The 57,426-nt window shown below is 69.1% G+C and carries 53 protein-coding genes (1 of these 53 only partly in view); 21 read left to right on the top strand and 32 right to left on the bottom strand.

The window, feature by feature from the left end:
* On the bottom strand, nucleotides 1–470 hold the 5' portion of the coding sequence (locus tag RN729_RS01010; protein ID WP_310781834.1) for a 2Fe-2S iron-sulfur cluster-binding protein. Its footprint begins 55 nt before the window's first position; the window shows 470 of its 525 coding nt (coding positions 1–470); its start codon is at nucleotides 468–470; its stop codon lies off the left edge, out of view.
* A 144-nt stretch (nucleotides 471–614) separates the two neighbouring features.
* Here RN729_RS01010 and RN729_RS01005 point away from each other — a divergent pair, with 144 nt between their 5' ends.
* Nucleotides 615–2,183, top strand: coding sequence for a hypothetical protein (locus tag RN729_RS01005; protein ID WP_310781701.1), 1,569 nt, complete (start codon nucleotides 615–617; stop codon nucleotides 2,181–2,183).
* On the opposite strand, the gene RN729_RS01000 is transcribed toward RN729_RS01005, so the two are convergent.
* Both RN729_RS01000 and RN729_RS00995 read right to left on the bottom strand, forming a co-directional pair.
* Nucleotides 2,119–2,673: a twin-arginine translocase TatA/TatE family subunit gene (locus tag RN729_RS01000; RefSeq protein WP_310781699.1), complete on the bottom strand. Its 555-nt coding sequence runs from the start codon at nucleotides 2,671–2,673 to the stop codon at nucleotides 2,119–2,121. The genes RN729_RS01005 and RN729_RS01000 overlap by 65 nt on opposite strands.
* 33 nt (nucleotides 2,674–2,706) lie before the next feature.
* On the bottom strand, nucleotides 2,707–3,219 hold the full coding sequence (locus RN729_RS00995) for an HNH endonuclease (RefSeq protein ID WP_310781698.1): 513 nt from the start codon (nucleotides 3,217–3,219) through the stop codon (nucleotides 2,707–2,709).
* Between the two features lie 88 nt (nucleotides 3,220–3,307).
* Between RN729_RS00995 and priA the strand changes: the two genes are divergently transcribed.
* Together priA and RN729_RS00985 are read left to right on the top strand one after the other, a co-directional pair.
* Entirely contained in the window at nucleotides 3,308–5,638 is a 2,331-nt protein-coding gene (priA, locus tag RN729_RS00990) for a primosomal protein N' (RefSeq protein ID WP_310781697.1), read from the top strand.
* Between the two features lie 104 nt (nucleotides 5,639–5,742).
* Nucleotides 5,743–7,059: a hypothetical protein gene (locus RN729_RS00985; RefSeq protein WP_310781695.1), complete on the top strand. Its 1,317-nt coding sequence runs from the start codon at nucleotides 5,743–5,745 to the stop codon at nucleotides 7,057–7,059.
* 30 nt (nucleotides 7,060–7,089) lie between these two features.
* Here the strand turns inward: RN729_RS00985 and RN729_RS00980 are convergent, their stop codons facing one another.
* From RN729_RS00980 to RN729_RS00945, 8 genes are all read right to left on the bottom strand, one after another.
* On the bottom strand, nucleotides 7,090–7,761 hold the full coding sequence (locus RN729_RS00980) for a phosphoribosylanthranilate isomerase (RefSeq protein ID WP_343218884.1): 672 nt from the start codon (nucleotides 7,759–7,761) through the stop codon (nucleotides 7,090–7,092).
* A complete protein-coding gene (locus tag RN729_RS00975; RefSeq protein ID WP_310781693.1) occupies nucleotides 7,758–8,792 on the bottom strand; it encodes a dipeptide epimerase in 1,035 nt (344 codons plus the stop codon). The genes RN729_RS00980 and RN729_RS00975 overlap by 4 nt, the downstream gene beginning before the upstream one ends.
* The gene (locus RN729_RS00970; protein WP_310781691.1) at nucleotides 8,789–10,024 is read right to left on the bottom strand and encodes a M24 family metallopeptidase; all 1,236 of its coding nucleotides are present in this window, start codon (nucleotides 10,022–10,024) and stop codon (nucleotides 8,789–8,791) included. Before RN729_RS00970 ends, RN729_RS00975 begins: the two co-directional genes overlap by 4 nt.
* Nucleotides 10,025–10,061: 37 nt before the next feature.
* Nucleotides 10,062–11,021: a histone deacetylase gene (locus RN729_RS00965; protein WP_310781830.1), complete on the bottom strand. Its 960-nt coding sequence runs from the start codon at nucleotides 11,019–11,021 to the stop codon at nucleotides 10,062–10,064.
* Nucleotides 11,022–11,057: 36 nt separating this feature from the next.
* A complete protein-coding gene (locus RN729_RS00960) occupies nucleotides 11,058–11,897 on the bottom strand; it encodes an RNA polymerase sigma factor RpoD/SigA (protein WP_310781689.1) in 840 nt (279 codons plus the stop codon).
* Nucleotides 11,898–12,072: 175 nt separating this feature from the next.
* Nucleotides 12,073–12,876 carry a metallophosphoesterase family protein gene (locus tag RN729_RS00955; RefSeq protein WP_310781687.1) on the bottom strand — a complete coding sequence of 268 codons (804 nt, stop codon included), beginning with the start codon at nucleotides 12,874–12,876 and terminating at the stop codon, nucleotides 12,073–12,075.
* On the bottom strand, nucleotides 12,866–13,738 hold the full coding sequence (locus RN729_RS00950; RefSeq protein WP_310781685.1) for a radical SAM protein: 873 nt from the start codon (nucleotides 13,736–13,738) through the stop codon (nucleotides 12,866–12,868). Before RN729_RS00950 ends, RN729_RS00955 begins: the two co-directional genes overlap by 11 nt.
* 210 nt (nucleotides 13,739–13,948) lie before the next feature.
* Complete coding sequence (locus tag RN729_RS00945) at nucleotides 13,949–15,301, bottom strand: HD domain-containing protein (protein ID WP_310781683.1); 1,353 nt, start codon at nucleotides 15,299–15,301, stop codon at nucleotides 13,949–13,951.
* Nucleotides 15,302–15,476: 175 nt separating this feature from the next.
* On the opposite strand from RN729_RS00945, the gene RN729_RS00940 reads away from it, so the two are divergent.
* From RN729_RS00940 to RN729_RS00910, 7 genes are all read left to right on the top strand, one after another.
* Nucleotides 15,477–15,860, top strand: a complete 384-nt coding sequence (locus RN729_RS00940) for a hypothetical protein (protein WP_310781681.1) — start codon at nucleotides 15,477–15,479, stop codon at nucleotides 15,858–15,860.
* Entirely contained in the window at nucleotides 15,832–17,961 is a 2,130-nt protein-coding gene (locus RN729_RS00935; protein WP_310781679.1) for a hypothetical protein, read from the top strand. Before RN729_RS00940 ends, RN729_RS00935 begins: the two co-directional genes overlap by 29 nt.
* Nucleotides 17,962–18,103: 142 nt before the next feature.
* Nucleotides 18,104–18,736, top strand: a complete 633-nt coding sequence (locus tag RN729_RS00930; protein WP_310781677.1) for a 2Fe-2S iron-sulfur cluster-binding protein — start codon at nucleotides 18,104–18,106, stop codon at nucleotides 18,734–18,736.
* A 13-nt stretch (nucleotides 18,737–18,749) separates the two neighbouring features.
* Entirely contained in the window at nucleotides 18,750–21,146 is a 2,397-nt protein-coding gene (locus tag RN729_RS00925) for a xanthine dehydrogenase family protein molybdopterin-binding subunit (RefSeq protein WP_310781675.1), read from the top strand.
* 13 nt (nucleotides 21,147–21,159) lie between these two features.
* On the top strand, nucleotides 21,160–22,158 hold the full coding sequence (locus RN729_RS00920; RefSeq protein ID WP_310781673.1) for a xanthine dehydrogenase family protein subunit M: 999 nt from the start codon (nucleotides 21,160–21,162) through the stop codon (nucleotides 22,156–22,158).
* 24 nt (nucleotides 22,159–22,182) lie between these two features.
* A complete protein-coding gene (locus tag RN729_RS00915) occupies nucleotides 22,183–23,058 on the top strand; it encodes a cytochrome b/b6 domain-containing protein (protein ID WP_310781671.1) in 876 nt (291 codons plus the stop codon).
* Nucleotides 23,055–23,441, top strand: coding sequence for a hypothetical protein (locus tag RN729_RS00910; protein WP_310781669.1), 387 nt, complete (start codon nucleotides 23,055–23,057; stop codon nucleotides 23,439–23,441). Before RN729_RS00915 ends, RN729_RS00910 begins: the two co-directional genes overlap by 4 nt.
* A gap of 44 nt (nucleotides 23,442–23,485) precedes the next feature.
* On the opposite strand, the gene RN729_RS00905 is transcribed toward RN729_RS00910, so the two are convergent.
* The 13 genes from RN729_RS00905 to RN729_RS00845 all read right to left on the bottom strand — a co-directional run bounded on the left by RN729_RS00905 (nucleotide 23,486) and on the right by RN729_RS00845 (nucleotide 40,196).
* Entirely contained in the window at nucleotides 23,486–24,208 is a 723-nt protein-coding gene (locus RN729_RS00905) for a spondin domain-containing protein (protein ID WP_310781667.1), read from the bottom strand.
* Between the two features lie 71 nt (nucleotides 24,209–24,279).
* A complete protein-coding gene (locus RN729_RS00900; protein WP_310781664.1) occupies nucleotides 24,280–25,530 on the bottom strand; it encodes a hypothetical protein in 1,251 nt (416 codons plus the stop codon).
* Nucleotides 25,531–25,534: 4 nt separating this feature from the next.
* A complete protein-coding gene (locus RN729_RS00895; protein WP_310781662.1) occupies nucleotides 25,535–26,656 on the bottom strand; it encodes an NAD-dependent epimerase/dehydratase family protein in 1,122 nt (373 codons plus the stop codon).
* Between the two features lie 6 nt (nucleotides 26,657–26,662).
* A complete protein-coding gene (locus RN729_RS00890; RefSeq protein WP_310781660.1) occupies nucleotides 26,663–27,817 on the bottom strand; it encodes a serine hydrolase domain-containing protein in 1,155 nt (384 codons plus the stop codon).
* A complete protein-coding gene (gene polA, locus RN729_RS00885) occupies nucleotides 27,814–30,603 on the bottom strand; it encodes a DNA polymerase I (protein WP_310781658.1) in 2,790 nt (929 codons plus the stop codon). Before polA ends, RN729_RS00890 begins: the two co-directional genes overlap by 4 nt.
* 161 nt (nucleotides 30,604–30,764) lie before the next feature.
* Nucleotides 30,765–30,971 (bottom strand): cold-shock protein, encoded by a 207-nt coding sequence (locus RN729_RS00880; protein ID WP_310781656.1) that lies wholly within the window; start codon nucleotides 30,969–30,971, stop codon nucleotides 30,765–30,767.
* Nucleotides 30,972–31,138: 167 nt separating this feature from the next.
* The gene (locus tag RN729_RS00875; protein ID WP_310781654.1) at nucleotides 31,139–33,445 is read right to left on the bottom strand and encodes a transglycosylase SLT domain-containing protein; all 2,307 of its coding nucleotides are present in this window, start codon (nucleotides 33,443–33,445) and stop codon (nucleotides 31,139–31,141) included.
* A gap of 268 nt (nucleotides 33,446–33,713) precedes the next feature.
* Nucleotides 33,714–34,388 carry a MotA/TolQ/ExbB proton channel family protein gene (locus tag RN729_RS00870; protein ID WP_310781651.1) on the bottom strand — a complete coding sequence of 225 codons (675 nt, stop codon included), beginning with the start codon at nucleotides 34,386–34,388 and terminating at the stop codon, nucleotides 33,714–33,716.
* Nucleotides 34,389–34,469: 81 nt separating this feature from the next.
* Nucleotides 34,470–35,387: a hypothetical protein gene (locus RN729_RS00865; RefSeq protein WP_310781649.1), complete on the bottom strand. Its 918-nt coding sequence runs from the start codon at nucleotides 35,385–35,387 to the stop codon at nucleotides 34,470–34,472.
* On the bottom strand, nucleotides 35,384–36,076 hold the full coding sequence (locus RN729_RS00860; RefSeq protein ID WP_310781647.1) for a metal-dependent hydrolase: 693 nt from the start codon (nucleotides 36,074–36,076) through the stop codon (nucleotides 35,384–35,386). Before RN729_RS00860 ends, RN729_RS00865 begins: the two co-directional genes overlap by 4 nt.
* Nucleotides 36,077–36,092: 16 nt before the next feature.
* The gene (gene gcvP / locus RN729_RS00855) at nucleotides 36,093–38,993 is read right to left on the bottom strand and encodes an aminomethyl-transferring glycine dehydrogenase (RefSeq protein ID WP_310781645.1); all 2,901 of its coding nucleotides are present in this window, start codon (nucleotides 38,991–38,993) and stop codon (nucleotides 36,093–36,095) included.
* A 28-nt stretch (nucleotides 38,994–39,021) separates the two neighbouring features.
* Nucleotides 39,022–39,423 (bottom strand): glycine cleavage system protein GcvH, encoded by a 402-nt coding sequence (gene gcvH / locus RN729_RS00850; protein ID WP_310781643.1) that lies wholly within the window; start codon nucleotides 39,421–39,423, stop codon nucleotides 39,022–39,024.
* Between the two features lie 95 nt (nucleotides 39,424–39,518).
* On the bottom strand, nucleotides 39,519–40,196 hold the full coding sequence (locus RN729_RS00845; protein WP_310781641.1) for a DUF1707 domain-containing protein: 678 nt from the start codon (nucleotides 40,194–40,196) through the stop codon (nucleotides 39,519–39,521).
* Between the two features lie 377 nt (nucleotides 40,197–40,573).
* On the opposite strand from RN729_RS00845, the gene dapF reads away from it, so the two are divergent.
* Complete coding sequence (dapF, locus tag RN729_RS00840) at nucleotides 40,574–41,377, top strand: diaminopimelate epimerase (RefSeq protein WP_310781640.1); 804 nt, start codon at nucleotides 40,574–40,576, stop codon at nucleotides 41,375–41,377.
* A 16-nt stretch (nucleotides 41,378–41,393) separates the two neighbouring features.
* On the top strand, nucleotides 41,394–42,458 hold the full coding sequence (locus tag RN729_RS00835; protein ID WP_310781638.1) for an A/G-specific adenine glycosylase: 1,065 nt from the start codon (nucleotides 41,394–41,396) through the stop codon (nucleotides 42,456–42,458).
* Here RN729_RS00835 and RN729_RS00830 read toward each other — a convergent pair.
* The 5 genes from RN729_RS00830 to dnaA all read right to left on the bottom strand — a co-directional run bounded on the left by RN729_RS00830 (nucleotide 42,392) and on the right by dnaA (nucleotide 47,546).
* Complete coding sequence (locus RN729_RS00830; protein ID WP_310781636.1) at nucleotides 42,392–43,213, bottom strand: MBL fold metallo-hydrolase; 822 nt, start codon at nucleotides 43,211–43,213, stop codon at nucleotides 42,392–42,394. The genes RN729_RS00835 and RN729_RS00830 overlap by 67 nt on opposite strands.
* Nucleotides 43,210–43,929, bottom strand: coding sequence for an NUDIX domain-containing protein (locus RN729_RS00825; RefSeq protein ID WP_310781634.1), 720 nt, complete (start codon nucleotides 43,927–43,929; stop codon nucleotides 43,210–43,212). Before RN729_RS00825 ends, RN729_RS00830 begins: the two co-directional genes overlap by 4 nt.
* A gap of 38 nt (nucleotides 43,930–43,967) precedes the next feature.
* The gene (locus RN729_RS00820) at nucleotides 43,968–44,729 is read right to left on the bottom strand and encodes a YIP1 family protein (RefSeq protein ID WP_310781632.1); all 762 of its coding nucleotides are present in this window, start codon (nucleotides 44,727–44,729) and stop codon (nucleotides 43,968–43,970) included.
* A gap of 13 nt (nucleotides 44,730–44,742) precedes the next feature.
* Entirely contained in the window at nucleotides 44,743–45,870 is a 1,128-nt protein-coding gene (dnaN, locus tag RN729_RS00815; RefSeq protein ID WP_310781629.1) for a DNA polymerase III subunit beta, read from the bottom strand.
* Between the two features lie 293 nt (nucleotides 45,871–46,163).
* Entirely contained in the window at nucleotides 46,164–47,546 is a 1,383-nt protein-coding gene (dnaA, locus tag RN729_RS00810; RefSeq protein WP_310781627.1) for a chromosomal replication initiator protein DnaA, read from the bottom strand.
* Nucleotides 47,547–47,785: 239 nt separating this feature from the next.
* Between dnaA and rpmH the strand changes: the two genes are divergently transcribed.
* From rpmH to yidC, 4 genes are read left to right on the top strand one after another with little or no spacing between them, the layout of a single operon-like run.
* A complete protein-coding gene (rpmH, locus tag RN729_RS00805; RefSeq protein ID WP_310754963.1) occupies nucleotides 47,786–47,959 on the top strand; it encodes a 50S ribosomal protein L34 in 174 nt (57 codons plus the stop codon).
* The gene (locus RN729_RS00800) at nucleotides 47,925–48,329 is read left to right on the top strand and encodes a ribonuclease P protein component (RefSeq protein WP_310781625.1); all 405 of its coding nucleotides are present in this window, start codon (nucleotides 47,925–47,927) and stop codon (nucleotides 48,327–48,329) included. Before rpmH ends, RN729_RS00800 begins: the two co-directional genes overlap by 35 nt.
* On the top strand, nucleotides 48,317–48,538 hold the full coding sequence (gene yidD / locus RN729_RS00795; protein WP_310781623.1) for a membrane protein insertion efficiency factor YidD: 222 nt from the start codon (nucleotides 48,317–48,319) through the stop codon (nucleotides 48,536–48,538). Before RN729_RS00800 ends, yidD begins: the two co-directional genes overlap by 13 nt.
* On the top strand, nucleotides 48,538–50,259 hold the full coding sequence (yidC, locus tag RN729_RS00790) for a membrane protein insertase YidC (RefSeq protein ID WP_310781621.1): 1,722 nt from the start codon (nucleotides 48,538–48,540) through the stop codon (nucleotides 50,257–50,259). Before yidD ends, yidC begins: the two co-directional genes overlap by 1 nt.
* Before the next feature lie 48 nt (nucleotides 50,260–50,307).
* Here yidC and RN729_RS00785 read toward each other — a convergent pair whose 3' ends face one another.
* The 3 genes from RN729_RS00785 to pyrF all read right to left on the bottom strand — a co-directional run bounded on the left by RN729_RS00785 (nucleotide 50,308) and on the right by pyrF (nucleotide 52,919).
* A complete protein-coding gene (locus RN729_RS00785) occupies nucleotides 50,308–51,234 on the bottom strand; it encodes a DUF1207 domain-containing protein (protein WP_310781619.1) in 927 nt (308 codons plus the stop codon).
* Nucleotides 51,216–52,013, bottom strand: a complete 798-nt coding sequence (locus RN729_RS00780; protein ID WP_310781617.1) for a DNA-formamidopyrimidine glycosylase family protein — start codon at nucleotides 52,011–52,013, stop codon at nucleotides 51,216–51,218. The genes RN729_RS00785 and RN729_RS00780 overlap by 19 nt, the downstream gene beginning before the upstream one ends.
* A 216-nt stretch (nucleotides 52,014–52,229) precedes the next feature.
* Complete coding sequence (gene pyrF / locus RN729_RS00775) at nucleotides 52,230–52,919, bottom strand: orotidine-5'-phosphate decarboxylase (protein WP_310781615.1); 690 nt, start codon at nucleotides 52,917–52,919, stop codon at nucleotides 52,230–52,232.
* A 438-nt stretch (nucleotides 52,920–53,357) separates the two neighbouring features.
* On the opposite strand from pyrF, the gene RN729_RS00770 reads away from it, so the two are divergent.
* From RN729_RS00770 to RN729_RS00750, 5 genes are all read left to right on the top strand, one after another.
* Nucleotides 53,358–54,122: a ParA family protein gene (locus RN729_RS00770; protein WP_310781613.1), complete on the top strand. Its 765-nt coding sequence runs from the start codon at nucleotides 53,358–53,360 to the stop codon at nucleotides 54,120–54,122.
* A 2-nt stretch (nucleotides 54,123–54,124) separates the two neighbouring features.
* Entirely contained in the window at nucleotides 54,125–55,021 is an 897-nt protein-coding gene (locus tag RN729_RS00765; protein WP_310781611.1) for a ParB/RepB/Spo0J family partition protein, read from the top strand.
* Entirely contained in the window at nucleotides 55,018–55,830 is an 813-nt protein-coding gene (locus RN729_RS00760) for a M23 family metallopeptidase (RefSeq protein ID WP_310781609.1), read from the top strand. Before RN729_RS00765 ends, RN729_RS00760 begins: the two co-directional genes overlap by 4 nt.
* 12 nt (nucleotides 55,831–55,842) lie before the next feature.
* Entirely contained in the window at nucleotides 55,843–56,295 is a 453-nt protein-coding gene (locus RN729_RS00755) for a polymer-forming cytoskeletal protein (RefSeq protein ID WP_310781607.1), read from the top strand.
* A gap of 90 nt (nucleotides 56,296–56,385) precedes the next feature.
* On the top strand, nucleotides 56,386–57,372 hold the full coding sequence (locus RN729_RS00750) for a calcium/sodium antiporter (protein WP_310781605.1): 987 nt from the start codon (nucleotides 56,386–56,388) through the stop codon (nucleotides 57,370–57,372).
* The last annotated feature ends 54 nt before the right edge of the window (nucleotides 57,373–57,426 follow it).

Raw genomic sequence — 57,426 nt, 5'->3', positions numbered from 1 at the left:
CCCGTGCGAATCGCCTCGGCCGCGATGTCCACGGCCTCGAAGATCTTCGTATAGCCGGTGCAGCGGCAGAGATTGCCGGAGAGCGCCCGCGCGACATCCTCGCGAGCGGGGTCCGGATCGCGGGTCAGCAGTCCATGGGCCGAGCAGAGGATGCCCGGTGTGCAGAAGCCGCATTGCGCCCCTCCCGTGAGATCGAAGGCATCCTGGAGCGGGTGGGGGCCGGACGCGTCCCCGAGACCTTCGACGGTCGTAATCTCGTGACCCGTCGCTTCGTGCACCGGCATGATGCAGGAGAGCACGGCCTCGCCATCGCGGAGCACCGTGCACGCCCCGCAGTCCCCCTTGTCGCACCCCTGCTTCGATCCCGTGAGGCCGAGCCCGTAGCGAAGGGTCTCGAGGAGGGTGTAGTGGGACGGCACTCCGACCCGGCGCCGGTCTCCGTTCACCCGCAGTTCAACCACGCTGTGCATGAGAATCAAGTTGTCCGGGGGCCTCCCGGGCGGCAACCGGAATCGGGTGGCGGGCACGGTCCGGGTACGCGCCGGGTGCGCATCGTGTGACGAAAGCCCCATGTTCAACCGTCTGGAGAGAGTCCGCCCGTGGATGACGGTCAAATGAGGGAACACACGATGCATCGCCTGGCTCGACGAACCCTGCTCCCGCTCGTGCTCTCCGCCTCGGGAGTGTGCGCGCTCGCCCCCGAAGCCGCGTGGGCCCAGGAGATCCCGGTGGACCGCTGGCTGGTCACGAGCGCGGAACACGCGGCGGGCGACCATCCGCTCCCCGTCGCGGGGCCGGACCGATTCCCGGACCGGAACCTCGAAACCGCTGCGGGTACGTGGACGCTCTTTCGCCGCGACGGTGAGACGCCGATGGATTTTTCGGATGTCTCGGAAGCCGGGCGGGCGACGCTCGCCCACGCATATCTGAAGTCGTCCGCGGACGCGAGCGTGCGGCTCGAACTGGGTGTCGAGCCCTGCGCGCGGCTCGAAGCGTGGGTGAACGCGCAGCAGATCGCGGACGCTGGAACCGCGCGCGAAGTGCGGCTGGCGGCGGGCTGGAACACGCTCCTCGTCGTGCTCGACGGCGAACCCGGGTGTGAGCGCTCGCTCGCCGCGCGGCTCTCTCCGGACACGGGCCCGAACGTGCGGACGGAGCGCGACGACCCTTCGGGCGACCGGTTGACCGTGCAGGCCTCCCGCCCGCCCGGCGTGCGGCCGACCTGGCCCGACGGTGTCGTGACGGTCTCGGCCCCCCGCATTACGGGGCTCGCCTGGCGCCCGGACGACGAAGATCTCCAGGCCGCAATCAGCTATGACCTCGGGAGCTGGGGTCGCGAGTTCAGCGCCGGCATGGACGGCGGCGGCGCCCCGGGGATCCAGCGCCCCGAGGCCCGATTCCAAAACCCCCTCGACCTCCCCCGCCGGGGCGGCGGCGCCACGGGCGCCCCGGGCGATGCGGCAGAGGACGATGATGAGACCGGGCCCACGGATCCGGATGGACAGCGGGCGCGGATGGTCGCGTTCCTGCTGCGCCGACCGGAAGCCCGTACCCCGGCGCCGAGAGAGGGCTCCGCCGAGTTGCGCCTTGCGGGCGAGTCGTTCATCGCCGCCTCCGGCGAACTCAAACCGGGCGTACCCGTCTCCTTCCAGGGTGTTCTCCCGTTCCGGAAGCTCCGTGAGGCCGCGCTGCGCGACGACGGCATGAAGGCCGAGTTTCGCTGGGAGGGCGGAGACGGCGAGGGCGAGGGGCGCATGTCCGCGGCGCCGGTGTTGAGAGCGTTCCACGGCACGCTGGACCTGGCGCTCGATGCCGGGACGGACGGCGTATGGCGCGGCACGTTACGGGTTCCGGACGCGCTGGCCGGCTTCACACTCCGAGGCACGGAGGGATCGTGGGCCGTCGACGGATCCGCGGCGGAGGACGGCGTCCTGTGCAACCCGTGCGAGCGCGGCCGACGGCTGGAAGTCGAGTTCCGCGGAAGTGCCGGCGGCGGTGCGGAGCCGCCGCGCGCGCGCATCGCGGGGCCCGGTTTCCCGGATCTATCCGCAACCGGCGCGCCGTCGGCGATCGAGTTGCTGAGGGCGCTGGAAGGGGATAACCGCCGCTACCGCGCGCTCATTGGGGGGCCGTCGCCGGATCCTCCCCTTCAGACGGCTCCGGCGGTGCGGGCTCGGTCGTAGGCGGGGCGATCACGGGCTCCGATACGGGCTCCGAGGGCGGCTTCGGGCCGAACGTCGGACGCGAGGAATCCGTGGACCAGGGATCGATGAACTCCTGAGCCGGATCCACTTCATCGCGCGGCGTGGGCGGTTCCTGTTCCTCCACGACCGGCCCCGCCGTCGCTCCGGAGGCGTCCTCTTCGTCCTCCGTCTCGTCCGCGGAGTCGGTGGACGCCCCGGCGGCCGCGGCGGTCCCGGCGGCGGTGGCGGTTCCGGCGATTGTCGCATTGCTCGCGGTCGCCGGTTTTCGGGCCGTGGGCGGCGACTTCCACTGCGTCTCCCGGCCGGCGGCCTCGAGTTCGCGCTGAATCTCGTTCATCCCCTTCCGGAACTCCCGGATCCCCTTGCCGATGGTGCGGGTGATCTCGGGCAGGCGACGGGGCCCGAATACGATGAGCACGAGCATCGCAATGAGGAGGACCTCGCCGATTCCGAACCCGGTCATATTCATGACGGTGCGATCAGCCGGCCGGCCGGGCCGACCTCAGGGGGTCAGCGCCCGCAGCACGTCCTCGCCGTAGAACATGCCGATATACCTGGCCTGCACCGGCGTGACCGTGCGGACGGCCCAGATCAGTTCGACGTGGTTGGGTTCGCGAGGCTCCGCCGGGAGCGAGAACCCGCATTCGGCCAGCAGGCGGTCCGCCTTCTTCAGGTTGCACTTGCTGCAGGCCGTGACCACGTTCGACCATCCGTTGTCTCCGCCACGCGAGATCGGGATCACGTGATCGCGGGTCAGCGACTCGCGATACCCCAGTTCCCGCCGGTGACGGCCGCAATACTGACAGCGATAGGCGTCGCGCGCGAACAGGAACGTGTTCGTGACCTGACGGCGGAAGCGGCGGGGGATCTGGATGAACCGGACGAGGCGGATGACGACGGGCGTATCCATCCGCACGCGCTCGGATCGGATGGGACGTTCCGAATCCACCTCCAGCGCGTCGGCCTTCCGGTCGATGAGCAGGCGAACGGCGCGCCGGACCGGAATGATCGTCAACGGCTCGTATGAAGCGTTCAGGGCCAGACAGCCCATGAGCGACCCCCCATTGGATTCGGTGGCGGAAAACAAGCAATCCGGCTGCGACGTGTCAAGCGAAGGCCCCCCCGGGAAGGCGGCGCGGGAGGCGGGCTCCGCCGGCGTGTGCGAGGTGGCGGTCGCGCGGACGTTCCTCGGGACGCTCGCCTACGCGATCCCCGCCTCGCTCGTCGGGGCCGTGGGGCCGGGCGTCCGGGTCCGCGTGCCGCTCGGCGGCGGGACGGCGGTCGGGGTCGTGGACCGCCTCGGGCTGCGGGCGGACCGGGGACGGAAACCCCGATTGCGCGAGCTGCGGGGCGTCCTCGACGAAGCGCCGGTGGTCGACGCGCGTCTCCTCGATCTCTGCCGCTGGATCTCGGACTACTACGTCGCGCCTCTCGGCGTTGTGCTGCGCGCAGCCCTCCCTCCGGGTGCGCTCGGGTCACAGGCCGCCCGCGGAGGGAGCCCGGGACGACCGCGCACCGAGCGCGTGCTCCGGATTGCGCGCGAACTGCGAACGCTGAGCGAACGGGACCGCGCCTTCGGCCGGGCGAAACGGCAGCGCGAATTGTACGAGACGCTCGAGTCGGTCGGAGGTCAGGCGGGCGTCGGGCACCTGGTGAAGCAACTCGGCTTCAGTCGGGGCGTGCTCGACGGGCTCGTGGAGCGGCGGCTCGCGGAAATCGTGGAGCGCGAGGTGGAGCGGGATCCGTTCGCCGGCCCGGTGGAGCCGGAGCCGCGGTTTACCCTCACTCCGGACCAGACGCGGGTCGTCGGCGACCTCGAGCGCCTCGATACGCCGGGACGGGTCGCGCTGCTGCGCGGCGTGACGGGCTCGGGCAAGACGGCCGTCTACCTGGAGGTGCTGGAGCGTCAACTCGCGCTGGGCCGCTCCGGCATCTTCCTCGTGCCGGAGATCTCTCTCACGCCCCAGACGGTGCAGCGCTTCCGGGCCCGCTTCGGCGACGAGGTCACCGTGTTGCACTCGGGGCTCTCGGACGGGGAACGCTTCGACGCCTGGCGCAGTCTGCGCGAGGGGAGGAAGCGGATCGCGATCGGTCCGCGCTCGGCGGTATTCGCGCCGGTCCGGAACCTGGGCGCGATCATCGTCGACGAGGAGCACGAGAGCAGCTACAAGCAGTCCGACGTACCGCGCTACCACGCCCGTTCCGTTGCGATCATGCGCGCGCGGCTGGAAGGTGGCCTGTGCGTGCTCGGGTCCGCCACGCCTGCCCTCGAGAGCTGGAAGAATGCGCGCACCGGACGCTACCACCTGCTCGAACTCGAGAAGCGGGTGACGGGCCACGGGCTCCCCTCGGTGGAACTCGTCGATCTGCGGGCCGACGCCGGCGAGGACCCGGGCCAGGACGCGGAGGAGCCGGTTCCGGGTGGCGGACCGCGGGTCTTCTCCAGGCGGCTGCGGGAGGCGATCGCCCTGCGCCTGGAGCGGGGCGAGCAGACGATCCTCTTTCTCAACCGCCGCGGATACGCCTCCTTCGCCGAGTGCGCGGCCTGCGGTCACGTGTGGAGCTGTGGCGCCTGCTCCGTGACCCTCACCTATCATCGCCGACGCAGGCAACTCGTGTGTCATCACTGCGGCTCGACGAGCCCGCTCCCCTCCGGATGCGGCGAGTGCGGGGGCCCCGCGCCGCGTTACGCCGGGGTCGGCACCGAACAGGTCGAACGCCGCGTGGGCGAGCTCTTTCCGAAGGCCGGCATCGCCCGCATGGACCTCGACACCACGGGCTCCAAGTGGGCGCACGTCGAGATTCTCGACGCGTTCCGGAGGCGGGAGGTCGACATCCTGCTCGGCACGCAGATGATCGCCAAGGGCCTCGACTTCCCGCAGGTCACGCTCGTGGGAGTGATCAACGCGGATGTCGGTCTCCATCTGCCGGACTTCCGGGCGAGCGAGCGCACCTTCCAACTCCTGGAACAGGTCGCGGGCCGGGCCGGACGGGGCGAGGAGCCGGGGGAGGTCCTCGTCCAGACGTCGCGCCCCGGGCACTACGCGCTCGCCGCAGCCGCGGAGCACGACTACGTCGGCTTCGCGGAACGCGAACTCGGGGACCGGGAGGAACCCGGCTATCCGCCGCACCGCCGGCTCGCGAACCTCGTCGTCTCCGGGAAGTCGGAGTCCCGGGTGATCGACGTCGCGGAGGAACTGTCCGAGTGGACGCGGCGGCTGATTCTGGATCGCCGGCTCGCCGGAGTCGAGGTCATCGGCCCGGCCCCCTGCCCCATCGATCGACTCCGGGAGCGGTGGAGGTGGCATTTCCTGATCAAGGCGGATCGCGCCGCGACGCTCGGCGGCGTTCTCCGCTTCCTCGGAGAGCAGCAGGGCCAGCCCGGCTCCGGCCTCCGGCTCGAGATCGACCGTGATCCCGAGGCGCTCCTGTGAAGGGGCCGTCCGCTCCGCGCTTCGCTTGTTGGGAGGGCCTCGCTCCGTCAGGTTGTGCCGCTGGTTCCGCCCGCCTGTCGCGGGTGCAAGACGAGGGAGAGGGAATGAGCGAATCGGGATCGCGCACCGTCGTGTCCACGGGAGTTCACCGGCGCCGTCACGCTCGGAGCCTCGGGCTTGTCATGGCGATCGGGATCGCGGCGGCGACCTGCGGGGGGCCGTCGCCGCCACCTATCGCTTCGGTCGAGGCGGCGGCCGCGTTCGAGGCGTGCCGCGAGCTGGCGTGGGAGGAGAGGCAGGGATGCTATGAAGCACGGCTCCTCGACGAACTCGACGCGGCCGGGACAGTTGCGGCGCTGGACATGCTCGAGTCGCTGGCCGTCGCGGACCGGGCGGTCCGGGCCGGGTCCCATGTCCTCACGCACGCGATCGGCATCAACGCCTACTCGCCCGGAGAGACCTTCACCGACGCCTTCGAGGAGTGCACGGAGGTCTTCCAGTCGGGGTGCTACCACGGCGTCGTCCAGGCCTATTTCATCGCCACGGGCGAACCGAGCGCGGAGAAGGTCGCCGGGCTCTGCGAGCCCTACGAGGCGGACCCGGCCGACCGCTGGCTGCTCTTCCAGTGCCTGCACGGTCTCGGACACGGTCTCACGATGTACTACGGCCACCACCTTCTCATGGCCCTCGAGGGCTGCGACCTGCTGACGACTGGCTGGAACCGGAACTCGTGCTACGGCGGGGCGTTCATGGAGAACGTGGTCAACGCGATCGCCCCCCATCATCCGGCCGCCGCCCTCGTGTCCGACGGGACCGTCATGGAGGGTGGGGCAGGCGAGGCGGCCGAGGCCTCGGACCACGGCGCGGGCGCGCACGTCCACGGGACGATGGCGATGGCCGAGGGCGTCGAACCCTTCGAGCCGCTGCGTGCCGACGACCCGCACTATCCCTGCTCGATCCTGGACGAGCGGTACCTCACTTCCTGTTACCAGACGCAGACGTCCGCCATGCTCTGGCACAACGACTGGGACATCGCGGACGCGGCCACCTCCTGTCTCGATGCGCCGGACGGCTGGCGAGACGACTGCTTCATGAGTCTCGGCCGCGATATCAGCGGCCGCACGCTGCAGGACGAGGACGAAGCGCACAACGAATGTCGGAAATCGCCGGCGGACCACCGCGAGTGGTGCTACGTGGGCGTCGTCAAGAACTTCGTGGATGTGACCGCGACGACCGGGGCCGGATTCTCGTTCTGCCGCATCATCGAAGACTCGGCGAAGCCGCGGTGTCACGAAGCCATGGGAGAGTCGCTGTACTCGCTCTACGCGGACGAAGCCGCGCGGCGCGAGGCGTGCGAAGTGTCGGAGACGGAGGAACTCGCGCTCGATTGCCGGCGCGGCGCCCGCGTGCGGGCGGACTAGCCGTTCCGACTGGCCGGCGGCCAGTGGCTGCTAGCCGGACCCGCCGCCCCTCGCTTCGCGCATGAAGCGTCGCAGCAGCCTCTCGTCGAGTCGCCCGTCCGTTCTCACGCCCGAGCAGACGTCCACGCCGAAGGGACGGACCGCTTGCAGAGCCGCGGCCACGTTCGTCGGCCGGAGGCCTCCTGCAAGATAGACCGGGCAGTCGGCCCGCTCGACGATCCTGCGGCTGTGACCCCAGTCGTGAACGCGGCCCGTGCCCCCGAGTTGCCGCACGACGAGGTCCGGGTTGCCCGAGTCGAGAAGGACGGCGTCGACCAGCGGCGCCACCGCGGCGGCCTCCTCCACCGAGTGCTCTCCCCGGACGTGGACGACCTGGACGAGCGCGACGCCCGGCAACAGGCGGCGCAGGCTGCGGAGCGCGTCGGGCGCCAGCCGGTCCACGAGCTGGAGTGTGTCGGCCCGGGCGTCGCGCTGCTGGGCCGCGATCTCCTCCGGGTCCGTCCGCGACGTGAGCAGGAAGGTCGCGACGCCGCGCGGGGCCGCAGCCGCGATGCGGCGGATCGCGGCGTCATCGATGACTCCCGGTCCGCTCGGCATCGCGGAGACGAGCCCGATCGCCGTCGCCCCGTGACGGGCGGCGAGCGCGGCCTCTTCGGGGGTCCTGATGCAGCAGATCTTGACCGCGGGCTTCCGTTGACTCAGGCGGCCGCCCCCGTGGCTGGTTCGACGCCGAGCCCGGGACGGTCGGGCAGGACGATTCGGCCCTCCTCGAGATGCGGGCCGGTGAACGGATCGGAACGCAGGAGCGCGGCGCCGTCCAGGTCCGCGTAGTCCACAAGCGAGGCGAGGTGCGCCGCGGGCGCGATCCCGAGACTCGTCTCCAGCATGCACCCGAGCATGACCGAGAGGCCGCAGGCGCGCGCGGTGTGAACCATGCGGAGCGCCTCTCGCGGACCTCCGCACTTCGCGAGCTTGATGTTGATGCCGTCGACGAGGCCGTCGAGTCGCGGAATGTCGGTCGCCACGATGCTCGACTCGTCCACGACGATGGGGAGAACCGCACGCGAGCGGACGAAGGCCAGCTCGTCGTTCTCCGTCGGCGGGAGCGGTTGTTCCACGAACTCCACGCCGTATTCGGCGCACATCGCGATCCCCTCGATGGCTTCGGCGGGAGTCCAGGCCGCGTTCGCGTCCACGCGCAGGATCTTGTCCGGCGCCGCGCCGCGTACCGCGCTCAGCCGCGCTTCATCGTCGTCGCTTCCGAGCTTGATCTTGAGGATCGGCCACGCTTCGGCCTCGCGCGTCTTCCGGGCCATGACCTCCGGAGCGTCGATCCCGATCGTGAACGAACTGAGCGGCGCGTCGTCCGGATTCAGGCCCCAGAGCTTCCAGAGCGGAAGGCCCGCGCGCTTTCCGACCCAGTCGTGAAGCGCCGACGAGAGCGCGCAGCGGGCCGACCCGCTCCGGCCGAGGAGGTTCGCAAGGTCCCGCTCGATGACCTCGAGCTGGAACGGGTCTTCCACCTCCTCGATGCGGGGGGCCAGCTTCTTCAGCGCGGCCTCCACCGTATCCGCCGTCTCCCCGTAGTACCCGGACGGATCCGCCTCGCCCCAGCCCTCGATCCCCTCATGCTCCAGTCGCACCCACACCAGGTCGTCGCCGGTCTTCACGCCGCGGCTGATGCCGAAGGGGTGCGCCGTTTCGACGTAGAACGGCTCCCACGAGATTCTCATGTTCCGGTCGTCCGCCAGAGGTTGTACTGGATCCGGGACGGAGTGACTTCGGGCCCATCCTCGCGCATGTAGACATCGATTTCCGTCCGGTGGCCGAAGCGTCCCTCCAGGTAGACGCCGGGCTCGACGGAAAAGCCGACGCCCGCCACGAGCCGCCGGTCGTCCCGCATCTCGATGCTGTCCAGCGTGGGACCGACGCCGTGGATTTCGCGGTCGATCCCGTGCCCCGTCCGATGGAAGATGGCGTCCTCGTAGCCGCGCGCGATCAGCGCCTCCCGGGCCGCCCGGTCCGCGTCCGCACCCGTGGCGCCCGGGTCCTTCCGGATGACCTCGACCGCTGCGTCGCGCGCCGCGACGACCGCGTCCCAGGCGGCGATCACCTCGGCGGGCGGCTCCGGGCCGAGGAAACCCATCCATGTCTGGTCGGCGAAGATCGCGTCAGGTTCCCCGGCCGCGCGCCCCCACAGATCCACCATGAACACCTGGTCCGCCGTCAGAGCGGACGATCCCTCGGCGCGCGGTTCGTAGTGCGGCTTGGCGGCGTTGGGGCCCACCGCGACGATCGTGTCGACTTCTGTCAGGCCCTCGGCGCGCAGGCGCGCCCGGATCCACTCGGCGAGGTCGTGCTCCGTGGCCGGGGTCGGCTCGGCGGAGGCGTCGAAGGCGGCGGCCGTTTCGCGATCCGCCGCGGGCGTGAGCCCCGCCGCGCGCACGGCCAACTCGAACGCCGTTCGCGCGGTCCGCGCCAGGATCTCGGCCGCCTCGTGGTGCAGCGCGTGCCCGCGTGCCCCCCATTGCGCCGCCGTCCCGGAGATCAGCTCCACCGAACTGACGATCCGGGGCCCGAGCGACTCCACGAGTTCGACGACGCCGGCGGGGACGTGGTCCACGTACGGGATCGAGTCGCGGGGGCTCACCTCCATCGCGACCGTATCCGTGCCGTGCAGCATCTCCTGCAGCGCGGTCTCCATCTCATCCCAGCCGACGTAGCTCGTGAGCCGATGCGGCCACCGGTCCCATCCGGACACTTCGATCTTCTGGACGAGCGCGTGCGGCGTCCGCCCGGGCTCGATGAGGACGAAATACCGGCGCTTCTGGCCTTCAGGCAGGCCGACGAGGTGCGCCGCCAGCGGATTGAGGGCCCGGAAGTCGTACAGCAGCCAGGCGTCGATCTTCTGTCGTTCGAGCTCCCGGGAAGCAGTCTCCAGGAAGGTGGCGTCAAGGTCGGGCAAGGGGGGCTCCTGTTCTGCGGGGCGCGCTCCCGGGCGGTCAGCCCGTGGCGTCGCGCAGGGCCGTCAGGTGCGAGACGACGTTGCGTCCCAGTTCGTCGGGATTGTAACCGCCCTCGAGGAACGAGACCACGCGGTTTCGGGCCGTGGCCCGCGTCCGTCCGACGACCTCGTGCGTCAGCGTGTCGAAGTGCGCCGGGGTGAGGGTGAAGCCCCCAAGCGGATCCTCCGCCCCCGCGTCGAATCCGGCGGAGATGAGCGTGACGTCGGGTTCGAAGCGGGCCAGTGCCCGGTCCACGCCCTCGAGCAGCGTCTCCACGTAGCGCTCGGGCGGAAGACCCCCGGGCATGGGAAGATTCAGCGTCGTTCCCTCCCCCGCTCCCCGTCCGCGTTGATCCGCGGACCCGGTGCCGGGGAAGAGGGGGTACTCGTGCATCGAGAGGAAGAAGACCGAGGGATCGTCGTAGAAGATGTCCTGGGTCCCGTTTCCGTGGTGCACGTCCCAGTCCACGATCAGAACCCGCTCGACTTCCGGCCGGGCCAGGGCGTGGCGGGCGGCCACGGCGATGTTGTTGAAGAGGCAGAATCCCATGGCCCGGTCCGCCGTCGCGTGGTGTCCCGGCGGGCGCACGGCGCAGAAAGCCGCACGGCACGTTCCGTCGAGGACCGCGTCCACCGCCGCGACCCCGCACCCGGACGCGGCGACGGCGGCGTCCCAGCTTCCCGGCGAGACCGGCGTATCGGGATCGATCCGCACGATCCCTCCGCTCTCGACGGACCGGTCGCAGATCGCCCGCGTCCGTTCCACGTGTCCCGGCGTGTGGGCCCGTTCCAGTTGGGTGATCTCGGCCGCGGGCGGCATGACGGGGAGGACGTCCTCGTGAAGTTCGGGCAACGCCCGCTCGAGCGCGCCCATCACGGCGCGGAGCCGTCCCTGATGCTCCGGATGACCCCAGCCCGTGTCGTGCCGACTGCAGTCGGGATGCTGAAAGAGACCCAGACGCTTCAGCGGCGCCGCCTCGGGCAGGGCGTCACGTCAGGTCGCGAAGGTCGCGAGGCTCTGTCCCTCGGGGCCTTCCCGCAACTCACGGAGCGCTCGATCGCGGAGCTGCCGGACGCGTTCGCGCGTGACGCCCAGCAAGCGACCAATCTGCTCCAGCGTATGGGGGTCTTCGCCCTGCAGTCCGTAGTACAGCCGGACGACGCGCGCGTCCCGCGGACGCAAGCGCCGCAGGCCATCGGCGATGTGCCGCTTCAGCATCCGCCGTTCCACGACTTCCTCGACATCCGTCTCGTCCGCGAGGAACCGCTCCGCCAGGTCGCTGTCGTCGGCGGCCCCGACCCGCGCGTCGAGTCGCACCTCACGCGCATTCAGTCTTCGCAGCAGCTGGACCGTGGGTATCGTCAACCCCGTCTCGGCCGCGATCTCGCGATCGCTGGGCTCACGGTCGAGGGTCTGACGCAGTTCACCCCGCGCACGGATCATGCGCGCCAACTCGGTCGCCCGATTGAGCGGTACCCGCACGGGCCTGCCCTGCTTCGCGATCGCGGACAGAATCGCCTGGCGAATCCACCACACGGCGTAGCTGATGAACTTCACCCCGTGGTCCGGATCGAACTTCCGGGCGGCGATGACCAGGCCGACGTTCCCCTCCTGAATTAGGTCGAGGAAGCTCAGCCCCTTGTTGCGGTATCTTCGGGCGATGGAGATGACGAAGCGAAGATTCGCGCGGATGAGGCGGTCGAGGGCGGACGCATCGCCGCCACGAGCGGAGCGGGCGGTCTCACGTTCCTCGGTGGGGCTCAGGAGCGGATAACGACCCAGTTCCTCGAGGTAACGTTCGAGGATGTTGGGCGACAAACCCTCGCGATCCATCGCAACTTCCTCTCCTTGCCGACGTCGACCCGCCCAGGCTGGCGGGCCGATCTGTCGATTCCGGCTCCGTCGCGCTCGGACCATCCGACGCTGCAATGAAGCTAACGCGGATCGGTCACCCCGCAAAATGGGGCGCGGCCAGTGTGGTGTCGCTACACCAGGCTCGGTGGGAGCGTCAGAACCGACCGAGCGCGCGTTCGCGGGCCGGGAGGACTTCGAGGCAGGTCGTCCACCAGCCCGTGAGGATCGTGTCCACGAACTCCTCCGGCAGCTCTTCGTCGCGCATCTCACCCGCGAGGCGTTCGTGATCGTAGCCTACGGGCACGAACTTCAGGGCCGCCGGCGCCTCCATGGCGGCGCCGAAATCGAGGAGCGCGTACCACACCTCCGTCCGCCCGTCGTTCGCGGGCCGGCCCAGAACGCCGACGTTCGCGAAGAGCCCGCCGCCGGGCAGCGAGCGCTGCCACGGAATCCCGGTATGGGTCGCGAGCACGATGTCCGCTTCGTACTCGCGGGCGAGCCAGGTCAGGAACTGTGTCGAGGTCGCCGATTCCCAGAGGAATTCATTCATGCGCCGGGGGCTGCCGTGGCACATGAGCACCCGCGCGCCGTTTATCTCGAGGCGGATCTCGCCGGGGAGACGGTCCATCCAGCGGCGCCACCGCTCGTCCGTGTTCCGGAACGTGTAGCGGTATGAGAGCCGCGCGAAGTGGTTGTCGCGCGGGTCGGTGTAGCCGCACTGGCAATCCTCGAGGCCACGCGCGATCGAATCGTCGTAGTTCCCGCGCAGGACGCGGACATCGTGGTCGATGAGGAGCGGAAACACGCGGTCCGGATGGGGGCCGAACGCTCCGAGGTCGCCCAGGCAATAGAGCGCTTCCGCCCCCCGGTCCGTGGCGTCCTCGATCGCGGCCGCCAGCGCCAGGTGGTTGCTGTAGACACCGCCGAAGACGGCGATCCGGCGCGGTTCAGGAGACATCCTGCCCGATGCCCCCGTAGTTGGAGCAGATCGCGCCGTGCAGCCAACACGTGTAGCACGCGGACTCGTCGAGGCGCACCGGGCGGGACGCTTCCTCCAGCGTCGAACCCAAGCGGGCCGCCGGCGTCTCGATGAGGATCGGACAGGCGTAGATGCCGCGGTTCGTCACCACCCGGCTCGACGCGCAGAGCAACTGGTTCTCCTCGTACCCCTCCATCATCGCCTCCGTCACACGCTCCTCATGCGTGTAGGGGCGCACGCGGTCCGCCTCGCGCCCGATTCGGAGGGACGGGAGAATCTTGAGCCGCGGGTGCTCGTATCCGAGCGCTCGAAGCCGGGCGACGAAGGCCTGCCGCACCTCTTCGTCCCGTTCCGGTTCCCACACCTGCGTGGCGGTGATGATCGGCAGGAATCCCGACTCAAGCAGCTTCCGGACGCCGTCCATGGCGCGATCGAAGGTGCCGTCGCCGCGGATGGGGTCGTTCGTCTCGGGGGACGGCCCGTCGAGGGAAACGCGCATCTCGAGCGAGTAGCTCGCCGCGCGGGCGGTCCGGGCGATGGGCTTCAGGGCCCGCGCGGGGAGCAGAGTCCCGTTCGTCAGCACGGAAGCGGGTCCCCGCTCGAGGGTCCGTTCCAGCATGGCCGGGAGGTCCGGATGCATGAAGGGCTCGCCGCCGGTGAAGTAGTACTCCTTGACGCCCCACTTCTCGGAGCGCCGGAGCCAGTCCTCGACCTCGGCGAGGGAGAGAAACTCGAAGCTGTCGTTGTCCGGGGCGCAGCTGATGAAGCAGTGGACGCAGCGCAGGTTGCAGATCGTCCCGGTCACCTGGAACCAGAGTGTATCCAGGTGATCCAGGCGCACGAGGGGCGCTGCGCCGGCCGATCCGGCGCCGTTCGACGCGGACGGCGACGAGTGGATGCGTCGCGGCCGCGCGCTGTCTTGCCGTGGTTCGATCGGCGGCGCCGATCCGTGCATGAGATGAACCTTTGCGGGTGGTCTGTCGTTGATCCTACCGCGAGCGCCGGGGCGCGCGCGACCGAGCGTCGACGCGGCGGGCTTCAAGTACGGCCTTCAGGTCAGGAGCGGGGCTCCCGAGTGGAGCCGTGCCTCCACCTCCTCCTCAGAAGCTTCGATCAGCGCCAGCACCGGCTTCGGATCGCGCGGAGCGGAAGGTTCGAAGGAGAAGATGCGCAGCACGCGCGCCGAGTGGTGCAGGGAACGTCCGAGCCGGGGGATGTCGATGAGGCCTCGCTCACCCAGCGTGGTCAGCCGGCGGACTTCGCCGTCGTTCCGCACGAGGAGCAGGTTGAGTTCGAGCATGCCGGGGTAGCTCGGATAATCGAGCATCACCGCTCCCTCTGAGAGACCCCACTCGAGGGCCATGCGCCGCTCGAGCGCGGCAACGAGGTCCGCGCGCCGCGACGGCCACGACGACAACGCGTTCGGTAGCTGGTCGCCCGTCAACTCCACGAGCCGCTTCGGCAGACGCCGGTCCACGAGCGTGCGGAGGAGCTTCGCCGCACGGCCGAGCGCCGAGTCGGGATCGTGCCCCCCGCCCGCCGACGACCGCGCAATCCGCTGATCGATGAGCGATAGCAGCTCCTCGTCTGTCGGGCCCGTCAGGTCCTCCGACGAGAGCAGACCGCTCTCGAGCGCCGTCTGGACGAGGCGCACGAAGGTCAGCGTCGCGGCGCGCACGGCATGGTGCCAGTAGACGTTGCGGAACATCTGGTACTTCGAGAATAGGAGCGTCTCCAGCGCGCTGAGTCCCTTCTCGCTGACCGCGAGTTCGAGCGGACGTCCGGCCCCTTCGCGGGCGACGGTCAGCGCGGGGAGGAGGCGGTCGACGTCCACGGCCCCGTACGGCACGCCGCAGAAGAGGGAGTCGCGCCGGAGGTAGTCGATCTTGTCGAGATCCAGCGATCCCGAAATCAGCCCCTGCAGCGGGTGGCTCGACTGCCCCCGGATGAGGGCGCCGATGCGCGCCGCGGCATCCGGGCCACGCCGCTCGAGGACGCGCCGGATGGGGTCCGCCGCCATGAAGCGCGCCGCGATCTCCTCGTGGTCTCCGGGGATCGCTCCCGGACCGAGCTCCTCCAACGCGTGCGAGAAGGCGTAGTGCCCGACGTCGTGGAGGAGCGCGCCGAGGCGAACCACCGGCAGTTCACCCATGTCTTCCGCATCCAGCACCTCGAGGTGTCCGTCGCGCTCGAGGCAGGAGATGGCCCGCGACACGAGATGGTAGACGCCGAGGGCGTGCAGGAAGCGGTTGTGGACGCCGCCGGGATACACGAGGTGGGCGAAGCCGAGTTGCTTGACGCGCCGCAGTCGCTGGAACTGGGGCGCGTCGAGAATCTCGGCCGCGTCCTGTTCCACGCGGACGTTCCCCCACAGGGGATCACGGATGGTGCGTATTCTGGCCATGGGCGTCGCTGAACATGCTCCGCCGCGCGGTCAACGGGCAATCAACCGGGGCCGCGCTGACGCAGGGTTTTGCCACGGCCTGCCGGGGGGCGGCGGTGTTGCGGCGCGGACGGGGCCCTTGCGAGCTTGGAGCCGGCAGCGGGGCCGGAGCATGAGCAGGCGGAACGGAGGCGGCGTGGAGATCAAACGCGACCGGATGGTCCACCTCGGGTACGCGAAGTACTGGCGCTCCGAGCAGATCGTCGGATTACTCCCGATCGAGGAGGATCGGGGACCCGGCCGGCGGACGGAGGTCTTCGTCGCAACCAGGTCCGAGCCCGTCACGGCGTCTCGATCCGAGGCTTCGATCCTCCGGGACATGGCGTCGCTCCCGGACGAAGCCCGGGTCGCGGAGGCCGGCTCCATCGCCGAGGACCTCGTGGGCGCGCTGCGCGACCTGTCGCCGGTGCTCAAGCGGATGCTGAAGAACGAAGAGGGTTTCGACGTCGAGTACTGGGCCGGCAGACTCCGGCGGGTCATGGAGCCGGACGATGACGGCCAGGAGGACCTCTTCGGCTGACGGGCGACGGGCGGCGGCCGCCACGGCGGTCGCCCTGGCGGCGCTCTGCTTCGCGTCCCGAACCGGAGCCCAGGCCATTCCCACCTCGCCCGCTGCGGCTCCGCGGGCCGGGGTTTCCGATGGCTGGAACTCCGAGGCGGCGCTCGGGCTCATCGAGCGCGCGATCGAAGCGCGACGGCACGCGTGGGCCGATAGCTCACTCGAACGATTTCGGGCCCACGCGCAGGGACACATCTACTACCTCGGCGACATCCTCGGGGACCGGCACGTCATCAGGGCGGACCAGCTCGCGCTCGATGTCCGCTGGCAGGGCCCGGACCGCTCGATGCAGACGATCATCGGACGCCGGTACGAACGCCGGCTGCCGACGACCATCGACTATCACATCGACCACCTCTTTCTCGTCCTCGACAATTTCGGCGACCGGATCGGGATCGGAGAGGGTCACGAGGTCCGGGACGTGCTTCATCCCGCGGCGGCGGGCGCGCGTGAATTCTATGAGTACCGGCTCGCGGACTCGCTCGAGATCCGGCTTCGCGAGCGGACCGCCCGGGTCTTCGAACTGGAGGTCCGCCCGCGGGAGATGACGGCCGCGGGCGTCGTCGGATCGCTCTTCGTCGAACGGGAGACGGGGGCCATCGCCCGGATGCGGATCACGTTCACGCCCGCCGCCTATCGGGATCCACAGGTCGTGCGGCTCGTCGTTGACCTGCGCTCGGCTCTGCAGGAGGGTCGTTACTGGCTGCCCGACGAGCAGGAAGTCGAGATCGCGCGCTCCCTTCCCTGGTTCGACTTTCCCCTCGCGACGCTGATCCGGACCCGCTTCCGCGTCCTCGACTACACCTTCGACGAGGAGGCGCTCTTCAGCCTCGGGCCGGGGCAGATCATCTACAGCTATCGCGACGAAGAGCTGGCCCGCTTCGACGGATGGGAAGACGCGCTCTACGGGGGACCCATCGAGGAGGGAAACGCGGACGGCGATCCGGCGAAGGCCGTCGCGGACGCTCGCGGACTCCTGCGGCGGCAGGCGCTGCTCGGGGGCGGACGTTGGCAACTCGCGCTTCCGAACGCGTCGGGGGGAATCCGCGCGCGGCGTTCCGAGGGGCTGTTCGTCGGGGCGGGAGGCGCCTGGCGGCCGAACGATCTCACGCGGATATCGTTCCGGGGCGGCCTTGCGGTCGGGGAGGCGCGACCGCAGGCGAGCCTCGGACTGGGGAGGCGGCTCGGGCCGGTCGAAGTGGCGGTCGACGGCTGGCTACGGACTCACCGCGACGTGGGGCCGTCCGCCGGGGTGGGGGCGCTGCGGACGCTCTCCCTCCTCGCCCGCGGAGAGGACTACGAGGATCCCTACCTCACGACCGGCGGACGGATCGGGATTGCCCGCCACGGCGGTCCCGTTCGCTGGCGGCTGGGCGCCTCGCTCGAGCGCCACCGGAGCGCCGGGCTGGTCGTCGGCACCGTGCCGCTCGGAGACCGGCCGCTTCGCCCCGTGCGCCCCGTCGACGAGGGGGAGCTGGCGCGGCTCGACGCAGGTGTGACGGTGCGACTCCGAAGCCGATCGGGCGTGGGGTGGACGCTGGATCTCGCGGGCGAAGCGGCGGCGAACGGCATCGGGAACTTCGGCTATACGCGCGCCACGGTCGCGCTGCGGGCCCGGGGGAGTCCGGGCGGCGGGTGGGACTGGGCGAGTGGCGTGGAGTTCGGTCTTGCCGGCGGGGAGTTGCCGGTCCAGCGGCTGTTCCTGCTCGGGGGACGCGGTTCCCTGCCCGGCTATGAGTTTCGCGGCTGGGGCGGGGACCGCATGGCGCTGTGGCGCGGCGAGGTATCGCGGGCCATCGCGTCCCCGTGGGTGCGGCTGCGCGCCATCGGCGCCGCCGGCTGGGTCGGCCTCGGCCGTGCGGCGGAGGGCGCCGCCCGCCGCTTCGGCGTGAGCGGAAGCGAGGGTCTGCGCGCCTCGGCCGGACTCGGCCTCGGACTTGTCTACGACATCTTTCGCCTCGACGTCGTGCGCGGTCTGCGCGGCGAGCCACCGCCCGGCGGCAGCGGCGGGAACTGGGTCCTCCTCCTTTCCATCGACCCCCGATTCCTCGGGATCCTGTAACAGCCCCGCCGGGAGCGCGGCCCGCAGTCTTGTTTCCGGGGGCGGGCGATGTAAGGATTCACCGTGGATCGTTGTGTCTCCCGTGGAAGCGCGGCGAGCGCGGCGCAAACGCGTAAAAAGGTCTCCCGCTTGAGGTTCGCCCATGAGTGACGCCGAGATCACGACCGAGACCCCAACCGGTCATTCCCGCAGGACGTTCATCAAGGGGGTCATCGCGACCGGCGCGGTGGTCTCCTCCTCCAGCCATCTCTTCCGGGCGCGGAGCCTGTCGGCGAGCGCGACCGTGCGGGCGTCGATGCCCCGCATGATCTCGCTGGACGTGAACGGAACGTCGCGTTCGGTGGATGTCATGCCGCAGGAGACGCTGGCCATGACGCTCCGCTACAAGCTGGGCCTCACCGGTACGAAGCTCGGCTGCGACCGCGCGGAGTGCGGCGCCTGTACGGTGCTCATCGACGGGGTCTCGCACTACGCGTGCTCGCTGCTGACGAACGCGGTGCGCGACCGGTCGGTGACGTCGATCGAGGGGCTCGAGAGCGCGGACGGGACGCTGCACCCGGTGCAACAGGCGGTGATCGACGAGGGCGGATTCCAGTGCGCCTTCTGCGCCCCCGGCTTCATCATGAGCATGGTCGCGCTGACGAACGAGAATCCGGAGCCCACGCGCGAGGAGGCGGCCGAGGCCCTCTCCGGCAACCTCTGCCGCTGCGGGGACTACAACAAAATCCTGAACTCCGCCATGCGTGCCGCCGAGTACGCGCGGCGCATGGTGTGAGGGGAGGACGATCATGGCGCTAATCGGACAGGACATTTCGCCCCCGGATCTCCGCGCGAAAGTCACGGGACGAGCCAAGTACGCGGAGGACTTCAGGGCCGAAGGCATGGTCTTCGCCAAGCTCCTCCTGAGCCCCATGCCGCACGCCCGCGTGCGCAGCGTGGACACGAGCCGCGCGCTCGCGATGCCCGGCGTGCTCGGAATCCTGCGGGCAAGCGAAGTCAACCAGCCCGAGGCCCCGGGCGAGGCCGCGCTCACGGATGAGCCGAAGTACGTGGGCGAGCCCATCCTGGCGCTGGCGGCCGTGGACGAGACGACGGCGGCGGACGCGATCGAGGCGATCGACATCGACTTCGAGCCGCTCCCCTTCGCGATCGATCCGCTCGACAGCCTGCGGCCCGGCGGCTCGAACGCGCGGCTCGAGGGCAACGTCATGCGCCTGGGGGAAAGCGGGCGTGAGTGGGAGGACCTGAAGTGGCCGCAGGCGGAGTTCGACGCGGCCGAGGCCGAAGGCCGGCTGCCGATGGGCGAGCCGACGGACGAGTGGGACCACGGCGACCTCGACGCGGCGTTCGCCGACGCGGACTACGTGCTCGAGGACACGATCGTGCACCAGTCGCTCACCCACCATCCGATGGAGCCGCGAAGCTCCATGGCCTACTGGGAGGACGGCCGCTGCTACCTCTACGGGTCCACGCAGAGCACGCAGCGCGCCCACCAGGCAATCGCGGGACAGCTCGATCTGGAGCCGGACGAGCTCGTCTTCGTGGGCCAGTATTGCGGCGGCGGCTTCGGCTCGAAGATCGCCGGCGTCCCCATCTACCAGGTCACGGCGCTTCTGGCGAAAAAGATCCAGCGGCCGGTGATGATGCGGATCAACCGCTACGAGGAGAACTACATCGGCCGCGCGCGCCCAGGCTTCCAGGCGTGGACGAAGATGGGTTTCCGCAGCGATGGGAAGATCACCGGGATCGACCTGTACATCATTCAGGACCACGGGCCCTACGGGCGGTCGGGCGACTACAACACCGCGGGCGCCGTGACGGACCTCATGTACCAGCCCGACGCAATGCGCTTCCGCGGCCTCACCCTCTACACGAACACGCCGCCGCGGGCGGCGCAGCGGGCGCCGGGTGGCGCACAGATCGTCGCCATGCTGGAGCCGCTCGTCGACAAGGCGGCGCGCGAACTTGGCATCGACCGGGTGGAAATTCGGAAGATCAACGCTCCCACGCACGACTCGGAGTTCGGGCCACAGCGGGTCACGACGACGAGCGCCTTCGTGCGCGAGGCGATCGATGCGGGCGCGGCGCAGTTCGACTGGGCCGGGAAGCAGGCGCTCAGCGGGCAGCGGAACGGAACGAAGGTCACGGGGGTCGGCGTCGGCCTGAGTCCGTACGTCGGCGGCTCGTCGGGGTTCGACGGGCTCCTTCTCATCCGCCCGGACGGGAAGCTCTACATCCACCAGGGGATCGGGAACCTCGGCACGCACTCCATGGCGGACACTGCGCGGGCCGCTGCGGATGAACTCGGCCTCGAGTGGGAGGACTGCGCGGTCATCTGGGGCGACAGCTCGCAGCACCATCCGTACAGTTCGGTACAGGCGGGAAGCCAGACGATCCACGCGCACACGCGCGCGAACTACGCCGCCGCGCTCGACATGAAGCGGAAGCTGCAGGAGGTCGCGGCCGCCGCCCTGGGCGGCTCGGCGAGCGCCTACCAGGTCGGGGGTGCGCGCGTGAGCGGACCGGGAGGCTCCATGAGCTTCGCGCAGGCCGCCGAGCGCGCCATCGCCATGGGCGGCGAGTACTCCGGTGAGGCGCTGCCGGAAGACATCAACGACTACACGCGCGGCTCCGCCAGCCAGCTCGCGGGCCAGGGGCTGATGGGCGTCGCGCGGGACAACTTCTCGCACGAGGGGTCGACGTGGTCGTGGGTCGTGGGCTTCGCGGTCGTCGAACTCGACACCGAGACCGGCGACGTGCGGATCATCGACTACACGGGGTCCGCCGACTGCGGGGTCGTCGTGCACCCGCGCAGCCTCGCGGCACAGATCCACGGCGGCAGCGTGCAGGGCTTCGGCCAGGCGCGCAGCCAGAAGTGGGTGTTCGACCCGAAGTGGGGCGTGCCCTTCGCCCACCGGCTCTATACCGCGAGACCGCCCGGCATCCTTGATGTGCCGCTCAGCATGGACTGGGCGGCGGCGGGCGAGCCGGACCCGCAGACGCCGATCGGCGCCAAGGGGATCGGGGAGCCCCCGGTCGGAGCCGGGTCCGCGGCGGTCACCTCCGCGATCGCGGACGCGCTCGGCGGGCGCTGCCTGTGCCGGATCCCGCTGACGACGGACGTGATCCTGGCCGAACTCGAGGGCCGGGCGCAGCCGCACGCACTCACCGAGATCCACAGCTAGGGGAGATAGAACGATGGCCGTGATTCGCGACATGATGCCCGCGTTCGAGCTCTTCCAGCCGACGAGCGTGGACGAGGCGCTGGACGTGCTCGAGCGCCACGACAACACCTGGGTCCTGGCAGGCGGCCTCGACTCGATGGACTGGTTCAAGGATCGCATCAAGCGGCCCGACGTCGTCGTCGAGCTGGGCTCCGTGAGCGAGCTGACCGGCATCCGCGCGAGCGGGGACGGGCTCGAGATCGGCGCCATGACTTCGCTGCGCGACGTGGCGGCGAGCGAAGAGGTGCGGTCGCGGTTCGGAATCCTCGCCCAGGCCGCCGTCGAGGTGGCGACGCCGCAGATCCGGAACCAGGGGACGCTCGGCGGCAACCTCATCCAGGACACCCGCTGCTGGTACTACCGGGGCGGGTGGCCGTGCTACCGTGCGGGCGGGAACATCTGCTACGCGGGGACGCCCCGCTCCATGAACCGTGAGCACGCCGTGACCGGGCAAAGCCGCTGCGTGGCCGTCAACGGCGCGGACACGGCCGGGGCGCTGGTCGCCCTCGGCGCGCAGATGATGGTGCGGAACCCGGGCGGCGAGCGCGTCTACGAGGCCGAGGACTTCTTCGTCGGCCCGGAGATCGACATCCAGCGCATGACCGTGCTGCAGCCGGGAGACCTCCTGACGCACGTGCGCATTCCCGGCGACTGGGCGGGTGCGCGCTTCTACTGGGAGAAGGTCCGCGACCGGAAATCGTGGGACTGGGCGCTGGCCAGCGTGGCCGCGGCGATCGTGGAGTCGAACGGCACGATCGAGCGCGCCCGGATCGCCGTCAACGGCGTGGCCCCGACGCCGGTGCGGCTGACCGATGTCGAGGACCTGATTCAGGGGATGCCGGCGAACGACGACACCGGCATGGCGGCCGGCGAACTCGCCACGCGCGGCTTCAAGCCGCTGCGCCACAACGACTACAAGGTACCGCTCGCGCGGAATCTCGTCCGGCGAGCGGTGCGAGGAGACGCAGCCTAGCAGCCCGGAAAGGATAGCTCCCGGATGGAGATTCTCCGCACAGCTCCGAATCCCTGGGGCCAGGAGGTACTCGTCGGCGTCGCCTGGGATCTGCTCTGGGCCGCCGCGATCGCCGGCTTCCTCTTCGTGGTCGGGCACCACCTGTACGTCTGGATCATGGCGCCCAAGGCCGAGAAGAGCGCGGTCGGGCCGGCACCTGACATCCCCGAGCGCGTCGAGCGTCATTCGTCGGCTTCCCGGACCTTCCACTGGCTGATGGCCGCCACGATGCTCACGCTGCTCGTCACCGCATTCTTCCCCGTGATCGGCGTCCAGTTCGCGTGGGTCACGATCCACTGGATCGCGGGGATCGTCCTCACCCTTCTCATCATCTGGCACATCATCCACGCCTCGACGAAGCAGGACTTCTGGTCCGTGTGGACCGGGACGAAGGAGATCGGGCAGGCGTTCCAGGCGGTCGGGAAGTTCCTGCGCCGCCAGCCGGCCAAGGAGGAGCGCTCGGGCAAGTACCCCCTCGACCAGCGGGCCTACCACAACGCGGTGACGCTCGTCTCGGGGGGGGTCATCGTCACGGGAATCCTCATGATGTTCGGGGTCGACACCTGGTTCTGGGCCAGCAACCCGTACTTCCTCTCCGACTCCACGTGGGGGCTCGTGTTCGTCCTGCACGGGCTGTGCGGCGTCGGGCTCGTCACGATGGTCATCGCCCACATCTACTTCGCGATCCGACCCGAGAAGCGCTGGATGACCCGATCGATGATCAAGGGCTGGATCACGCGCGAGGAATACCTCGAGCACTACGACCCCGACCTCTGGAAGCTGGGGACGGAGCCCGCCGGATCCGAGCTGGCCGGAGGGAGCGCGTCGTCCGCGGATCCCGACGGAGTCGTGACCGCTTGAGCCGCGAGGAGCTGAAGGCCCACATCGAGGTCCTCGAAAAGGCGTACGAGTTCTTCCTCTCCTACGCCGCGCTCGGCGCCGAGCAGGAGGAAGCCTCGAAGGTCGGTGGCCAGTTGCGCGAGTACCTGAGCCGGGCGGACGCGGCGCTCCGGGCGCTGGCGGACGATCTCGGCGGCCTGGTTGCGGCGGAGGGGTTGGAACCTGCGGGCCCCTACCGTGACATGATCGATGTGACGTCGGCCGACGCCGCCCGGGCGGGCGCGGCCGTGCGGATCGTCCTCGCCCAGGAGACGATCAGCTCGCAGTTGATCGACAACCTCAACGCCTCATCCCACCTGCGGGCGCTCCTCACCGACCTCTTCCTCCTCGACGACGTCGTCTGAGGGAGGGCCGTGCGCCCGACTACAAGTCCGTGCCCCCCCCCTCGCTACGCGTCCGTGCGCGTGAAGGTGAAGGTGCCGATGGGTTCGTCGGAGAAGGGGCGCTCGCCCCGCAGGCTGTGGATGGGCTCTCTCGGCTGCGTGTCGTCGTTGGCGGAGGCGTAGTCGGGGCCGCTGTCCGTCCCCGCGTCGTACGGGTAGAGCACGACCTCGAGTTCCCCGATCCAGTTTCCATCGGTGTCACGCAGCGACAGGCCGGACACGCCCACGAACCAGTCCGGGCTCGGGGCGATCATCGTGACGAGGGTGATGAGCGGGAAGTCCTCCCGAAGGGTGATCGCCTGGATCGTCGTACTTCCGGGACTGCGAATGCCGGACCCGTTGACGACCGCCAGTGCGTTTCCCGGGATCTCAGCCTGGATCTCCGCGGTCAGCGTACCGGTGCCGCCCGTTTCGGCCATGCTCTCGATCCCCGGCGTAGCGGTGCCGTCCCGGACCCAGAAGGTCACGCCGGCGTTGTGCACCGCACCGATCAGCGGCGACAGATGTGCGCCGCCGGGGAAGTTCGTGGGGTGCGTCGAGGCGCTCCACGTCGACTCGAAGACCACGCGGTACGTCGCCGTGGTCGCCGCGGCCGGGGGCGGCGGTTCGGGCTCCGGGTCGGGCCCCCGGACGCCCGCCGTCTCCGAACCATCGCACGCCGCCATGACGGCCAGGGAAACCGCGAGCGCCAGCGGGCCCATCCGGGTTTCGAGAAGCCTGTGAAGCATGTTGTCGCCTGCGAAACGGTGATCGTGACTGTGATTCTGACCACCGGACACCGGAGAAGGTTCCAGTGGGGTCAACGGCAGTTGCGGTCGACCCGGTATCGGTGGACGTAGGGGACACCGAACTCGCCGAGCGTCGTGGCCCAGACTTCGGTTCGACTGGCGCGGAGAATTCGTAGCCGCGGGTCCCAGTCATCGTGGTCCGCCGGTCCCTCGATCCGCACCGAGCCCTCGAGTTCCCCGTCTTCGCCGTAGATTTCCCAGATGTCGGCCGGGTCTGGCCACGCTTCGCGGAGGAGCCACATCGAGCCGTCCCCGCCGGCTACGATCCGGCGCACGGGCGGATAGTGCTCGGGGAAGGTGATGAGTTCACGCCCGATCCGCCGCTTCCGCTCGGGGTTGCTCGTGTCCCACGGAGACCCGCCGCGGGCCAGTTGGTCGGCCATGCGTTCCCGCTGCAGCGACGCTTCGGCGCGCGTGATGGGTCGAAGTTTGTATGGAACGGTGCGATGGAGCAGGGTGTCGCCGTCGAACCGGATCTGGAGCAGATCGAAGCTCGCGTCCTCCCCTTCCTCCCTCACCTTCCCGATCAGGACGACGGCGGCGCCGTCGGGCGTTGCGGCGACCGGGAGCCAGGACTCTCCAGACCAGGGGCCCAGCGGATGGGAGGTCATAACGCCCCACCCATACCGGTCTGTTTCGTGTTCGAGGGCGTACGGGCCCAGGTGCCGCTCGACCATGGCGAGCGTATCCACGATCTCGCCGGATGCCGAGACGCGCCGCAGGGCGGCCCTGCCAGCCTTCAGAAAGAGCCCCGCGTCCTCGTTCACCGACCGGGAGGGCAGGAAGGTGCCGTCCGGGAGGGGCCGACCGGGACTCAGGTGGGATCCCTCGGCAGGGAGTCGGATCCTGAAGCTCACGCGGCGGATCTCCTCGCCATCCGCCGAGAGGAACTGCGTCCCGAGCCGGTGACTCACCCAAAGTGTGTCGCCCAGCCAACCTGCATGCCTGAGGGGAAGTGCCCACTCCCCCGGTCCTTCTCCCTGACGCCCGATCATTCCTGCGGGTCGACCGTCGGACCGGAAGACGCGGATCGGATCCCAGGACTGGAGGAGGTAGATGCTTCCATCGGGCCGGGTCGCCAGATCCCGCACGTAGGTGAGCGCGTCTTCGCCGTCCGGGGACCCCAGACGAAGCGTCTCCTCGAGTTCCCATGGACGGTCGCACACCTGCTGGCCGGTGACCCGACCGGCGCCAATCGCCTCGCAGCCGGCCGCGACGGAGACCGCGATCGCCAGTGCGCCGATCCGATGACGGCGCGTCATGTCCTCATGCGCTGGCGTGCCAGGCGGCGAGGACCTCGGCTTCCAACTCGGCGGGGAGGCCGGCCCGGGGTTCGGCGCGGCGATCCTCGGGGAGCGAGTTCCACCATTCGACCGTGTCGCGGGCGGTGTGGGCGAGCGGGCGGAACGTGAGCCCGGCCTGCACGGCGGCGGCGACCGAAACCTGGTTCATGCCGACCGTTTCCCCTTCGGGCGGCGTCCAGTTCGTCATGTGCATCCACGGCGCCACGTCCTGCTCCGCCATGAACTCCGTCGGCACCCAGGTGAACGCGGCGTCGGAGCCGAGCGCGCCGCGGATCTCCTCCAGCATGTCGCCGAACCGCTGTATTTCTCCCGTGGCGTTGTACGTGCCCCCGGTTCCCGGAGTCTCGACGAGGCGCACGATCCACTCGGAGAGGTCGCGGGCGTCGACGTTCTGCACCGGGTCGGCGGGGGTGTTGGGGGCGAGCACTTCCCCTCCGCGGTCGACCCGGACCGGCCAGTACGTCCAGCGGTCCGTGTTGTCGCCGGGCCCGATGATCAGCCCCGGGCGCACGTTGATCGCGTTCTCGCCGAAGGCGTCGCTCGCGTACTGCTCGCAGCGCGCCTTCCTGGGCCCGTAGCCTCCGTCGTCCTCGGCCTCGTCAGGCGACAACTGCCCGACGTGATAGTCCTCGTCGATCCCGACCCGGGCGAAGTCCGCGTAGGCGGAGATGGAGGAGACGAAGAGGTAGCGGTCGACGTGGCCGCGCAGGAGTTCGGTCGTTGATGCGACCCAACTCGGGTAGGAGGCGGAGTTGTCGATGACGGCATCCCACTCTCTGCCCTCGAGTGCCGACAGATCGCTCGTCCGGTCACCGATCAGGTGCTCGACACGCTCGAAGTAGTCCTGGTAGAACGGCGGCTCGGTCTGCCCGCGCGTGAAAATCGACACCTCGTGGCCCCGGTCGAGCGCGTACTTCACCTGGTGCGGGCCGATGAAGCGCGTCCCGCCGAGGATGAGGATGCGAAGCGGGCCTGCCTCGCCCCCCGCGCAGGCGGCCGAGCCGAAGGCGCTGAGCACGCCGACCGCCCCGCCGGCGCGGGCGGACGTCTTCACGAACTCTCGTCGGGTCTGGTTCCACGCCATCGTGATCTACTCCCTTTCTGTGCCTTCCTCGCCCGGCGCCCTCTCTTCGGCGCGGGGTCCGGACCAGCCGTATGCCTGGGCGACCGCGATCGCGATCTCCGCCGCGAGCTCGCTCCCGGAGTCGGAGTTCGTCATCACGAAGACCCCGTCGTCCCCATCGATGTACGCGGCGAACGTGCAGCGGAAGCCCTGGTTCGAGCCGCCGTGCCGGAAGCGTTCCCCGTCCTCGGAGATCGCCGGGCCCAGCCCCCAGTCGTCCGCGTCGGGCGACAGCATCTCGCGGGCGAGCGCTTCTCCCAGCACGCGGGTCGACTCACCCTTCCAGGCACGCTGCACCTCCCGGGCGTAGAGCGCGAGTTCGCTCGGCGTCGTCCACAGGCCGGCGGCCGCCTGTTCGGGATACGTGTGCCACCCGCCGGGAACGCGCTCGCCATCGGACCGGTAGCCCGTCGCGATGTCGTCCTGCCGCTCGTTGGGGATCGGCTGCTCGTAGGTCGAGCGGGACATGCCGAGCGGGTCGAGAACCTCCTCGCGCATGACCGCGGCGAACGGTCTGCCGTGGATGTCCGCCACGAGTTGCTGCATCACCGTGTATCCTCCGCCGGAGTATTGCCAGCTCTCGCCGGGCGCCTTGTAGACGCGCACGGGGTCGGTGTTGCCGCGGCCGTCGAGAACGCCTGGGCCGTCCGGCGCCTCCTCGTCCGGGCCGTACCCGGGGAAGCCCCACACGGTGAGGCCGGCCCGGTGCGTGAGGAGCCCGCGCAGGGTGACGGGCCCCTGCTCGGTGAACGCGTTGTCCGGCACTCGCCAACTCGTGAGATAGGCGTTGACGTCCCCGTCGAGGTCCACCCGGCCCGATTCGACGAGGCGAAGGGCGGCGAGGGCCGCCACGGGCTTGGAGATGGAGGCCGCCTGGAACAGCGTGTTCCGCGTCACGGGCCGGCCTGATTCGACGTCGGCGAGTCCGTAGCCGCGCGCCCAGGCGATCTCGCCGTCGACTAAAACCGCGACGCTGACGCCCGGCACGCCCAGTTCGGCCATGCGGTCCGCGACCCCGTCCAGCGAGACCCCGTCCACCGCGGGCCGGTCCGGCGTGGAGGGCGGCGCGCACGCGAGCGCGGACGCTGTCCAGGCGATGAGGGCGATCCGGGCTGCGTTCACGGTCCCTTCCCGAATTTGCAGTCGTACCAGTTGCGGCCGATCCCGAGATCGACGCGCAGGGGGACGGCCAGCTCGATGGCCCCTTCCATCTCCTCGCGCACGATCCGGCCGATGGCTTCAACATCGGACTCCGGGGCCTCGATGAGCAACTCGTCGTGCACCTGCAGCAGCATGCGCGCGTCGGTTCCCGCGAGACGCTCGTGGAGCCGGATCATCGACACCTTGATGAGGTCCGCCGCGGATCCCTGGATGGGGGAGTTCGTCGCCGTCCGTTCGCCGTAGCCGCGAATCCCGGGGTTCCTTGACCGGATCTCGGGGATGTACCGGCGACGTCCGAACAGCGTCTCGACATAGTTCCGGTCCCGCGCCAGTTCCTTCATCTCCTCGAGGTAGGCCGCCACGCCCGCGAACCTCTCGAAGTATCCGTCGATGAACTCGCTCGCCTGCGCCCGCGAGATACCGAGCTGCTGGGCGAGCGCGAACGGGCCCTGGCCGTAGATGGTCGCGAAGTTGATCGTCTTCGCCTGCTCGCGCATGGTCGGCGTGACGTCATCCGGCTCGACCCCGAAGATCCGGGCCGCCGTCTCCCGGTGGATGTCGCGCTCCGCCCGGAACGCTTCCACGAACGCCTCGTCCCCCGAGAGATGCGCCATTACGCGGAGCTCGATCTGGGAGTAATCCGCCCCCGTGAACAAGTGGCCGGGAGCAGCGATGAACCCCTTCCGGATCTCGCGCCCCAGCGCCCGACGGATCGGGATGTTCTGGAGGTTGGGGTCCGACGAGGAGAGCCGGCCGGTCGCGGCGACGGTCTGGTTGAAGCGGGTGTGGATGCGCCCCCGGTCGTCGATGAGGCCGGGGAGCACGCCCACGTACGTGCCGTCCAGCTTGTCGAGTTCCCGGTGTTCGAGGATGAGGCGCGGAAGTTCGTGGCCCATGGCCGCGAGTTGTTCGAGCACGGACTCGTCCGTCGAGGGCCCGGTCTTCATCTTCTTGAGGACGGGCAGTGCGAGCTGGTCGAAGAGAAGCGCCCGCATCTGCGGCACGGAGCGGAGGTTGACCTCGGTCCCGGCGATCTTGTGGATCTCCGAGCGCACGGCGTCGAGATCGCGGCGCAGGCGGGCGCGCAGCTCGCCGAAGAAGTCGAGGTCGATCGCGATGCCGGCGCGTTCCATGCTCGCGAGGACCGTGACGAGCGGCATCTCGACCTCGCGGAAGAGGCGGCCCATCCCGGTGCGCACGAGGTCGGCTTCGTCGACTTTCGCGAGGCGGTGCAGGAGAGCGGCGCGGGCCCCGGCCCATTCGGCGACGCGCGCAGGCTCGACCGATGCGAGGGGGAGACGGTTCCGTCCGGTGCCCGTGATGGCGTCGCCCGTCTCGAGCGCGACGCCGAGGCGATCGGGGCCGAGGGTGGAGAGCGCGCGGTCGCGGCGGGCCGGATCCAGGCAGTAGGAGGAGATCTGCGTGTCGAACGCGTCGTCGTCCTCGAGCCCCCCCAACTCGACGCCGTGCCGGCGCAGGAGTTGGGCGGCGTACTTGAGGTCGTGCCCGAGTTTCGGGGTGTCCGAGGCGAGCAGTTCCCGCAGGCCTCGCATGTCGGACGACGTCAGCCCCGGCAGGCCGACCGGATCGCCCGCGTCGAAGGCGAGCGTAGGGTTTCCCGCCGCATCGTGCTGGATCTCCGGGGCCCGGTGCCCGAGGGGCAGGTAGAAGGCGCGGGCGTCGGAGGCGGCGACCGCGAGGCCGACGAGATCGGCGCCGAGCGGATCGTCGGAACTGCCCGCGACGAAGAGTCCGATGCGCGGAGCGTCCGAGCACTCGGCCAGCAGGGCACCCAGCCCACCCGCATCCGCCACGACGTCCACCTCCGGTGCGAAGCGCTCGGCCTCGGACGCCGGAGCCTCCAGCTCCCTCAGCAGATTGTGGAACTCTAGGTCGCGGAAAACGGCCGCCGCCTTTTCGGCGTCCAGCGTCCGTGACCGGAGGCTTTCGAGATCGAGGCTCACGGGCGCATCGGTGCGGATCGTCACCAGCTGCCTGGAGCGCCGGGCATCGTCGGCATGCTTTAGAAGCGCGTTGCGGGCCCGTGCGGCCTTGACCTCGTCCGCCCGCGCGAGGATGGACTCCAGGTCGCCGAACTGCCGGATGAGCGCCGGCGCGGTCTTCTTCCCGATGCCGGGCACGCCGGGGACGTTGTCGGACGCGTCGCCGAGCAGCGCGAGGAAGTCCGTCACGCGCTCCGGCGGCACGCCGAACCGCTCCTCGGCGTTGTCCGGCGTCACCCACACCTGTTCCACTCCGGCGGGTCCGCCGCGGCCCGGATTGAGCAACGCCGTGCGGTCGTCCACAAGCTGGTGGAAGTCCTTGTCTCCGGAGACGATGACGGTGCGCAGATCACGGCGCGCGGCCTTCTGCGCGAGGGTCCCGATCACGTCATCCGCCTCCCACCCTTCCGCCTCGATGACGGGCACCCGAAAGGCGTCGAAGACCTCTCGACACCTGGGGAGGGACGCCCGGAGTTCGTCGGGCATCTTCTCTCGCGTGGCCTTGTAGTCCGGGTAGATGTCGGTGCGAAAGCTGTCGCCGGCATCGAACGCGACGCCGAGATAGTCGGGCGCGTGATCGGCGATCAGCCGCATGAGGAAGCGGGCGATTCCATAGGGAGCCGACGTGTTCTCGCCGCTGGAGGTCGTGAGCGGCCGGTTGATCATGGCGAAAAACGCGCGGTAGATGAGCGCGTAGCCATCGAGCAGGAAGAGCGACGGACGAGAGGCCCGTGCGGGCTTCACGGCGCCTGGCGCCGCCACACGGCGTTCACGGGCTGTCGGAGAGGGTCGGCATGGCATCTATGTATGGCGGGGGAGCCGTCCGTGGCAAAGCCGGGGACAAAAAAAGCGCCCCGCCGGGTGGGGCGGGGCGCGTGAAGCTCCGGCTCGGCTACGGCGTCCGGTCAGGCGGTGCGCACGACGCGGGTCGCGTGCAGGCCCTTGTCGCCCTGCGTGAACTCGTAGTCCACCGCCATCCCTTCGACGAGAGTCTTGTACCCGTCCATGTCGATGGACGAATAGTGGACGAAGACGTCATCGCCGCCGTCGGGCTGCTCGATGAAACCGTACCCCTTGGAGTCGTTGAACCACTTTACCGTACCTGATGGCATCCTGCCTCCTGCGAACATCGGTGATGGGTGTTGCGGGCGCGTCGCGCGGCTCGCCGTGCATCGTTTTTCGCCCCGCCGGACTCGAGACGCACCTATGCTATGCGAGCGATTTGGAACCGTCAACACGTCGCTACGGGCCCGTCGCGGGGCCGTCGAAGACCGCCTGTTCAGGGCTTCGCGGAGGCCAGATCCGGGTACAGGAAGCGGTAGATTTCGGCGAGTTCCGTGACCGCCCGAACGTACTCGCGCGTCTCCCGGTAGGGGATTCGCTCGACCAGCTTTTCCTCATCGGAGAACTCGGGAAAGTCGCGCCAGCGCGTGTAGCGGTGGGGGCCGGCGTTGTAGGAGATCATCCCCGCGATATCGAAGTCGTCGAAGCGGCGGAGGACTTCCGACAGGTACCGCGTCCCGAGCATCAGGTTGACCTGCGGGACCGTGAGTTGGTGGCGGCGATAGCCGGCGAGTCCGGCGCGGGAGGAAACGTTGCGGGCCGTCTCCGGCAGGAGCTGCATGAGGCCGATGGCGTTCGCGACGGAGCGGATCTCGGGGTCGAACATCGACTCGCGACGCGAGAGTCCGGCGACGAAGTGGGGCCGCAATCCGTTCCGCTCCGCGGCGGCGACGAGGGCCTCGCGATAGGGCAGCGGATAGATCGCTTCGAGTAGCGGCCGCGTCCAGCGCCCGCGAATGGCCTGCGCGCGCCACCCTTCGCGAATCCCCTCCCGCGTCCATTCCGCGGCGTTCAGCGCGTGCGCGAACGCGAGGATCGCGCCGTAGGTCGACGGTCCGCGCTCGCTCGCCCGGCGGTATTCCCGGCGCCCTCGCTCGGGCCAACCCACCTCCCGCAGCACGTTCATGCGCCGGAGCGCGGTCGCGTGGACGGGATCGAGGTCGGGCAGCGGTTCCGCTTCCCCGAGATCGATCGTGGCCAGACGGTCGGTGCCGGTGCGGGGCTCCGCGAGGATGGCGTAGTAGTCCAGCGGGTTGTACCGGAGGGCGCGGGCGTAGAACGCGCTCGCGGCCTGGGTGTCCCCCAGCGCTTCCGCCACCTTGCCGCTCCAGTAGATGGCGCCCTGGACCCATCCGCCCTCGGGGTAGCGCTCGCGGTATTCGGCCAGGAGCGCGCGCGCCTCCGGGTAGCGGCCTTCGTGGTACGCGAGAAGGGCGAGCCGTTCCAGCGACCGCGAGCCGTAGCTCGCTTCCGGGAAGGCGCGGTAGGAGCGTTCGAAACCCTCCGCAGCGATGTCCGGGTGGCCGGCATCGTGTTCGAGGTCCGCGAGCAGGTAGGCGGCACGGGCGGCGACATCCCCGGAGCCGCGGGCGGCCGTCTCGTGCGCCGTCGCGGCGTCGCCGGGGCGTCCGAGCGCACGGTAGATGCTGGCGGCGAGCATCCACAGCGACGCCCGGGGCGCGGTGACGGAAGCGGGATCCCCGGTCCACGGGGCGAGCGTCTCCGCCGCCCGTCCGGGATTGCCCAGCGCCATGTAGGTCGAAGCGAGAGACTCGGCGATGACGGGGCGCTCGCCCGCGGGTGCGAGCTCGAGCGCCTCCGACAGGTAGCCGGCGCCACGGGAGCGACGACCGGCGCGGGTGTCGGAGCGCCCGACATCGCGCAGGGTCCGCCACGATCGCGTGAGCGCGAGGAGGGCCGGCCCCGTCTCCGGCGTCTGAAGGCCTCTCGCGATCGCGGCGGCGAAGGCCGACTCCGCCGCGGCGGAGTCCCCGGTCGCCAGGTAGTGCGGTCCGAGGTGCCGGGCGGCGAGGATGTTCCGGACGCCCCTTCCGGCGCGGCCCGCGAGCGCGGCCCCGCGTTCGGGATCCCCGAGTTCGAAGGCCAGGCGCGCCGCCGGGAGGAGTGCGGAGTCGGCCGGTACGCGGGCTTCGCGTACGATCGAGTCGGCGAGGGCGAAGGCGTCCCGGTCCTCGGCCTCCGCCAGGGCGTAGAGGCGCGAGAGCCGCAACCACGGAGCGAACTCGGGGTGCTCGCGCTCGGCGAGGACGAGCTGGTCCCGCGCTTCGAACCAGTGATACCGCCGGTAGGAGACGCGGGCGAACTCCACCCGCGCGCGGAGCGGAGGCGTCCCGTCGACCGCATCCAGATACGCGCGGTAGTGCGCCGCGGATCGGGTCAGGCTGTCGAGTCCCGCGTACGCTCGAGCGAGGAGGAGCGCCGCTTGCGACTGCGTGGCCGTGGGTGGACCCTCCCTCCCCGAGAGGCGGCCCAGCACGGAAGCCCATGCCCGCTGATCCGCGAAGGCCTGCGCCGCCAGGAGCACGATCTCGTCCCCTCGCACCTCGCCCGCGGCGAGCTCGCGCGCCAGCAGAGCCGATGCCGAGACCGGCATCCGGGCATCGAGCAGGCGCCGCGCGTTTGCCGTCGTCGGCGTGACCTCGGCGGGGTCCGATGGGCGTGCCGCGTTCCCGGTCTGCGCGGCGAGAGGGAACGCCAGGACGAGCATCAGTAGCGACGCCAACCAGAGACCGCGTACGCGATGGATGCGCTGAAGGCGCCGGATATGCCGCTGAACATGCACAGGAAGGCCTCCTTCCCACGTCGTCCCCACCCCACTCACGCCGGGGCCCCGGCCTGCGGCCCGACAACGAACTTCAATGCTCCGGTGCCCTCGATGCAAGCGGAGGCCCCCCGGATCCGAAAAAAAGCGGCCCGCCGGGATGGCGGGCCGCTCGTTCGGAACCCCTCGCGAGCACCGCGAAACGCCGCGGCGACCGGCTCCTTCTTCTCTAGGCGGCCACCCGCTCGTGCAGCGCGTCGATGAGACGCTGTGCACTCTCTTCCATGTCGATGACGAGGCGATCGATCTTCGTCACGAAGTAGTTGTGGAAGATGTTGATCGGAATCGCGATCGTGAGGCCGGTGGCGGTGGTGATGAGTGCGACCTTGATCCCGCCGGCGACCAGGGTGGCTTCCACTTCGCCCGCGATCTCGATGGCCTGGAAGGCCATGATCATCCCGATCACGGTTCCGAGGAAGCCGAGGAGCGGAGCGACGTTCGACAGCGTCGCCAGCCACACGAGACCCTTCTCGAGCCCCGCGACTTCGATGGCGCCGGCATTCTCCACCGCCTGCGTCGCGCGGTCGGTCCCCTCGTTGTACCGCGAGAGCCCCGCGCTGAGGACGTTCCCCGCCGGAGCGCCGGACTCGGTGCAGAGTTCGAGCGCCTCATCGAGGTGGCCGGCGGCGATCTGTTCGTCGGCTTCCCGGAGGACGTTCTTGTTCTTGCCGCCCTTCAACTGGAGGTCGACGAGCTTCCAGAGGATGATGAGGATCCCGATGGCCAGCGCGGCGCCGAGCGGCCACATCATCCACCCCCCGGCCTCCCAGATCTCCGCGAGGTTGAGCGTCTGTCCTTCGCCCAGCGTCAGTGTCTCCTGCAACCAGAGTGTGGACGCGATCAAGGTGGGCCTCCCCGTAAGGTGGATCGATTGACTGACTCGCAACGTCCGGCGCGGATGCGCTTGAGCACGAGCGGAACCAAGCTAGAAGCGGTCTGCGGGACCGTCAAGCGGCGGGAGAGGCCGTTCCCGGAGCCAGAGCCAGGCACCGGCGCGGTGGATGCGCTCGTAGCCGGCGGCAAGGCGGGTCAGAGCCGCGGAGGTCGCGATCCCCGCGGGAGCCTTCGTCGCGGCCGGGGCGGGCGCTCCGAACGCGCGGGCCACGCTGTCGGCGAGACGCTCGACGATGAGGCGACGGTCTGGCACCGGGTCGAGCAACTCGTTCAGGCCGATCGCGGGTCCCTTCCCGGAGACCCCCGCTGCGGCGCTCTCCTCCGGCCCGACGTCGCCTCCATCCAGGTCGCCGAGGCGCTGTCTGTCCTCCAGGAGGATGGACCCGTGCTGAAGCACGCCTCCGCGGCGACGGCACTGGGCGCTGCCCACGAGCTTGCGACCGTGCGCGGTGAGTTCTCCAGGGGCCGGATCGCGAAAGCAGCTCGCGGCGGAGATGCGGGCGGCCTCCGCAAAACTCGCCTCCGCATCGTCGTCCCGAACCGCGTCGAGCGGGACTCCCAGGGCGCGCAGCCCCTCGGCCAATGCGCGGTGCACGGTTCGCAGGACGGCCCGGGGCCCGCCCCACGCCCGCGCGGGACAGGCGAAGGCGTACGTAATCTCCGGCCCGTGAAAGACGGATCGACCGCCCGTCGGCCGCCGGATGGCGTCGACGCCGGGGCGGAGTTCATCCGGTGAGCGCCCTAGCAGCCGGTCCGGAGCCTCCTGATGCCGCCCGAGCGACAGGCACCAGGGCTCCCAGCCATAAAACCGGAGCAGCGTCGAACCCCCCGCGGCGAGTTCGAGCATCGCCTCGTCCACGGCCATGTTGCGGGCGCCGTCCGCCACGGCGTAGGGGAGTACGATGCATGGCGATCCCCGGGGCCGGGCACGCGCGCGCCGCGCGGTCACAACTCCAGAGCCTCTCCGGGCTCGAGGATCACGACCTCGGCCGTGTCGCCGACGGCGTCCACGAAGCGGGCCGGATCGACGTCGATCAACTCCCACGTGCCGTAGTGGTTCGGAACGGCGATGCGGGGTTCGATCATCCCTATCGCGCGCGCGGCGTCCTCCGGGCCCATCGTGAAGTTGTCGCCGATCGGCACCAGCGCCACATCCACTTCCCCGTTCAGCAGTTCCATGTCGCGCGTGAGCCCCGTATCGCCGGCGTGGTAGACGCGGGTGCCGTCCACGGTGAGGAGGATGCCGGCGGGCGTCGTCGTGTACGCCTCCGCGCCCGGCGCGTCGATCTTCCCGCCGTGGAGGGCCACGGTGAGCTTGACGCGCCCGAACGGGAACTCGTGGGCGCCGCCGATGTGCATGGGGTGGGCGTTCGCGTGCCCCTGCACCTCCCCGGCGTAGGACACGATTTCATACGTGGCGATGAGCTGCGCGTTCGTCGCCTCGAGGATGTCCCAGGCATCCGCGATGTGGTCGCCGTGCCCGTGCGTGAGGAGGAGATAGTCGAGGCGGTCGGTGAAGTGCTCCGGTCCCACATCGGCCACGGGGTTCCCGGTCAGAAACGGGTCGATGAGGATCCGCGTTCCGTCCGCGGTCTCGATCTCGTAGCAGCTCTGGCCGTGAAAGATGAGTCGTGCCATCCGCTTCCCTCCGGGTCTATGCGCCTGCCTGGCCTGAGCCAGCGGTCTCGGTTTCGTAGCTCTCGATCGGCGGACACGCGCAGACGAGGTTCCGGTCCCCGTACGCGTTGTTCACGCGACGCACGGGCGGCCAGAACTTCCACTCCCGGGTCGAAGGCGCCGGCCAGGCGGCTTCCCGCCGCGTGTAGGCGTGGTCCCATGCATCGGCCGTCACCATCTCCGCGGTGTGGGGTGCGTTCTTCAGCGGGTTGTCCTTCGCATCCAGCGTCCCCTCCGCGATCCTCCGAATCTCCTCGCGGATCGAGACCAGAGCGTCGACGAGCCGGTCCAGTTCCCGCTTCGACTCGCTCTCCGTGGGCTCGATCATGATCGTCCCCGCGACCGGGAAGGACATCGTGGGCGCGTGGAATCCGTAGTCCATGAGTCGCTTCGCGACATCCTCATCCGTCACTCCCGTCCCCCGCCGCAGCGGACGCAGGTCGAGGATGAACTCGTGCGCGACCCGCCCGTGCTCGCCGCGGTAGAGGACATCGAAGTGCTCGCTCAGACGACTCGCCATGTAGTTCGCGTTGAGAACGGCCGCCTCGGTCGCCGCTCGCACGCCGTCCCGGCCGAGCATGGCGACGTAGGCCCACGAGATGAGCAGAATCGAAGCGCTCCCCCACGGCGCCGCGGAGACCGGCGGGATCGCGGCTTCGCCGCCCACATCGACGAGCGGGTGTCCCGGCAGGTACGGCGCGAGTTCGTCCGTCACGCAGATCGGACCCATCCCCGGCCCCCCGCCGCCGTGCGGAATGGCGAACGTCTTGTGGAGGTTGATGTGGATGACGTCGGCGCCGTAATCGCCGGGCCGGCAGAGGCCGACCTGGGCGTTGAGGTTGGCGCCATCGAGGTACACGAGTCCGCCGTGCTCGTGGACGATGTCCGTCACCTCCCGGATCGCCGACTCGAACACCCCGTGGGTGGACGGATACGTGATCATCGTCGCCGCGAGCCGGTCGGAGTGTTTCTCCGCCTTCGCGCGCAGGTCGTCGACGTCGATGTTCCCATTCTCGTCGCAGCGGACCACGACGACCTTCATCCCGGCCATCACCGCGCTCGCGGGATTCGTCCCGTGCGCCGACGACGGGATGAGGCACACGTCCCGGGCTCCCTCGCCCCGGTCCTCGTGTCGGGCCGCGATGACGAGCAGGCCGGTGTACTCGCCCTGTGCCCCCGAGTTCGGCTGCAGCGAGCAGGCGGGCAGCCCGCTCATCTCGCAGAGCCACCGCTCCAGATCGTCGAACAGGCGTCCATACCCCTCGGCCTGGTCCACGGGGGCGAACGGGTGCAGAGCCCCGAACTCCGGCCAGGTGACGGGGATCATCTCGGATGTCGCGTTGAGCTTCATCGTGCAGGATCCGAGCGGGATCATGCTCGTGTTCAGCGACAGGTCCCGGGTTTCGAGCCGATGGATGTACCGCAGCATCTCGGTCTCGGAATGGTACCGGTTGAAGACCGGGTGCTCGAGGTAGCTCGAGGCGCGCGCGAGTTCCGCAGGATAGACGGGCTCCGGAATGTCCGCGGCAACGTCTCCGGCGCCGAGTTCCCGTTCCCCTTCGCCCCCGAAGACCGCGAACAGGTCTTCCAGGTCCTCGCCCCGCACCGTCTCGTCGAGCGCGATTCCGACGGTCCCGTCCTCGAAGTCCCGCAGGTTGATGCCGCGTTCGCGAGCCCTGGCGAGGATCTCGGCGGACGTGAAGCCCGAGGGGATGACCTGCAGGGTGTCGAAGAACTGCTCGTGAACGATCGTGTGCCCGAGCCGCTCCAGTCCGCGGGCGAGGGTCCACGTCAACTTTCGGACGCGGGTCGCGATGGCGCGGATACCCTCCGGTCCGTGATACACGGCGTACATGCCGGCCATGATCGCGAGCAGCACCTGTGCGGTGCAGATGTTCGAGGTCGCTTTCTCCCGCCGAATGTGCTGCTCGCGCGTCTGCAGGGCCATCCGGAGCGCCGGGTTCCCGTCCGCGTCGACCGAGACTCCGATGATCCGTCCCGGCAGCTTGCGCTTGAACGCGTCCGTGGCGGCGAGGTAGGCCGCGTGCGGCCCGCCGTAACCCATGGGTACGCCGAACCGCTGAGAGTTTCCGACGGCGATGTCCGCGCCGAACTCGCCCGGCGGCACGAGCAGCGCGAGGGCGAGGAGGTCGGCAGCGACCACAACCCCGGCCCCGTGCTCGTGAAGGGCGTCGCAGAGACCCCGATAGTCGACGACCGCACCCTCCGTGGTCGGGTACTGCAGAAGCGCGCCGAAGGCGTCGTCCGGATCGTGGGCCGCGATGTCGCCGTGCTGGAAGAGGCGGACCTGGATTCCGAGCGGCCGCGCCCGGCCGCGGACGACGGCGACGGTCTGGGGATGGCAGGCCTCGGACACGAGGAAGACGTTCCGGTCGTCGCTCCCCCTGCTGCCCCAGAGCATGAGCATCGCCTCCGCCGCGGCGGTTCCTTCGTCCAGGAGCGAGGCGTTCGCGATCGGAAGCCCCGTGAGGTCGATGACCATCGTCTGGAAGTTGAGCAGCGCCTCGAGGCGCCCCTGCGAGATCTCGGCCTGATAGGGCGTATACTGTGTATACCAGCCGGGGTTCTCAAGGATGTTCCGGAGGATGACGCCAGGTGTCAGCGTCCCGTGATATCCCAGACCGAGATAGGAACGGAAGGGGCGGTTGGAACGCGCAAGCTCCGCCGCGTGATCGAGAAGCCTTCTCTCGGTGATCGCTTCGGGCAGGTCGAGGTCGCGACCCAGGCGGATCGGTTCGGGAACGGTCTCCTCGACGAGTTCGCTCAGGCTCTTCGCGCCGACCACCTCCAGCATCGGCTCCACGTCCGAGGGCGCCAGTCCTATGTGGCGCCCGGCGAACTCGCCGAACGGCTCCATCTCAAACCGCATGTTCAGGGGCGGGCCGTCAGATCTCGTCCCCGTCGGCGACGAGGGCGGCGTACTGTTCGGCGGTGAGGAGGTCGTTGAGGTCGTCGGGCGCTTCCAGCGCGAGCCGGATCATCCATCCTTCTCCGTAGGGATCGCTGTTGACGAGACCGGGGTCGGTCTCCAGCGCGTCATTCACCGCCACGACCGCTCCCGCTGTCGGGCAAAAGAGTTCGGATACGGTCTTCACGGCCTCGACGGTTCCGAACGCTTCCATCTGTCCGAACTCCTCGCCGGGCGCGGGAAGTTCGACGTAGACGACATCGCCCAGTTCGCCCTGGGCGTAGTCCGTGATCCCGATCAAGACCTCGCCGTCGACGTCGGTTTCCCGCACGTATTCGTGCTCGGGCGTGTACTTGAGATCTTCCGGAATGTCCGACATGCGTACCCTCTGCCTTGCTTCGGATCGAGCGTCTCTGGGTTGGCGGCGTGGGGACTATACCCGAGCCGCGAGCCGGGCGTCAAGCAACTCCGCCGCTAGTCGCCCGAGGCGAGTCTTCGCCAGGCTCTGCGGTCCCTTTTGATCCGCCTCCGTGCGTCCCTCGCGCTCTCGCCCGGGTGTCGCTCGACGACATCGACACCTCCCATGCAGACGAGGCCGCTGATCCGGATGACGGGAGCGTCCGGGGCGGGCGGCGTGTCCGGTTCCGGCGTACTCACGCCCCCCATCAGCGCGATGCCGCCCCACTCGACGCGGACCCCCGGAGGGACAACAATGTCCACGCCTCCCATGAGCGCAAGGAGCCGGACCGAAACCGTCTCCGTCGCGAACGTCGCCTGCCGAAAATCGAGATCCGTACCCCCCATCACGGTGACGGCGTTGAGCCGGCGGGGCGGGATCCAGCTGCCCTTGCGCTCCGTCGCCCCCCAGATGGAGACGATGAGGTCGTTCTCCTGGACGGGACGGGCCGGATCCACCGGCACGGAGGCCGTCGCCACGGGGGCGGGCCCGGCGGGGCGTGTTTCGCTCCGGAGTGCGGGGAGGTCTCGCTCGAGCGCAACGAGTTCGGCCCGGGTGCGCGCGGCGTACGCGATGTCCAGGCGGCGTTCCAGTTCCGTCGTGTTCATGGCGTCGCGCGCGAAATGTGCGCAGAGACGGTCCACCGTCGCCTGCCGCTCCTCCGGCGACAACGCCTGTTCCGGGCTGTCCGTCATCTCCTCCTCGCCGTCTGGCCGGCCTGATTCTCACGCAAGGTGGCGGGGCCAGCAAGGCAAAAAAACTTGCAGCGCGGGCGAGCGCACGGCATCATGGCCCACAACAGGTGCTTTCATGCCCTATCCGTAAACCCTTTGGAAGGAGGTGATCTAGTGTCTGCAGGATGTAGAACCGGGTCTGACTCGGCACGGGCAAGCGATCGCCTCGAGGCAGCGTAAACCGGTCTTGAACCGGTGGCGCCCGAGACATGCGCCGACCTGAAGGCTGCGGTGCCTTGCCGGCGTCGCGTCGAGTCAGGTTTCGGTTGAGACAAGAGCCGGCCGTGGGCTTCATGCTCGCGGCCGGCTTCCTTTTCGCCCTGCCCTCCCTCTGAAACATGTCGTTATTCAGCAAATACACCGGAGCCGGCAACGACTTCGTGATCGTGCGCGGCGAAGAACTGGGGCTCCGGGATGCGGGGGCCCTGGCCGCCGCGCTGTGCCCCCGCGCGACGGGCGTCGGCGTGGACGGGCTGATCACCGTCCGAAGCCTCAGCGAAGAAGTCGTCCGCCTCCGGTTCTTCAACTGCGACGGCTCCGAGTTTTCCACCTGCGGGAACGGTTCGCGCTGCGCGGCGCGCTACGCGGTGGAGCGGGGGCTCGTGCCGCCCGATCACATCCTCGTGACGGACGACGGTGAGATCCTCGCGAGGGTGCGGGAGGACGGCGTGGCCCTGGAATACGCGCTCGACGTTCGCGTGGAACGCGAGTTGCGGGCGCGCCTCGGAACCGGGAATCCGCGGGAACGTGACGCATGGCTCGTGCGGACGGGAACCGCGCACCTTGTGGTCCCCGTCCCGTCGGTGGATGTGGAGAACTTCGACGATATCTGCCGGCCCCTGCGGTGGCGGGAGGATGTCGGCCCGGGAGGGGCGAACGTGCACCTTGTGGCCCGCGACGGAGAGACGGTGGCCATCCGCACCTTCGAACGGGGCGTGGAGGGCGAGACGCTCGCCTGCGGCAGCGGCTGCATGGCGGCGGCGTTCGCGCTCCGGGCCGCGGGCGAGGCGGGGGACCGGGTCGAGTTCCTGGTCCGGTCGGGGGCCCCGTTGACGGTGGAGTTCCTCGAGGCGGGGCGGATCCGCCTCACCGGACCGGCGGTGTTCATCTTCGATGGCGTCTTCCCCGAAGCCACGCGCTGACCCGGACGCGGCCGCGGTGGCGGCGCCGCTGCTGAAGTGGTTCGACGCGCGGCAGCGGGACGACATCGCGTGGCGTGGAGAGCGGGACCCCTACGCGATCCTCGTGGCTGAGGTCATGGCGCAGCAGACCCGAGTGGAGACCGCCGCGCCGTACCATCGGCGGTTCATGGACCGCTTCCCCGACGTATGGACCCTCGCGGAGGCGGAGGAGGACGAGGTCCTCGGTCTCTGGGAGGGTCTGGGGTACTACGCGCGGGCCCGCAACCTGCGGCGGGCGGCGCGGCGCGTGGTTTCGGAATACGGCGGCCGGGTCCCGCGGGCGGTGTCGGAGCTGCGGACGCTCCCGGGCGTGGGCCCCTATACGGCGGGCGCCGTTGCCAGCGTGGCGTTCGGGCTGCCGGAACCCGCGGTCGATGGGAACGCACGCCGCGTTCTGTCGCGCCTGGGCGATCTCGAGACGGCCTCTCCCTCCGAGCTCGAGCGGGCCGCGCGAGCCCTCCTCGCCGCGGACCCGGAGCGGCCGGGAGATGTGAACCAGGCGCTGATGGACCTCGGGAGCGCGGTCTGTACGCCGCGCCGGCCGAGGTGCGGAGCGTGCCCCTTGTCGAATCGATGCCTGGCACTGCGCCGGGGAACGGTCGGGGAGCGGCCCCCGAGGAAGACGCGCGCCCGATCCCCCGAGCGGGTCGAGGCGGCGGCCATCGTCCGTCGCGGCGGACGGGTGCTCGTACTGCGGCGGCCATCGGACGGACTCCTGGGCGGTCTGTGGGATTTTCCCTCCGTCGGGCTGCCCTCTTCAACCCCGCCCGCGCCGGCGCTCACGAGAGTTCTTCGAGAAGGGTTCGGCCTCGACTGCCGCGTGGGTGAGGAAATTCGCGTCCTGCGGCATGCGTTCAGCCACTTCCGTCTGCGGCTCACCGTGCACGGGGCCCGGTGGCGATCGGGTGAGGTCACGAACCCGCGGCCGCACCGCTGGATCGGCCGCGGGGAATTCGGCAACCTCGCCTTTCCCGCCTATCTCCGACGGCTGATCGACGAGGAGGTCTCCCCGAGAGCTGTCTCCCCGAGAAAGGCGAGGTAGGCGCGGATCGTAAGGTCGGCCGCCGCGTGGTGGGTGGCGGGAAGGTCCCCGTAGACCGCGGCCCGGATCCGTTCCGGGGTTCGGGCGCCGGCTTGCAGCGCCCGCCGGACGGCCGCCACGCGCTCCAGCCGGTGCGTGCGGCATTCCTCGAGGCGTGCGAGCGCGTCCTCGACGGGTGCGCCGTGTCCGGGGAGCAGACGTTCGGGACGGAGGGCCGCGAGGTGCGCGAGACTCGCCAGGTAGGCCTCCACGGACCCATCCGGGTGGGCGATCATCGTGCTCCCTTCTCCGAGCACGAGATCCCCGGTGAAGAGGGTGCGCGAGGGTTCGAGGAGGTAGCAGACGTGGTCCGCGGAATGACCGGGCGTCGGGATCGCGCGCAGACGGAGTCCCTTCCCCGGCGCCATGGCCTCGTCCTCCGCCAGCGCCCGGCCCGCCAACCCCACGAGGTCGAGGGTGGCGGCCGAGGCGCGGAGTTCTCCCCAGCGGCCGGCGGCCGCCGCCGCGGCCGCCGCGTGGTCGGCGTGCGCGTGCGTCAGACAGACCGCCGCCACCGGTCTTCCGGCGACCACATCGTCGACACGGCCGAGGTGCGCTTCATCCTGCGGTCCGGGGTCCAGGACGATCAGCGGCCCGGTCCCGATCACGTACGTCTGCGTCCCGGTCAGCGTGAGAGGGCCCGGATTGGCGGCACGAACCGCCGTGATGCGGGATCCGTGCCGAACGACGTGGGCCGGTCCTACCCCCGACGTCACTGGATCTCGTCGTACCCGGGGTCTCCCGGGGCGAGCGGCGTTGGCCCCTTCTCGCCGACGCCCAGCCTGACGAGCGCCGGTTCCACGGGAACCCCGCTGAGTGCCGTCATGGCGTCCTCGACCGACCGGAAGCCGGCGAGCCGCTCGATCGTCCTTGCGGTCGGGAACATCATGGGCAGCCGACCGGCGGAGAAGCGCCGGAGCGCCGAGGCCGGCGTGGTCCAGATCGCCGCCTCGTGTTCCGGCGTCAGATTCAGGCGACGCGGCCGCTCCTCCAGCGAGAGGAGGAAGAAACGGGTGTCGAACCGCAGCGCCGCGCCGCGCGGCGTGATCCAGCGCGCGAAGTACACGATGCGTGTGGACGAGAAGTCGAGTTCGAGGCGCTCCGCCACCTGCGAGAAGCGGATCCGCTCCGAGAGCAGCGCCCGCCGGGCGTCGACCAGCGCCTCCGGTCCGCAGCCGCGCAGCGGCGCCGGCATGATCCCCGTCTCCTCGAACAATTCACGCAACGCCGCCGCGCACGCCGCGGTTTCGCCCGCGCTCGGAAGTCGGTCCGCCCACGTCGCGCAAGCGTCATCCCCGTCGATCGCGCCGCCCGGAAAGGCCCACGCGCCGGCTCCGAACCTGGCGTCGGCGGGCCGCTGAAGCAGGAGGAGCTCCAGCCCGGCCGCCGTCTGGGTGGCGACGACGACGGTGGCGGCCGGCCGTGGAGTCACGGCGGCCGTCCCGGGATGCATGCGGTCCGAAGGGGCGCTCAAACTCCGCTTGCCACGCGGGCGATGATCAGCAGGACCCCCAGCAGCAGGAAGGCGACCGGGAGGGCGGCCGCCAGCAGCCATACCGCGAAGGCCCTTCCGGTCGTGGTCCGGTGCGCCTCTCGCAGGCCGATCACCGTCAGCACGGCTCCCCAGACCCAGGCCACCACTCCTCCGACGAACGGGATGATGGCGAAGACGCCGGGTCCGCACGCGTAGCAGACCGTGCGCACGGTGGCTGTGAGGCTTCGACGCCCGGGGACCAGCAGGAGTACGAACAGATGGAGGAGCAGGCTCGCAATGACGAGGGACAGCGCCGCCCAGAACGGGGCGAGGAAGAAATCCGCGAGCCTCCCGGCGGAGCCCGCAGTGGCCGCCGCATCCGGCAGCGCGATGTTCATGACCTCGGCGACCGTCTCCACGAAGCCCGGCTGCGTCGTCGGCAGCAACGCTCCCCAGGTCAGCGAGAGCGCCGCTCCGAGGACACTGATCACGAGGTAGTAGAGAATTGGGCGCACCGCCGCGCGATCGAAGGGCCCGCGGGCGAAGAAAGCGCCGGGCTCCAACACGCTGCGGCGCCACGTCTCGATCAGGTTCACCGGGAAGGGTACCGCCGGATCCTCCCACGCGGGCAGGTTAAGCTCCTCTGCGCCCTCCGCCTCGCCCGCGCGCTCCCGTTCGGAGCTGGCCGCAGCCTCTCCACAGAACGGACAGCGGTCGAACGCGGCGCTCTCCTGCCCGCACCTCGCGCAAGTCGTCATTTGTGCCCGCGACTCAGTCGAGGATGCGCAGCGGCATTACGAGGCAGAGGTAATCCGGTTCGCCGCTCGCGGGAGAGAAGGTCGCCGCCCGTTCCGGCGCCTTGAACGTCATTCGAACGTCCTCCTCCGGCATGTGCCGCAGCACCTCGAGGAGGTACGTCGCATTGAAGCCGATCTGAATGTCCTCGCCCTCGTAATCCAGCGACAGCGCGTCCTCCGCTTCCCCGAGATCCGGCGTCTGAACCTTGAACCCGAGGTCGCCGGACCGGAAGGAGAGGCGTACGCGCCTCGTCGAGTCATCCGCCATCACCGCGACGCGCCGCACCGCCGTCTCGAGGCCCGCCCGGTTCACGGTCGCAACCTTGTCGTTGTCCTTCGGAATGACCTGCTCGTAGTTCGGATACGGTCCCTCGATCAACGACGTGAAGACCTCCCGGTCGGCGGACCGGAACGCCAGGTGATTCTCCGAACGCGCGACCTGAAGCACCGTGTCGGCAGGGTACAGCTTCTGCACCTGGCTCAGCGCTTTCGGAGGAATGATGAGGTCTGCCTCGTCGGGCGAGCCGCTGACGTCCAGTTCGCGCGACATCTTCGCGAGGCGGTGGCCGTTCGTGGCGACCATCACGGTTGCCGCCTCACGCAACTGCCACAGGATCCCGTTCAGGATCGGCCGGCTGTCCTCGGTGGAAACGGCGAAACTCGTCCGCTCGATCAGCGTCTGCAGCTCGCCGGCCGACATCTCCCAACCCCCGGCGAAATCGATCTCCGGGAAGTCCGGGAACTCGTCGGGCGCCTGCCCATAAAGCCGGAACTTGCTCCGGCCACACTCGATGTCCACTCCGGCGGAGGCTCCGTCGGCACTTCCGTCGGCCGCGGCGAACTTTACCGGCGCATCGTCGAGCACGCGCGAGATCTCGAGGAGCTGTCTCGCGGGCAGCGCCACGACGCCCGCCTCGGAGACCTCCGCGGGCACGGACAACGAGACGAAGATCGACATGTCCGTGCCGCTCAGCCGCACGGCATCGTCCTCCGCATGGATCAGGATGTTCGAGAGAACCGGGAGCGCGGCTCGGGTCGGGACGGCGGCAGCGCTTGCCGCCAGACCCTCCTGGAGTGCCTCTCGGGTGATCGAGAATCTCATTTCAGCTCCGGCAGTGTCGGTTCGGGTTTTCCACCGTGGGTTCTACGGTTGCGTATGATATATGTATCAACGGAGTAGTAGTAGAGCCTGTCGAAGTGTCGAAAATTCGGCGTTCCCCAGGTTTGGTGCGGCCCGGCAGAGGTGCGTCCGCTGTCGACACGCCGACACGGTTGTCGAAGCTCCGGCGAAACATTGGTGCCGCCGCGGAGGCGATGCGCTCGATGGTGTGCGTATCGTGTGCGTAACGCGCAGTCTTCGTCCCGTTTTGCACACGGTGGTGGACGGACGCGACATCAGGTTCGGAACAGCTCTTGCTGCAGCTGGCCGATGCGGCCGCGGAGCGAGGCATCGGACGCCATGTCCGCCTCGACCTTGTTGACGGAGTGAATGACGGTGGAGTGATTCCTGCCGCCGAAGAGGTGGCCGATATCGGAGTAGGGCAGGTCGAGATGGGTCTTGATGAGGTACATCGCGACCTGCCGGGGGACGGTCACGGTCCGGTTCCGCCGCTTCGAGATGAGCGCCTCCACGGAGACACCCCAGGAAGCGGCGATGCGGGCGCGGACTTCTTCCGCCGATACTTCGATCACCTGCTCATCGGCGTCGCTGCCTTCGGGCCCCAGCGCGTCGCGCGCCATGTCGAGCGAAATCTCGCGTCGCGTGAGAGAGCTGAAGGCGAGAAGCTTGATCAGGGCGCCCTCGAGCTGCCGGACGGAGGTACGCCGACTCCGTGCGACGTACTCGATGACGTCGTCGTCGATTTCAATCCCGTCCTCGTCGGCCTTCTTGCGCAGGATCGCGGAACGCGTCTCCAGGTCGGGGGGCTGGATGTCGGTGACGAGACCCCACTCGAACCGGGAAACGAGGCGTTCCTGGAGGCCGGGGATGTCCTGCGGCGGACGGTCGCTCGTGATGACGATCTGTTTCTTGGCGTCGTAGAGCGCGTTGAAGGTGTGGAAAAACTCTTCCTGCGTCCCTTCCTTGTTGGCGATGAAGTGCACGTCGTCGATGAGCAGGACGTCGATCCGGCGGTACCGCTCGCGAAAGAGCGCGGTCTGCCCGGTCCGGATCGCATCGATCATCTCGTTCGTGAATTGCTCGGACGGGACGTAGGCGACCTGGCAGTCCGGAAGGCGGTCGAGAATCGTGTTGCCGATCGCGTGCATCAGGTGTGTCTTGCCGAGACCGGTGCCACCCCAGATGAAGAGCGGGTTGTAGGTCGTGGCCGGTGCGGCGGCGACGCGATCCGACGCCGCCGCGGCGAGTTCGTTGCTGCCGCCAATGACGAATCGTGCGAAGGTGTAGCGTTCGTTCAGCGCCGCCGCCGCGGGAAGGCCTCCGCGATTCGGCGTCTGGGAAGCCAGCGCGTGACCGGGGTCGCCGGGGTAGGGTTCCGCGATCTCCGGGAAGTCGAGACGCTCCTCGGCTCCCTTGTGCTCGAAGCGGAGTCGAAGCCTCGCGCCGAGCTCCCGCTCGGAGATGTCACGCAGAAGCGTCCCGTACTTGTCCTCGACCCATTCGACCGCGAACCGGGTGGGCGCGGAGACGACGAGCGTGTCGTCGGAAAGCGAGACGGCCTCGGTCGATCCGAGCCAGGTGCGATAGGTCTGCTCCGGGAGCACGAGCTTCGCCGACGCGCGAATCTTGATCCAGGCCTCGTGTGCAGTCAGCTCCATCCGTGACGCGCTGGCATGAGAAGAAGACGGTGGGATAAGGGTTCTGATCTTAGGCGAATCCGCCGGCGAGTGTCAACGAAGGGACACACCTCGCGGGATGGCGCATGGATGGCGGACGGCATCGGGCGCCGTCGTCGTCGTCGGGCGCGCCGAATTGACACTATCCCGCGCCAGGTCTAGACTTCCGGGCTGGCCTCGAAGACCTGAAGATATGACCGGAAAGCCTCGGGTGATGTGACATGGGGAAGCCCACATACAGCAAGCCGACCAACAGGAAGCGCGTTCGGGATCATGGGTTCCGGGCGCGCATGAAGACGAAGGCGGGCCGCCGCACGCTGTCGCGCCGCCGAAGGAAGGGTCGACGTCGGCTCACCGTCAGTGACGCGTTCCGTCGCAAGCGACGAAGCCGCTAGCGGGCGTCGGCCCGAAGGCTATCGACGGCCTCGCGCGGCTCGGCTGCGCACAGCACGGGAGATTCGCCGAACCATCCGTGCGGGCCGCTCCAGCCGTGGCCGCATCGTGGACGTCTTCTTCGCTCGGTCGACCGCCGGCCGCTCCAGGATCGGGGTTGTGACGCCTCGCCACGGCCGCGGCGCGGTCGCGCGAAACCTCGTACGGCGGCGCCTGACCGAGATCGCTCGCCTTCACGTATTGCCCGCCCTTGAAGCCCGCCGGCTCGATCTGGACCTGGTCGTGAGAGCGAAACCGGCCGCCTACGACGCCTCGTACGAGAGGCTTCGGACGACGTTGATGGATTCGCTGGAGACGGTATGCGCCGGGTGATCATCGGAGCGATTCGCGGCTACCAGCTGGTGGTCTCTCCCTGGCTGCCGGCCTCCTGCAGGTACGAGCCGAGCTGCTCGGAATACGCGTTGACCGCGGTGCGGCGATTCGGAGCGGTCCGAGGCGTCTGGCTGTGCGTTCGGCGCCTTCTTCGCTGTCACCCCCTCGGGTCGTGCGGCTACGACCCGGTTCCCGCCCGGGAGCGCTGATGGAACGCCGTCTGCTTCTCGCCATCGCGCTGATGGTCGGCGTGATGATCCTCTCGAACGTGTTCTTCCCGCCGAGCGAAAGGCCGCCGGAACCGGTGTCGCCCGACAGTGTCGCGACGCAGGAAACCACGACCGCGGCGGACGAGCTGGACCGGCTCTCCGCCGAGGAGAGAGCGGCCCGGGAGGTGGCGGCGGTTCTGGCCGAAGCGGAGGAGACGCCGGCGGTTGCGGGGGAGGTGGAGGAGACCGCGGCCACAGCCGGGGAAGGCTCGATCGTCACGGTTCGGTCGGAGCTGTACGAGTACCGGTTCGACACGCGGGGCGCACGCCTCGTGGGCGCGACGATGCTCGCGCACGAGAACTTCGCCGAGGGTGGACACGGCGGTCGCAACGTGGAGTTGGTGCGGCCGGACGACTCCGTCCTGGCGTACGCGCTGACGCTTCGTGGCGATACCGTATCCCTCGGCTCGATTGCGTTCACCGCGTCGACGCCCACGCTCGAGGTGAGAGATGGGCCCGCGGAGCTGCGTTTCGAGGCCGCGATCGGCGAGGTCACCTTCGATGTCTCGTATCGCTTCCAGCCGGACGACTACCGGATCGAGGTGAGCGGCGGGCTGCGCGGACTGGGCGATGTGGGACACGTCGTCCTCGTGAGTCTCGGCCGCGGGATCGAACGAAACGAGGCCGTGCCGCGGGAGGACAGGGCCGCGATGGCGCTCGTCACCCGGAGCCGCTCCGGACAGATCGCGGCGGAGCGACTGGACCGCGTGGACATCGACGAGACGAGACCGGCCTCCGGCGCTCCTTTCAGTTGGGTGGCATCCAAATCGAAGTACTGGCTCGCCGCCGTTGTGGCGCCGCCGGAGGGGCCGGGCATCGGAGGAGTGATGCTGCGCGGCGTGCTCGAGGAGGACGCGGCGGAAATGCAGGCCGCGCTGCCCGTACCCGCGGGCACCTCGGGCTTCGAGTACGCGGCGTACATCGGACCACAGGACTTCTCGCGTCTGCAGGCCATGGGGCAGGAACTCCACAACGTGAACCCCGTCGGCTGGCGGTGGCTCCGGTGGTTCACGCGGCCCTTCGGGAACCTGATCGTCGCGATCCTGATCTGGATGCACGAGTCGTTCACCCTGGCGTACGGCTGGGTGTTGATCCTGTTCGGGGTCGGGTCGCGGATCGTGCTGTCACCGCTCTTCCACATCTCGGGACGCGCGCAGATGAAGCAGATGGCGCTGCAGCCGGAGATCGAGAAGCTGAAGCAGCGTTACAAGGACGACCCGCAGCGCCTGCAGCAGGAGCAGATGAAGCTCTTCCGGGAACACGGGGTCAACCCGCTGGGCGGCTGTCTGCCCATGTTCCTGCCCCTTCCGATCCTGATCACGCTGTTCTTCGTGTTCCAGAACACGATCGAGTTCCGCGGCGTGCCGTTCCTGTGGCTTCCGGACCTGTCGCTGAGAGATCCGCTCTTCATCGTCCCGGTCCTGATGGGCGGTTCAATGCTCGGACTGAACTGGATCACGCAGCGAGGCATTCAGACGAACGCGCAGATGAAGATGATCTCCTACGTGCTGCCCGTCGTCTTCACCTTCTTCTTTGCGAACTTCGCGGCCGGGCTGAACCTGTACTACACCGCCTCGAACATCATGTCGCTGCCGCAGCAGATGTACCTCTCCCGGGCACGAAGGAAGGCACAGCCGCCGGCCTCCCGGAAGAAAGAGTAGCGTCGGGACACGCGAGAGGGGCCGAGACGGGCTTCGGGCGCCGCCACGTCACCGCACGTGGGAGATGGAAAACCCGACCAGGCGCTCGGACTGCCGGAGGAACTGCTCCGCGCGGGAGGGACCGAAGCCGAGGAGCAATCCGACCCGCGTCCCCCGAGCCAGCGCAGCCCCGAGTTCCGCGGCAACGGCAGGCTTCCACTCGAGTTCCGCCCAGCCGAAGTAGTCGACCGAGGCATGGAACCGCGCCCGCCCGCCCGGCGCGGACTCCCAGGCGGCGCCCGCCCGCAGCGAAAGAGGCTCGAAGTCCGGCGTGGCGCGCAGCAGCACGCCCGGGCCTCCGTAGACGGTGAGGCCCGACGCCGGAGATCCCTGGAGCAGGAGTTCCATCCCCTCGCGGCTCGTGCTGATGGGACGGGTGCCGGTGTCCAGGAGGAATTCGTCCCCGAGATGCGAACTCACGTGATAGAGTTCGGCCCGAGCCGCAACCTCGCCGAACCGCGCGCGGAGGAGGACGCCGATCCGGTAGTGCACTTCGATGAGGGCCTGATCCGGACCTTCGAGGTCGAAGCGGGAGAACGCCCCTCCGTGAATCGCTCCTGCGACTTCGACCTCCCCGGCCGGATCGCGCCGGATCCAGAACCCGAAGCGGTCGCCGATGTCCGCGAGGGCAATGCCGTCACGGAAGGAGTCGCGCGTGGCGCTCAGCAGCGCAAGACGATGTACGGGCTCGAGGGGAGAGCCCGAGGGCGTGCGGAAGGGATGGCCGTTCGGGTCCCGGATGCCGACTGCCGCGCCGCTGCCCGCCTGGGCGACAAGCGGACGGATCTCGGCGAAAGGTGCCGCCATGAGGAGGCAGGCCACGAGGGCGCGCACGTCGACAGTCCAGGGACGCACCGCCCGGAAGCGGCCCGGCAGGCCGTGGCCGGCCGGACCGCCGGCCGAGATGCGCTGGAGCTTCAGGCGGCCGCCTGACACCTCGGGCAGAGCACCGTCTTCCGGCCGGTCACGCGGAGGGACGTCAACGCATGTCGGCATCGCGGACAGGGGCCGCCCGACGAGCGTGAGTTGATCAGCCACCCGGGATCGGAATGTGCGGCGCTCCAGTGAAGCGTGGCCCGCCTCAGGACCCGCTTCAGGTAACGGTGAAGCCGGTCGAGCTGCTCGGGCTCCAGTTGGCCGACGCGCCGGTCGGGGCGCACGCCGGCCTGGAAGCAGATTTCATCCGCATAGTCGTTGCCGATCCCCGCGATCGCTTTCTGGTTCAGGAGAAAACCCTTGATGGAAGAGCGGGCATTCCCCTCCGCAAGCGATTCGAAGCGCGCCAGCGTCAGGTCGTCGCTCAGCGGGTCCACCCCCAGACTCTGGAGCGACCCCTTCTCGTTGAATTCGCTTCCGGCCACGGCCTGGACCGTCCCCTGGGATCCGGACGACGAGAAACGCAGTTCCCGGCCGGCCGCGAACTGGAACCGGATCCGCGTCCGGTCGGTCGGAGGCGCGGTCTGGGACTCGAGGCGCAGAAGACCGTCATCGCCCATGTCGAACATGAGGCTGTAGTCGGAACGGAAACGGAGGACGACGTAGCGACCGTGGCGTTCAACGGAATCCACGGCGTGGTTCTCAAGGTGATTCTCGACGATGTCGCGCTCGATTGATGCGACATCAGGGTCGTCGATCCGGATGATGGAGATCGTTTTGCCGGTCGTGTAACCGGCAATACGCTCGATCATTCGCTCAACATCGGGAAGCTCTATCATTGCATCACGGCTCCGGTAGGCAAGACTGGGTGCACGTGGACGTACACCCGTACGAAGGAAAGGTGCCCCGTGCTTCATGGGAGTGGCGGGACAAGAATCGCCACCGGGTCTCAACGCCGCGTCAAGCCGTAGGGAGGCCACGGAGGCGCCGCGGGAAGGCAATGATCGTAATACTATGTATAATAATGAGTTACGGCCTATGCGACAGGGTGTCGGTTAGCCAGCCTCTCGAAACCAGGCGGATATTCTCTCCTGAACGGCCGCCGCCGCCCGTGCGGGATCCGGAGCGTTTCGGATAGGTCGTCCCATCACGATGTAATCCGCCCCGGCTTCGAACGCCGTCTCCACATCGACGGTCCGTTTCTGGTCATCGGTCCCGGCATCCGTCGCCACGCGGATGCCGGGGACGACGACGCGAAACCGTTGAGACACCGCGGAGCGAATTCGAGCGGCCTCGTGACCGGAGCTGATGACGCCGGCGCACCCGATGCTCTCCGCCCGACGGGCTCGCGACAGGACGACAGCTCCGATGTCGGCTTCAAAGCCGAGGTCGTCCATGTCGGCCCGGTCGAGACTCGTGAGAACGGTGACCGCGAGGATGCCGAGATCCCCCGCAGCCGCGTCGCACGCCGCACGGAGGATCGCATCGTTGCCATGTACCGTGACGAAATCGACGTCCCGGGTCCGGAGTTGGCGGACCGCGGAGCGAACGGTCTGTGGAACGTCGAAGAGTTTGAGGTCGGCAAAGACCTTCTTTTCTCTTGAGCGAAGCCAGTCGGCGAGCTCGAAGTACCCGCCGGACAGGAAGAGCTCCAAGCCGATCTTGTAGAAGGAAACGGTATCGGCCAGCGAGTCGACGATCTCTCGCGCCTCTGAAGCGGTCGGTACATCCAGCGCGAGGATCAATCGGTCGGTTGCGGGGATCGTTGCGGAGATATCGGCCTCCCGAAACAGGTGTATCGAAGCTGAGCTGCGGCGAGTGGAGGACGAAGCTCTTTCCAGGCGTACCCGCCTGCAAGGGGCGCGTCGACGGCGAGCGATGGTTTCACGTGAAACAGTTCGTTCCTTCGCCGGGAGGCGCGTTGGCCCGTCACGATCGCCATCGCATGTTTCACGTGAAACAGGGTTCAGCGGTTTTCTGCGGCACTACACCAGGTTCGCCCGGGTCACGAGAGCGGCGTATATTGGAGCACCTCACGTGAGATGACGTTCCGCTGCGCGAAGACCCTTTTGTCGCGCTCGGGTGTCATGACATTATTTCGTTACGAGTCATACGCTTACAGTGCGTGTCGGTTCACGTCGCCAGGTGCGGCGATCAGCGAGGGGCGGATCGATTTGGGCCGGGTGATCGCGATTGCAAATCAGAAGGGCGGGGTCGGCAAGACCACCACGGCGATCAACCTCGGTGCCTCGCTGGCGATCGCGGAGCGCAACACGCTCGTCATCGATTGCGACCCGCAGGGCAACGCGACATCCGGCTTCGGACTGCGCAAGGATGGAGACGTTCCCAGCGTCTACGACTGCCTCGTAAACGGACAACCGCTTCAGGCCGCCGTGCGGCCGGAAGTCCACTTCCCCTGTCTGTCCGTGGTGTCCGCGAGCCGGGACCTGACCGGTGCCGAGGTGGAACTGATCGATCGGTCGGACCGCCAGCGCATCCTCGGCCGGAAGATCGAGGCGCTGCAGGATGACTTCGAGTACATCCTGATCGACTCACCGCCGTCCCTCGGGCTCCTCACGCTGAACGCACTGGCGGCGGCGGACGCCGTGCTCATTCCGATTCAGTGTGAGTTCTATGCGTTGGAGGGGCTGAGTCAGCTCCTGAACACCGTGCGGCTGGTGCAACGCAGCATCAACCCGGAACTCGAGATCGAGGGAGTGCTGTTGACGATGTACGATTCGCGCCTCAACCTGGCCAAACAGGTGGCCGCCGAGGCGCGTGAGTACTTCGGAGGCAAGGTCTTCGACACCATGATCCCGAGGAACATCCGGCTCGCCGAGGCCCCCAGTTTCGGAGAACCGATCGCTCTGTACGATGTCCTGTCGAGCGGAGCCCGCGGATACCTGAGCCTGGCCCGGGAGCTGATCGATCGGCACAGGAGTCCGTAGGCGTGCCCCGGAGCGACCGCCGCCTCGGGAAGGGGCTTGGGGCCCTGCTGAGCGAAAACCTCGGAACGGAAGGGGTCTCGGCGGAAGCGGAGATTCCGGTCGAAGCCATCCAGGCGAACCCGTTTCAGCCTCGTGGCGACTTCGATCTGGACCGCCTCGCGGAACTCGCGGCCTCCATCCGCGAGAACGGTCTACTGCAACCTGTCGTCGTCAGACCCGTAGGGGAGACGTTCGAGATCGTCGTGGGCGAGCGACGATTCCGGGCGATTCAGAGTCTTGGATGGACATCGGTTCCGGCCCTGGTTCGGGAGCTGGACGACGAACAGATGCTGGTCGTGGCTCTCGTCGAAAATCTCCAACGCCATGACCTGTCAGCACTTGAAGAAGCTCGAGGGTATCGTCGACTGATGGAGGACTTCGATCTGACGCAGGAAGAAGTGGGGCGGCATGTGGGGCGGGACAGGTCAACCGTGGCAAACGCTCTGCGACTGCTCGCCCTGCCGGAAGCGGTGCTGGGTCTGCTCGCGAAAGGGAAACTGTCCGCGGGTCACGGCCGGGCCCTCCTGACGTTGTCCACACCTGAAGAGCAGACCCGCGTCGCGCTGGAAGCGGTGGAGGAGGGGTGGTCCGTGCGGGAGACGGAACGTCGCGTCCGCCGAGGCCGCCCGGCGCAACGCCGGGGGCGCAAGACCAGGCGGAAAAAACCGACAGAGTCGGGCGATCCCTTTGTGAGACGGGCCGAACTGGGGCTTGAGCGAGGGTTCGGAACCCAGGTGCGGATCCGGACGCGGTCGGATGGAGCGGGCGAGGTCGTCGTACGTTTCCACGACACGGATGATTTTCTGCGGCTCGTGGCCTTAATGGGTGGCGACGAACTCGCGACGGAGCTTCGCGAATGACGGTCCTCCGGCAATGGACGGTGCAGTTGGTCCGACGGGACGGCCGGCGCGTACGATCCCTGCCACTCGGTCGCGCGCGGGTGCTTCTCTCGGTGGCGGGCACGATCGTCGGCCTGTGCGGCCTGGGGTTTCTGGGGGGCTTCCTGACGGCTTCCCGGGTCGAGTCCAATCGCATACTCGAGCTGGAAGCGGAACTCGCGACGCTCGAGAGCGAGCGTGAACGGATGAGCCAGTTGGCGGGTCGACTGAACGAACTCGAGCAGGAGTTCGGTCTTCTGCAGGATGCAGTGACCGCCGGGCGGCCGGCCGAGTCCCTGCCGGTGAACGTCGTCCCGAGGGGAGACATGGAGGTCCGGTCACGAACCTCGGCAGAGACGGCGACGCCGGCCTGGCCCCTCACGCAGCGTGGCTTCGTCACCCGTCACTTCGGCTCACGGCCGGACTATTCGCGCGACGGCCATACCGGGTTGGACATCGCGGTACCGACGGGGTCGTACGTCCGGGCCATCCAGGCGGGACGGGTCGAGGAGGCGGGGGAAGACCCGATCTACGGAAAATTCCTGCGGATTGCGCACGCGGATGGCCTAACGTCATTGTATGGCCACAACGCCTGGCTGTTCGCCGCGGCCGGCGACGCGGTGGAGCGACTCGAGGTCATCGCCCTCACAGGGAACACGGGAAGATCCTCGGCTCCCCACCTGCACCTGGAACTCGCCCGGAACGGCGCACTATTGGACCCTCTGTCGCTGCTGGCGGACCTCAGCGGTCGGGACAACACCGCGGCCCCGGCGGAGAGACAACCGGAGTAAGGATAGGAGCAAATGGCTAGAGATTCTCGACATGGCGGCCCCACCCGTGAGCTGAGCGACGTCGTTTCGGTCGTCGCGCCCGGAATGACGATCCTCGGGGACGTGATGTGCGATGGCACGGTCCGGGTCGAAGGCAAGGTCGAAGGCTCGATCAAGGCAACGAAATCCGTTGTCGTCGGCAAGGACGGTCGTATCACGGGCGATATCGAGACGCAGGATGTCGTCGTGGCCGGTACCGTCATAGGGACCGTCGCGGGAGCCAGCCGCGTGGAGTTGCAGGAAACCTGCAAGATCGAGGGCGATATTCGGAGCCGCCGGGTGAAACTCGATGAGGGTGGCCAGATTGAGGGTCGTCTCCACATGACGGCAAAGGCCGCGGACGAAAAACCGACGGGCTCCCCGCACAAGGGTGCGTCCCCGTCGATCCAGCCGCCGAAGCCTCAGCGCGCGGCCGGGCGCAACTGAAGCGAGGGTTTCGCCCGCCCGGTCTCCCGACCGCAGCGGTCGCACCGTGCCGTGCCGGGCGATCCGCTTGACGGAATCCCGTAACCGCGGATGAGGGACACCCTCCTCTTCGCCTTCGCGTTCGTGCCCCTGACGCTCGGCGCGGACTGGCTCGTTCGGGGCGCCGCCGGCCTGGCGCAGAGATTCGGCGTCAGCCCGCTCGTCGTCGGCCTGACGGTCGTCGCTTTCGGCACTTCGGCCCCGGAACTGGTTGTAAGCGCGCTTGCGTCCCTGGAAGGCCAGCCGGGCGTAGCCGTCGGCAACGTCATGGGCTCCACGGCCGCGAACGTAGGCCTGATCGTGGGCGTCGGCGCCCTGATTCGGCCGATCCAGGTCCACCGCCGGGTCATCGTGCGCGAGACGCCCCTCGTCATCATCGTACTTTCCCTGGTGATGGTGCTGTCGCTCAACGACGCCGTCGGCCGCCTCGACGGATTCGTGCTCGTATCCGGCTGGGCCCTCTACCTGCTCTTCCTCCTGAAGTGGGAACGAGTGGGCCTGTTCGGGAAGGCAAATGGCGCTCCCGCTCCGGACGGGCATCGGCCGGATGCCGGGACCGATGCGGAGGAGTCCGCCGTCGCGGCGCCGGGCGTCTGGTGGTCGCTGGTACGGGTCGGCCTCGGCCTGCCCTGTCTCGCGTACGGAGCGAAGTGGCTGCTGGAGGGCGCGGAGGGAATCGCAAGGTCGCTCGCCGTCCCGGAAGCGGTGATCGCCGCTACCATGATTGCGGTCGGCACCTCGCTTCCGGAGTTGGCTTCCACGCTCGTGGCCGCCTTCCGGCGAATGGGAGACATCGCGATCGGAAACGTGATCGGCTCGAACGTGTTCAACCTCGGCCTTGTCCTCGGGACCGCCGCGCTCGTTCGCCCGCTCGTACTCCATCCAACCATCGTCGTCGGGTACGTGCTCCCGGCCCTGGCCTTCTCGGTCATTCTCATCCCGCTCGCGCTGCATCGGGGCACGGTGCAGCGCTGGGAGGGCGGGCTGCTCCTGCTCCTCTATCTCGCCTACATCGTGCTCGTCTGGCTGTTCAACTGACCTGACCCGTCCCTCCATCCCGTTTTGCGGTCCCGTTGCCAAGCGACACGGTAA

Origin of the sequence: Candidatus Palauibacter polyketidifaciens, from assembly GCF_947581785.1 — a bacterium.
Classification (GTDB): Bacteria; Gemmatimonadota; Gemmatimonadetes; order Palauibacterales; family Palauibacteraceae; genus Palauibacter; species Palauibacter polyketidifaciens.
The sequence above is the reverse complement of the archived record's forward strand: the minus strand, read 5'-3'. Positions and strand labels throughout refer to the sequence as shown.

Coding starts and splice junctions, on each gene's coding strand:
- RN729_RS01005 (WP_310781701.1), top strand. CDS start 615: ATGAGGGAACACACGATGCATCGCCTGGCTCGACGAACCCTGCTCCCG.
- RN729_RS01000 (WP_310781699.1), bottom strand. CDS start 2,673: ATGAATATGACCGGGTTCGGAATCGGCGAGGTCCTCCTCATTGCGATG.
- RN729_RS00985 (WP_310781695.1), top strand. CDS start 5,743: ATGAGCGAATCGGGATCGCGCACCGTCGTGTCCACGGGAGTTCACCGG.
- RN729_RS00975 (WP_310781693.1), bottom strand. CDS start 8,792: ATGAGAATCTCGTGGGAGCCGTTCTACGTCGAAACGGCGCACCCCTTC.
- RN729_RS00960 (WP_310781689.1), bottom strand. CDS start 11,897: ATGGATCGCGAGGGTTTGTCGCCCAACATCCTCGAACGTTACCTCGAG.
- RN729_RS00955 (WP_310781687.1), bottom strand. CDS start 12,876: ATGTCTCCTGAACCGCGCCGGATCGCCGTCTTCGGCGGTGTCTACAGC.
- RN729_RS00945 (WP_310781683.1), bottom strand. CDS start 15,301: ATGGCCAGAATACGCACCATCCGTGATCCCCTGTGGGGGAACGTCCGC.
- RN729_RS00935 (WP_310781679.1), top strand. CDS start 15,832: ATGACGGCCAGGAGGACCTCTTCGGCTGACGGGCGACGGGCGGCGGCC.
- RN729_RS00930 (WP_310781677.1), top strand. CDS start 18,104: ATGAGTGACGCCGAGATCACGACCGAGACCCCAACCGGTCATTCCCGC.
- RN729_RS00925 (WP_310781675.1), top strand. CDS start 18,750: ATGGCGCTAATCGGACAGGACATTTCGCCCCCGGATCTCCGCGCGAAA.
- RN729_RS00920 (WP_310781673.1), top strand. CDS start 21,160: ATGGCCGTGATTCGCGACATGATGCCCGCGTTCGAGCTCTTCCAGCCG.
- RN729_RS00915 (WP_310781671.1), top strand. CDS start 22,183: ATGGAGATTCTCCGCACAGCTCCGAATCCCTGGGGCCAGGAGGTACTC.
- RN729_RS00905 (WP_310781667.1), bottom strand. CDS start 24,208: ATGCTTCACAGGCTTCTCGAAACCCGGATGGGCCCGCTGGCGCTCGCG.
- RN729_RS00900 (WP_310781664.1), bottom strand. CDS start 25,530: ATGACGCGCCGTCATCGGATCGGCGCACTGGCGATCGCGGTCTCCGTC.
- RN729_RS00895 (WP_310781662.1), bottom strand. CDS start 26,656: ATGGCGTGGAACCAGACCCGACGAGAGTTCGTGAAGACGTCCGCCCGC.
- RN729_RS00880 (WP_310781656.1), bottom strand. CDS start 30,971: ATGCCATCAGGTACGGTAAAGTGGTTCAACGACTCCAAGGGGTACGGT.
- RN729_RS00860 (WP_310781647.1), bottom strand. CDS start 36,076: ATGGCACGACTCATCTTTCACGGCCAGAGCTGCTACGAGATCGAGACC.
- gcvP (WP_310781645.1), bottom strand. CDS start 38,993: ATGGAGCCGTTCGGCGAGTTCGCCGGGCGCCACATAGGACTGGCGCCC.
- gcvH (WP_310781643.1), bottom strand. CDS start 39,423: ATGTCGGACATTCCGGAAGATCTCAAGTACACGCCCGAGCACGAATAC.
- RN729_RS00845 (WP_310781641.1), bottom strand. CDS start 40,196: ATGACGGACAGCCCGGAACAGGCGTTGTCGCCGGAGGAGCGGCAGGCG.
- dapF (WP_310781640.1), top strand. CDS start 40,574: ATGTCGTTATTCAGCAAATACACCGGAGCCGGCAACGACTTCGTGATC.
- RN729_RS00820 (WP_310781632.1), bottom strand. CDS start 44,729: ATGACGACTTGCGCGAGGTGCGGGCAGGAGAGCGCCGCGTTCGACCGC.
- dnaN (WP_310781629.1), bottom strand. CDS start 45,870: ATGAGATTCTCGATCACCCGAGAGGCACTCCAGGAGGGTCTGGCGGCA.
- dnaA (WP_310781627.1), bottom strand. CDS start 47,546: ATGGAGCTGACTGCACACGAGGCCTGGATCAAGATTCGCGCGTCGGCG.
- rpmH (WP_310754963.1), top strand. CDS start 47,786: ATGGGGAAGCCCACATACAGCAAGCCGACCAACAGGAAGCGCGTTCGG.
- yidD (WP_310781623.1), top strand. CDS start 48,317: ATGCGCCGGGTGATCATCGGAGCGATTCGCGGCTACCAGCTGGTGGTC.
- yidC (WP_310781621.1), top strand. CDS start 48,538: ATGGAACGCCGTCTGCTTCTCGCCATCGCGCTGATGGTCGGCGTGATG.
- RN729_RS00780 (WP_310781617.1), bottom strand. CDS start 52,013: ATGATAGAGCTTCCCGATGTTGAGCGAATGATCGAGCGTATTGCCGGT.
- RN729_RS00760 (WP_310781609.1), top strand. CDS start 55,018: ATGACGGTCCTCCGGCAATGGACGGTGCAGTTGGTCCGACGGGACGGC.
- RN729_RS00755 (WP_310781607.1), top strand. CDS start 55,843: ATGGCTAGAGATTCTCGACATGGCGGCCCCACCCGTGAGCTGAGCGAC.
- RN729_RS00750 (WP_310781605.1), top strand. CDS start 56,386: ATGAGGGACACCCTCCTCTTCGCCTTCGCGTTCGTGCCCCTGACGCTC.